Origin of the sequence: Sediminibacillus terrae, assembly GCF_009602435.1 — a bacterium.
Taxonomy (GTDB): Bacteria; Bacillota; Bacilli; order Bacillales; family Amphibacillaceae; genus Sediminibacillus; species Sediminibacillus terrae.
On sequence record NZ_VZDQ01000021.1, the window covers coordinates 461,374 to 519,044 of the forward strand.

Annotated in this window: 60 protein-coding genes (2 of these 60 only partly in view); 3 read left to right on the forward strand and 57 right to left on the reverse strand. The window is 43.7% G+C overall.

Annotated elements, in window-relative coordinates:
* On the forward strand, positions 1-2,684 hold the 3' portion of the coding sequence (locus tag F6X55_RS08315) for a penicillin-binding protein 1A (RefSeq protein ID WP_153462706.1). 34 nt of this gene lie to the left of the window's left edge; 2,684 of the gene's 2,718 nt are visible here — the last part of the coding sequence; its start codon lies beyond the left edge, outside the window; it ends in the stop codon at positions 2,682-2,684.
* 401 nt (positions 2,685-3,085) lie between these two features.
* Here F6X55_RS08315 and nth read toward each other — a convergent pair whose 3' ends face one another.
* From nth to F6X55_RS08400, 17 genes are all read right to left on the reverse strand, one after another.
* On the reverse strand, positions 3,086-3,754 hold the full coding sequence (gene nth / locus F6X55_RS08320) for an endonuclease III (protein ID WP_153462708.1): 669 nt from the start codon (positions 3,752-3,754) through the stop codon (positions 3,086-3,088).
* A gap of 10 nt (positions 3,755-3,764) precedes the next feature.
* Positions 3,765-4,457, reverse strand: coding sequence for a DnaD domain-containing protein (locus tag F6X55_RS08325; protein WP_026570153.1), 693 nt, complete (start codon positions 4,455-4,457; stop codon positions 3,765-3,767).
* Positions 4,458-4,583: 126 nt separating this feature from the next.
* Positions 4,584-5,876: an asparagine--tRNA ligase gene (gene asnS / locus F6X55_RS08330; protein ID WP_026570152.1), complete on the reverse strand. Its 1,293-nt coding sequence runs from the start codon at positions 5,874-5,876 to the stop codon at positions 4,584-4,586.
* A 21-nt stretch (positions 5,877-5,897) separates the two neighbouring features.
* Positions 5,898-7,079: a pyridoxal phosphate-dependent aminotransferase gene (locus F6X55_RS08335; protein WP_026570151.1), complete on the reverse strand. Its 1,182-nt coding sequence runs from the start codon at positions 7,077-7,079 to the stop codon at positions 5,898-5,900.
* Between the two features lie 27 nt (positions 7,080-7,106).
* Positions 7,107-7,634, reverse strand: coding sequence for a cell wall elongation regulator TseB-like domain-containing protein (locus F6X55_RS08340; RefSeq protein ID WP_161993064.1), 528 nt, complete (start codon positions 7,632-7,634; stop codon positions 7,107-7,109).
* Entirely contained in the window at positions 7,597-7,767 is a 171-nt protein-coding gene (locus tag F6X55_RS08345; RefSeq protein WP_081704507.1) for a YpmA family protein, read from the reverse strand. The genes F6X55_RS08340 and F6X55_RS08345 overlap by 38 nt, the downstream gene beginning before the upstream one ends.
* A gap of 416 nt (positions 7,768-8,183) precedes the next feature.
* The gene (locus F6X55_RS08350) at positions 8,184-8,972 is read right to left on the reverse strand and encodes a ComEC/Rec2 family competence protein (protein WP_153462712.1); all 789 of its coding nucleotides are present in this window, start codon (positions 8,970-8,972) and stop codon (positions 8,184-8,186) included.
* Positions 8,973-9,031: 59 nt separating this feature from the next.
* Complete coding sequence (gene dinG / locus F6X55_RS08355; protein WP_153462714.1) at positions 9,032-11,830, reverse strand: ATP-dependent DNA helicase DinG; 2,799 nt, start codon at positions 11,828-11,830, stop codon at positions 9,032-9,034.
* A 342-nt stretch (positions 11,831-12,172) separates the two neighbouring features.
* Positions 12,173-12,556 carry an aspartate 1-decarboxylase gene (gene panD, locus F6X55_RS08360; protein ID WP_026570148.1) on the reverse strand — a complete coding sequence of 128 codons (384 nt, stop codon included), beginning with the start codon at positions 12,554-12,556 and terminating at the stop codon, positions 12,173-12,175.
* Between the two features lie 11 nt (positions 12,557-12,567).
* Positions 12,568-13,437 (reverse strand): pantoate--beta-alanine ligase, encoded by an 870-nt coding sequence (panC, locus tag F6X55_RS08365; protein WP_153462716.1) that lies wholly within the window; start codon positions 13,435-13,437, stop codon positions 12,568-12,570.
* Positions 13,438-14,280 (reverse strand): 3-methyl-2-oxobutanoate hydroxymethyltransferase, encoded by an 843-nt coding sequence (panB, locus tag F6X55_RS08370; RefSeq protein ID WP_153462718.1) that lies wholly within the window; start codon positions 14,278-14,280, stop codon positions 13,438-13,440.
* Positions 14,281-14,295: 15 nt separating this feature from the next.
* Positions 14,296-15,270 (reverse strand): biotin--[acetyl-CoA-carboxylase] ligase, encoded by a 975-nt coding sequence (locus F6X55_RS08375; protein ID WP_026771259.1) that lies wholly within the window; start codon positions 15,268-15,270, stop codon positions 14,296-14,298.
* The gene (locus F6X55_RS08380) at positions 15,242-16,444 is read right to left on the reverse strand and encodes a CCA tRNA nucleotidyltransferase (protein ID WP_026570144.1); all 1,203 of its coding nucleotides are present in this window, start codon (positions 16,442-16,444) and stop codon (positions 15,242-15,244) included. The genes F6X55_RS08375 and F6X55_RS08380 overlap by 29 nt, the downstream gene beginning before the upstream one ends.
* Complete coding sequence (gene bshA / locus F6X55_RS08385) at positions 16,441-17,574, reverse strand: N-acetyl-alpha-D-glucosaminyl L-malate synthase BshA (RefSeq protein WP_153462720.1); 1,134 nt, start codon at positions 17,572-17,574, stop codon at positions 16,441-16,443. The genes F6X55_RS08380 and bshA overlap by 4 nt, the downstream gene beginning before the upstream one ends.
* A gap of 19 nt (positions 17,575-17,593) precedes the next feature.
* Complete coding sequence (gene mgsA, locus F6X55_RS08390) at positions 17,594-17,995, reverse strand: methylglyoxal synthase (protein WP_026570142.1); 402 nt, start codon at positions 17,993-17,995, stop codon at positions 17,594-17,596.
* A gap of 10 nt (positions 17,996-18,005) precedes the next feature.
* Positions 18,006-18,806: a 4-hydroxy-tetrahydrodipicolinate reductase gene (dapB, locus tag F6X55_RS08395; RefSeq protein WP_026570141.1), complete on the reverse strand. Its 801-nt coding sequence runs from the start codon at positions 18,804-18,806 to the stop codon at positions 18,006-18,008.
* The gene (locus F6X55_RS08400; protein WP_153462722.1) at positions 18,799-19,155 is read right to left on the reverse strand and encodes a nucleotide pyrophosphohydrolase; all 357 of its coding nucleotides are present in this window, start codon (positions 19,153-19,155) and stop codon (positions 18,799-18,801) included. The genes dapB and F6X55_RS08400 overlap by 8 nt, the downstream gene beginning before the upstream one ends.
* Before the next feature lie 186 nt (positions 19,156-19,341).
* Here F6X55_RS08400 and F6X55_RS08405 point away from each other — a divergent pair, with 186 nt between their 5' ends.
* Positions 19,342-20,217, forward strand: a complete 876-nt coding sequence (locus F6X55_RS08405; protein WP_035426708.1) for a YitT family protein — start codon at positions 19,342-19,344, stop codon at positions 20,215-20,217.
* Positions 20,218-20,426: 209 nt separating this feature from the next.
* Here F6X55_RS08405 and F6X55_RS08410 read toward each other — a convergent pair whose 3' ends face one another.
* From F6X55_RS08410 to prsW, 39 genes are all read right to left on the reverse strand, one after another.
* Positions 20,427-21,116, reverse strand: coding sequence for a zinc metallopeptidase (locus tag F6X55_RS08410; RefSeq protein ID WP_026570138.1), 690 nt, complete (start codon positions 21,114-21,116; stop codon positions 20,427-20,429).
* A 70-nt stretch (positions 21,117-21,186) separates the two neighbouring features.
* A complete protein-coding gene (locus F6X55_RS08415) occupies positions 21,187-21,954 on the reverse strand; it encodes a sporulation protein YpjB (protein ID WP_026771254.1) in 768 nt (255 codons plus the stop codon).
* Between the two features lie 205 nt (positions 21,955-22,159).
* Positions 22,160-22,747 carry a lipoprotein heptaprenylglyceryl N-acetyltransferase LhaT gene (gene lhaT / locus F6X55_RS08420; protein WP_026570136.1) on the reverse strand — a complete coding sequence of 196 codons (588 nt, stop codon included), beginning with the start codon at positions 22,745-22,747 and terminating at the stop codon, positions 22,160-22,162.
* 66 nt (positions 22,748-22,813) lie between these two features.
* The gene (locus tag F6X55_RS08425; RefSeq protein WP_026570135.1) at positions 22,814-23,593 is read right to left on the reverse strand and encodes a menaquinol-cytochrome c reductase cytochrome b/c subunit; all 780 of its coding nucleotides are present in this window, start codon (positions 23,591-23,593) and stop codon (positions 22,814-22,816) included.
* 33 nt (positions 23,594-23,626) lie between these two features.
* On the reverse strand, positions 23,627-24,301 hold the full coding sequence (qcrB, locus tag F6X55_RS08430) for a menaquinol-cytochrome c reductase cytochrome b subunit (protein WP_026570134.1): 675 nt from the start codon (positions 24,299-24,301) through the stop codon (positions 23,627-23,629).
* A 3-nt stretch (positions 24,302-24,304) separates the two neighbouring features.
* Entirely contained in the window at positions 24,305-24,814 is a 510-nt protein-coding gene (locus F6X55_RS08435) for a QcrA and Rieske domain-containing protein (RefSeq protein ID WP_026570133.1), read from the reverse strand.
* 245 nt (positions 24,815-25,059) lie between these two features.
* The gene (locus F6X55_RS08440) at positions 25,060-25,518 is read right to left on the reverse strand and encodes a DUF2487 family protein (RefSeq protein ID WP_026570132.1); all 459 of its coding nucleotides are present in this window, start codon (positions 25,516-25,518) and stop codon (positions 25,060-25,062) included.
* A 119-nt stretch (positions 25,519-25,637) separates the two neighbouring features.
* Positions 25,638-26,204, reverse strand: coding sequence for a ReoY family proteolytic degradation factor (locus tag F6X55_RS08445; RefSeq protein ID WP_026570131.1), 567 nt, complete (start codon positions 26,202-26,204; stop codon positions 25,638-25,640).
* Between the two features lie 23 nt (positions 26,205-26,227).
* The gene (locus F6X55_RS08450) at positions 26,228-27,490 is read right to left on the reverse strand and encodes a tetratricopeptide repeat protein (protein ID WP_153462724.1); all 1,263 of its coding nucleotides are present in this window, start codon (positions 27,488-27,490) and stop codon (positions 26,228-26,230) included.
* A 34-nt stretch (positions 27,491-27,524) separates the two neighbouring features.
* Positions 27,525-28,400 (reverse strand): hypothetical protein, encoded by an 876-nt coding sequence (locus tag F6X55_RS08455; protein WP_026771252.1) that lies wholly within the window; start codon positions 28,398-28,400, stop codon positions 27,525-27,527.
* A gap of 51 nt (positions 28,401-28,451) precedes the next feature.
* Positions 28,452-29,750: a 3-phosphoshikimate 1-carboxyvinyltransferase gene (aroA, locus tag F6X55_RS08460; RefSeq protein ID WP_153462726.1), complete on the reverse strand. Its 1,299-nt coding sequence runs from the start codon at positions 29,748-29,750 to the stop codon at positions 28,452-28,454.
* Positions 29,751-29,764: 14 nt separating this feature from the next.
* Complete coding sequence (locus F6X55_RS08465) at positions 29,765-30,865, reverse strand: prephenate dehydrogenase (protein WP_153462728.1); 1,101 nt, start codon at positions 30,863-30,865, stop codon at positions 29,765-29,767.
* The gene (hisC, locus tag F6X55_RS08470) at positions 30,862-31,968 is read right to left on the reverse strand and encodes a histidinol-phosphate transaminase (RefSeq protein ID WP_153462730.1); all 1,107 of its coding nucleotides are present in this window, start codon (positions 31,966-31,968) and stop codon (positions 30,862-30,864) included. Before hisC ends, F6X55_RS08465 begins: the two co-directional genes overlap by 4 nt.
* Positions 31,969-31,983: 15 nt before the next feature.
* Positions 31,984-32,346: a chorismate mutase gene (gene aroH / locus F6X55_RS08475; RefSeq protein ID WP_026570127.1), complete on the reverse strand. Its 363-nt coding sequence runs from the start codon at positions 32,344-32,346 to the stop codon at positions 31,984-31,986.
* Positions 32,343-33,422, reverse strand: a complete 1,080-nt coding sequence (aroB, locus tag F6X55_RS08480; protein WP_153462732.1) for a 3-dehydroquinate synthase — start codon at positions 33,420-33,422, stop codon at positions 32,343-32,345. The genes aroH and aroB overlap by 4 nt, the downstream gene beginning before the upstream one ends.
* Positions 33,423-34,589 (reverse strand): chorismate synthase, encoded by a 1,167-nt coding sequence (gene aroC / locus F6X55_RS08485; RefSeq protein WP_026570126.1) that lies wholly within the window; start codon positions 34,587-34,589, stop codon positions 33,423-33,425.
* Positions 34,590-35,017: 428 nt separating this feature from the next.
* Positions 35,018-35,788: a CheR family methyltransferase gene (locus F6X55_RS08490; protein WP_026570125.1), complete on the reverse strand. Its 771-nt coding sequence runs from the start codon at positions 35,786-35,788 to the stop codon at positions 35,018-35,020.
* Between the two features lie 453 nt (positions 35,789-36,241).
* Positions 36,242-36,688 carry a nucleoside-diphosphate kinase gene (gene ndk, locus F6X55_RS08495; RefSeq protein ID WP_026570124.1) on the reverse strand — a complete coding sequence of 149 codons (447 nt, stop codon included), beginning with the start codon at positions 36,686-36,688 and terminating at the stop codon, positions 36,242-36,244.
* An 88-nt stretch (positions 36,689-36,776) separates the two neighbouring features.
* The gene (hepT, locus tag F6X55_RS08500) at positions 36,777-37,748 is read right to left on the reverse strand and encodes a heptaprenyl diphosphate synthase component II (RefSeq protein WP_026570123.1); all 972 of its coding nucleotides are present in this window, start codon (positions 37,746-37,748) and stop codon (positions 36,777-36,779) included.
* A 16-nt stretch (positions 37,749-37,764) separates the two neighbouring features.
* The gene (menG, locus tag F6X55_RS08505; RefSeq protein ID WP_026771247.1) at positions 37,765-38,481 is read right to left on the reverse strand and encodes a demethylmenaquinone methyltransferase; all 717 of its coding nucleotides are present in this window, start codon (positions 38,479-38,481) and stop codon (positions 37,765-37,767) included.
* Between the two features lie 5 nt (positions 38,482-38,486).
* Complete coding sequence (locus F6X55_RS08510; protein WP_026570121.1) at positions 38,487-39,296, reverse strand: heptaprenyl diphosphate synthase component 1; 810 nt, start codon at positions 39,294-39,296, stop codon at positions 38,487-38,489.
* 174 nt (positions 39,297-39,470) lie between these two features.
* Positions 39,471-39,743 (reverse strand): HU family DNA-binding protein, encoded by a 273-nt coding sequence (locus tag F6X55_RS08515; RefSeq protein ID WP_035426707.1) that lies wholly within the window; start codon positions 39,741-39,743, stop codon positions 39,471-39,473.
* A 427-nt stretch (positions 39,744-40,170) separates the two neighbouring features.
* Positions 40,171-41,649, reverse strand: coding sequence for a stage IV sporulation protein A (gene spoIVA / locus F6X55_RS08520; protein ID WP_026570119.1), 1,479 nt, complete (start codon positions 41,647-41,649; stop codon positions 40,171-40,173).
* Between the two features lie 374 nt (positions 41,650-42,023).
* Positions 42,024-42,755 carry a hypothetical protein gene (locus F6X55_RS08525; protein WP_026771246.1) on the reverse strand — a complete coding sequence of 244 codons (732 nt, stop codon included), beginning with the start codon at positions 42,753-42,755 and terminating at the stop codon, positions 42,024-42,026.
* 62 nt (positions 42,756-42,817) lie between these two features.
* Positions 42,818-43,015 carry a DUF2768 domain-containing protein gene (locus F6X55_RS08530; RefSeq protein WP_026570117.1) on the reverse strand — a complete coding sequence of 66 codons (198 nt, stop codon included), beginning with the start codon at positions 43,013-43,015 and terminating at the stop codon, positions 42,818-42,820.
* A 651-nt stretch (positions 43,016-43,666) separates the two neighbouring features.
* Complete coding sequence (locus tag F6X55_RS08535; RefSeq protein WP_026570116.1) at positions 43,667-43,927, reverse strand: stage VI sporulation protein F; 261 nt, start codon at positions 43,925-43,927, stop codon at positions 43,667-43,669.
* A gap of 58 nt (positions 43,928-43,985) precedes the next feature.
* On the reverse strand, positions 43,986-45,026 hold the full coding sequence (locus tag F6X55_RS08540) for an NAD(P)H-dependent glycerol-3-phosphate dehydrogenase (protein ID WP_153462734.1): 1,041 nt from the start codon (positions 45,024-45,026) through the stop codon (positions 43,986-43,988).
* 12 nt (positions 45,027-45,038) lie between these two features.
* On the reverse strand, positions 45,039-46,349 hold the full coding sequence (gene der, locus F6X55_RS08545) for a ribosome biogenesis GTPase Der (protein ID WP_153462736.1): 1,311 nt from the start codon (positions 46,347-46,349) through the stop codon (positions 45,039-45,041).
* A 154-nt stretch (positions 46,350-46,503) separates the two neighbouring features.
* Complete coding sequence (locus F6X55_RS08550; protein WP_026570113.1) at positions 46,504-46,689, reverse strand: capping complex subunit for YIEGIA; 186 nt, start codon at positions 46,687-46,689, stop codon at positions 46,504-46,506.
* Positions 46,686-47,582 carry a YIEGIA family protein gene (locus F6X55_RS08555; RefSeq protein ID WP_153462738.1) on the reverse strand — a complete coding sequence of 299 codons (897 nt, stop codon included), beginning with the start codon at positions 47,580-47,582 and terminating at the stop codon, positions 46,686-46,688. The genes F6X55_RS08550 and F6X55_RS08555 overlap by 4 nt, the downstream gene beginning before the upstream one ends.
* Complete coding sequence (locus tag F6X55_RS08560; RefSeq protein ID WP_026771243.1) at positions 47,575-48,183, reverse strand: YphA family membrane protein; 609 nt, start codon at positions 48,181-48,183, stop codon at positions 47,575-47,577. Before F6X55_RS08560 ends, F6X55_RS08555 begins: the two co-directional genes overlap by 8 nt.
* Positions 48,184-48,772: 589 nt before the next feature.
* Entirely contained in the window at positions 48,773-49,798 is a 1,026-nt protein-coding gene (fni, locus tag F6X55_RS08565; RefSeq protein WP_153462740.1) for a type 2 isopentenyl-diphosphate Delta-isomerase, read from the reverse strand.
* A gap of 13 nt (positions 49,799-49,811) precedes the next feature.
* On the reverse strand, positions 49,812-50,951 hold the full coding sequence (gene rpsA / locus F6X55_RS08570) for a 30S ribosomal protein S1 (protein ID WP_026570110.1): 1,140 nt from the start codon (positions 50,949-50,951) through the stop codon (positions 49,812-49,814).
* Positions 50,952-51,053: 102 nt separating this feature from the next.
* Complete coding sequence (locus tag F6X55_RS08575) at positions 51,054-51,635, reverse strand: lysophospholipid acyltransferase family protein (protein ID WP_026570109.1); 582 nt, start codon at positions 51,633-51,635, stop codon at positions 51,054-51,056.
* A 15-nt stretch (positions 51,636-51,650) separates the two neighbouring features.
* A complete protein-coding gene (cmk, locus tag F6X55_RS08580; protein ID WP_153462742.1) occupies positions 51,651-52,331 on the reverse strand; it encodes a (d)CMP kinase in 681 nt (226 codons plus the stop codon).
* Positions 52,332-52,386: 55 nt separating this feature from the next.
* Positions 52,387-53,067 (reverse strand): flagellar brake protein, encoded by a 681-nt coding sequence (locus tag F6X55_RS08585; protein ID WP_026570107.1) that lies wholly within the window; start codon positions 53,065-53,067, stop codon positions 52,387-52,389.
* Positions 53,068-53,149: 82 nt separating this feature from the next.
* The gene (ypeB, locus tag F6X55_RS08590) at positions 53,150-54,493 is read right to left on the reverse strand and encodes a germination protein YpeB (RefSeq protein WP_026570106.1); all 1,344 of its coding nucleotides are present in this window, start codon (positions 54,491-54,493) and stop codon (positions 53,150-53,152) included.
* A 17-nt stretch (positions 54,494-54,510) separates the two neighbouring features.
* Complete coding sequence (sleB, locus tag F6X55_RS08595) at positions 54,511-55,299, reverse strand: spore cortex-lytic enzyme (RefSeq protein WP_237648627.1); 789 nt, start codon at positions 55,297-55,299, stop codon at positions 54,511-54,513.
* A 279-nt stretch (positions 55,300-55,578) separates the two neighbouring features.
* Positions 55,579-56,265 carry a glutamic-type intramembrane protease PrsW gene (gene prsW, locus F6X55_RS08600; RefSeq protein ID WP_035426705.1) on the reverse strand — a complete coding sequence of 229 codons (687 nt, stop codon included), beginning with the start codon at positions 56,263-56,265 and terminating at the stop codon, positions 55,579-55,581.
* Positions 56,266-56,352: 87 nt separating this feature from the next.
* Between prsW and F6X55_RS08605 the strand changes: the two genes are divergently transcribed.
* Positions 56,353-57,321, forward strand: coding sequence for an asparaginase (locus F6X55_RS08605; RefSeq protein WP_153462746.1), 969 nt, complete (start codon positions 56,353-56,355; stop codon positions 57,319-57,321).
* 64 nt (positions 57,322-57,385) lie between these two features.
* On the opposite strand, the gene F6X55_RS08610 is transcribed toward F6X55_RS08605, so the two are convergent.
* On the reverse strand, positions 57,386-57,671 hold the final stretch of the coding sequence (locus F6X55_RS08610; RefSeq protein WP_153462748.1) for a YpdA family putative bacillithiol disulfide reductase. 695 nt of this gene lie beyond the right edge of the window; 286 of the gene's 981 nt are visible here — the last part of the coding sequence; the start codon falls outside the window, past its right edge — the gene reads right to left on this strand; it ends in the stop codon at positions 57,386-57,388.

The following is a 57,671-nucleotide window of genomic DNA, read 5'->3' on the forward strand; positions in this document are numbered from 1 at the left end:
GCAAGCAATTAAAACAGCAGAAAAAACAAAAGAAGTCACTTTTCAAAAAGATTGTCAGAACGATTTTAATCGTCGTGTTACTAATCGGTATTGGTATTGGTGGTTTATTCACCTATTATATAGCAACAGCCCCAAAACTTGATGCAGATAGCCTGGCCGTACCGGCTTCAACGAAGCTGCTGGATGTCAATGGAGAAGAATTCGCCAATCTGGGTGAAGAGAAAAGGACGAAGATTGACTATGAAGATCTTCCGCCTCTGTTGGTCGATGCGGTTACCGCTACGGAAGACTCCCGTTTTTTTGATCATATAGGGATAGATTTCCGCAGAATCGCCGGTGCCATACTGGCAAATATCACCGGAGGATTCGGTGCTGAAGGTGCAAGTACGATTGATCAACAGGTGATTAAGGGAGCATTTCTGACTCCGGAAAAAACATTGAAGCGGAAAGTACAGGAACAATGGCTCGCCCTTCGCCTTGATGCAAAGTATTCCAAAGAAGAAATTCTGGAAATGTATTTAAACCGAATTTATTACGGAAATGTCTACGGTGTAGCCGAGGCAGCAGACTTTTATTTTGGCAAGGAAGATTTAAGTGAATTAACCCTGCCGGAAGCTGCTGTCTTGGCAGGTCTGCCGCAACGTCCGTCTGCATATGACCCGACGAGAAATCCGGAGTTGACCCAAGAACGAATGAACACAGTTTTAAGTTTAATGGTTCAACACGGTAAAATCTCACAGGAAGAAGCCGATGAAGCAAGTGAGGTTTCGGTGGAATCCTTACTTGTGGAAAGCCGTCAGGAGTCAACTCCATACCAGGCTTTCATTCAGCAGGTGCAGGACGAAGTGAGCGAAAAGTTGGATGCAGATATCTATAGTGATGGTCTGGAAATACAGACCACATTAGATCCCGAAGCCCAAAAACATGTTGAATTTTTGCTTAGCGAGGATGACAGCAATCCCATCAGTTATCCTAACGACGAATTCAGGGCAGGAATGACCGTTCTGGATACCACGTCAGGAGCAATCCGTGCAATCGGCGGAGGTAGAAACCTTGATGATACACAGGGAGGATGGAATTATGCCATCGACAATGAAAATCGTCAGGCTGGCTCTACCTTCAAACCGATCATCGATTACGGTCCGGCCATCGAATACGAACAATGGTCCACCTATCACCAAATCAATGATGATGGTCGTTATCCTATTGCAGGGACCGACTCCTATATCGACAACTGGAACGGACAGCATAAAGGGTGGATGTCGGCCCGTTCGGCTTTAGCCCAATCACTGAACGTACCTGCAGTCAAAACATTCGAGGAAGTCGGCGCAGAGCGCGCACAAGAATTTGCTGAAGGTCTCGGAATAAAATTCCATGAAGATTCTATCGCATTAACCGATGCCATTGGTGGTTCTTCCACCGGGGTCACAACCCTGCAGATGGCTGGTGCTTACAGTGCTTTTGGGAACAAAGGAATTTACAATGAGCCCTACTCGGTTACAAAAGTGACATATAGCGATGGACGTACCGTCGATCTAAAACCAGAACCAAAATCTGCCATGCATGAATATACCGCTTATATGATCACGGACATGTTAAAATCTGTTGTCAACGATCCTTCCGGAACCGGCACAGCTGCAAAAGTTTCTGGTCTGCCGATGGCCGGAAAAACCGGTACCACGAACCTGAAAGGAAAAGATGGAAGCCCGGATTCATGGTTTAGCGGTTATACTACCAATTATACAATCGCTGTATGGACGGGATACGATGATCAGAAGAAAACACTAAACGGACATTCAGAAACGGTGATCGCACAAAATCTTTTCCGGGAAACGATGTCCTATTTGTCAGATGGAATAGAGACAGCTGATTTTACCAAACCAGATTCCGTCGTAGAGGTACAAGTGGAAAAAGGATCCAATCCGGCCAAGCTGCCAAGTGAATATACACCGCAATCGAACATCGTGACCGAACTTTTTGTAAAAGGAAACGAACCAAGCAAGACTTCTCAGAAGTTTGATCGAATTGACGCGGTTAGCGGGTTGAAAGCAAGCTTTAACGAAGAAAGTCAATCCATTGATGTGACTTGGGATTACGATCAGGATGACGACCGCCCTGTCACCTTTAATGTAAAGGCCGGTACAGATGGCGGCTCCTTGAAAGATTTGGCAGATACGAAAGAAACCAGTCTGGAAATCAGCAGCGTAGACCTTGGCTCTTCTTATACGATTGAAGTCACCGCTGTCAGTGATCAAGACTCTGGAAATACGAGCGATCCAGCCACAGTGACAGTAGAAGTACCGGATGAAGAAGCTGAAGAAGAAGAGGAACAACAAGAAGAAGAACAGAACCAAGAAAATCCTGAAGACGAAGAGAACCCTGATGCCGGCAATGGGAATGAAAATGGCAATGACGACAATCAGGGTGATAACGGTAATGGCGGTAATGAAGGCGATAATGGCGGTGGTAACGGAAACGGTAACGGTAACGAGGACGATCAAGGAAATGACAACGGAGGAAATGGAAATGAGGGTAATGAGGGCAATAATCCTCCGGATGATGACAATCCTCCTTCAAATGGCGAGGATACTGGAAATACCGGTGATCCCGAAGCCAATACCTCTTCTTCCGAAAATGCATCTAGTTATTCGGTGCACGCATTTCGAGAAGAAGAGATTGCCTGACATGTAATAAGATTTTAGCCTGACACTTTCAAGCTATACAGAATAAAAATCATCAGCGTTAAGTTAAAACGCTGATGATTTTTTCTTTTACCCGCATATTTTATTCCAGTCCTAGTTATAGGCTCCTTAGAACACTGTTCCAATACTTTTTAACAACAGTTCTCTGCCAAATGTCCCGTACGGGAATTTTTCACGCCCTCTCCTCTTTGTCAACGCCCTAGACCCTATCCCATTAAAACTTTGTCTTATACATGGTATAAATCCATTTTTTATTTATAATCCCCAGTAATTTATTGAAAAGGGCGTCGTATTCCCTTTTTTCCCTTAAAGAAGCCTGTTTATGACAAAGGAGCTGTCCATGTGATCAATCATACATGAGACAGCTCCTCTTTTATTCCTCTTTAATCAACTTCAATACCCAGGTTCCTTGCTTTCATTCGTTTTTGTCCTTCCCTGCAAATATTCAGCAGCGGGCATTCCGGACAGTTTGGACTTTTCGCCTTGCAATGGTATCTTCCGAAAAAAATCATCCGATGGTGGGTTTGGCTCCATTCTTGTTTTGGCACCTTCCGCATCAACGTTTTTTCCACTTCCAATACAGAATCTTTCCATCGGCATATCCCCAGACGTTTCGATACCCTTTCTACATGGGTGTCCACAGCAATGGCCGGTTCGTCAAATGCGACAGAAGCGACCACATTTGCCGTTTTCCTACCCACTCCAGCTAACTTGACAAGCTCTTCCTGGGTCGAAGGGACTTCCCCGTCATACTCATCTATCAGCATTTGGCAAAGTTTGCGGATGTTTTTTGCTTTGTTGCGATATAAACCGATGGAACGAATATCTTCTTGCAATTCTTCCAGTGACACAGCCAAATAATCTTCAGGTGTTTTATATTTTTTAAATAAGTCCTTGGTCACTTTATTGACTAATGCATCTGTGCATTGAGCAGATAAAACAACCGCTATTACCAATTCAAAAGGATTGTCATGGACAAGCTCGCATTCAGCATCGGGAAACATTTTTTCCCAAGCCTCCAGACATTGTTTCACTTGCGCCTTATTCAACATTCCTATCCCCCTATTCCTCCAACCAATTATAGTACAACGATACATCCCGTTTTTGCTGCTGTTGTTCCTGTTGATTATTTTGATTGACGTGGAATTGCCTGCTCTGATTTCTCGCCTGTTCAACCGATTTGATGCCTTTCTTTTTCCACTCACGTAAAATCCGGTCAATATAACGGAAATTCAATTTTCCCATCAACACCGCTTCCCTTAAAGCTGCCTTGATCAAAGCCGGGGTTTGTTGTTCTTCATCAAGCCATATGTTGACCGTTTCGATTTCAAAAGGGGACAATGGGCGGCCAAACTCCTGTTCAAATAAAATGAAAATATTGGTTTGCTGCTGTTCTGATTCACGGTTTGATTTGGATGCAGAATAATCCGCTTTATATATTGTGACCCATAAAGGCTCCAAAGAATAGCATTCAGTTAAAACCTGCTTATCATCCTCTTCCTGCTCAATCAACAAAATATTCTTCCGGATCAACTGACGGAGTATCTTCGTACAGTCTTCAGACGAAACGCTCGTAAATTGAGCAATCTCTTCAGGAGTAGGAAAATTGTTTCCTTCCATTTGAAAACGATGGATATGTAAAATAACCATAACTTCCGTTTCAGACAACTTTAATTGATGGTACCTTTTTAATAGCAGCGAGGGTATCACCATTTGATCTTTCACAATTTGTTGATAGTTGAAATCACTTGTCACAGAAAACCACCTCTAACCTATTATAGCATGGATGATAAAATGAGAAATTTCCAATTATAAACATAACAATCCCTTGTCGCCGAAGGCGGCAAGGGATCTTTGACAAATTAACACAGCTTGGGAGAATCATGGATATAGACGGTTGAGCAAACGCGGGAACGGGATAGTCTCCCTTACATGCTCAACGCCGGCAAACCAAGCCACTGTCCGTTCCAAGCCAAGACCAAACCCGGAATGGGGTACGCTTCCGTACTTTCTTAATTCGAGATACCATTGGTAAGCGTCCCCTGTCAGATTATGTTCCTGATAACGCTGCTCCATCAGAGCCAAATCATCGATTCTTTGCGAACCGCCAATCACTTCCCCATATCCTTCAGGCGCAATCAAGTCTGCACAAAGAACCACGTCTGGACGTTCAGGATCAGGCTTCATATAAAATGCTTTGATTTCGGCCGGATAATGCGTGATAAAAACTGGCTTGTCGAAACTTTCAGCGATAGCCGTTTCATGAGGTGCACCGAAGTCTTCGCCCCATTCAATATCATCAAAGCCTTTTTCCTTCAACAGATCAATCGCTTCATCATAGGTAATTCGAGGAAAAGGAGCCTGGATTTTTGCCAATTTATCCGTATCTCTTTCCAGAATACCGAGTTCAAGCTTACAATTTTCCAATACGCTTTGTGCGATGAAGCTAACATACTGTTCTTGGATTTCCAAGCTTTCTTCATGTTCTACAAAAGCCATTTCCGGCTCGATCATCCAGAATTCAATCAAATGGCGGCGAGTTTTCGATTTTTCAGCTCGGAAAGTCGGGCCAAAGGAAAAAACCTTTCCAAAAGCCATTGCAGCGGCTTCCATGTACAATTGCCCACTTTGAGACAGATAGGCCTCTTCATCAAAATACTTCGTATGGAACAATTCAGTGGTTCCTTCAGCAGAAGATCCAGTCAGAATCGGCGGGTCGATCTTTACATAATCATGATCGTTGAAGAACTGATAGGTAGACCGAATAATTTCATTACGGATTTTCATCACGGCATGCTGCTTCTTGGAACGCAGCCATAGATGGCGGTGATCCATCAAAAACTCCGTGCCGTGTTCTTTGGGAGTGATTGGAAAATCTGTCGATTCATGAATGATTTCCAATCCATTTACTTGCAACTCATAGCCAAACGGAGAGCGGGTGTCCTCTGCCACTGTTCCCGTTACGTATAGGGAGGTTTCCTGGGTGATGTTTTTCGCTGCCTGAAAAATTTCTTCCTCCACTTCTGCTTTAACGACTACTCCTTGAATAAAACCAGTGCCGTCACGGAGCTGCAAAAAAGCGATTTTGCCGCTGGACCGTTTGTTGGCCAGCCAGGCACCGATGGTTACTACTTCTCCTACATGTTTTGCTACTTGTGAAATCGTCGTTTTCAAAATATAATACCTCCGAACACATTATTGATGGTTTTGTACAAATCGTTTTATTCTATTGGCTGCTTCTTCCAATTGTGGTAAGGAAATAGCGTAAGATAAACGAATATTTTCTGGAGCGCCAAAACCCGAACCCGGAACAAGCGCAACCTTTTCCTCTTCAAGCAATGCCGCTACCCAGTCGTCTACATCGGAAAAACCGTTCGCTTCAACAGCCTCGCGTACATTCGGGAACAAATAGAAGGCGCCTTTGGGTTTGACACAGGATATTCCTGGAATGTCAGTGATTAATTGATAAAGAGTCTCCAGCCGTTCTTGAAATGACCTTCTCATTTCCTCCACTTTTTCCTGAGAACCTTGGTAGGCTTCCAATGCAGCGTATTGAGCGATGGAATTCGGATTGGATGTCGAGTGGGATGCCAACCCGGTCATGGCTTTGATGATTCTGCTGTCGCCTGCTGCATAACCGATTCTCCAGCCTGTCATGGAATGGGATTTGGATACGCCGTTTATGATTATTGTTTGTTTTTTCAACGCGTCGGATAGTTGCGCGATCGATACATGGTGTTGTTCTGTATAAATCAATTTTTCATAAATTTCATCCGACACGATCAATAGGTCATGATCGAGGCATACGTCACCAATTGCATTAAGTTCCTCTGAGGTATACATCACACCTGTCGGATTGCTTGGCGAATTCAGTATAACCGCTTTTGTTTTATCCGTAATTGCCTTTTTCAATTGATCAGGAGTTATTTTAAACTGATTCGCTTCTTCGGATTCTACGACAACCGGTTTCCCTTGTGCCAGTTTGACCTGTTCTGGATAGCTGACCCAATAAGGAGCAGGAATGATTACTTCATCTCCTGGGTTAAGAAGAACTTGAAATAGAGTATAGAGTCCGTGCTTTGCCCCGTTGGTCACGATGATTTCTTCCGGCGTAAACTCCAACTGCTGATCCTGCTTGAGTTTATTTATAATTGCTTCTTTCAATGCCGGAAGCCCGCCAGATGGTGTGTATTTCGTATGACCCTCCCGCATGGCTTTTTCCGCTGCATCCAAAATGTTTTCAGGCGTGTTGAAGTCCGGCTCCCCAGCGCCGAGCCCGATTACATCATGACCCTGATTTTTCAGTTCTTTCGCTTTGGCAGTAATCGCCAAGGTCGAAGAAGGGGTCAGTGTTTTAACTCTGTTTGCTAAATCCATCATTTACATCACCTTTCCGAAAAATGGTCAGGATCGATTAAACCTGAAATGGTCTCCGGAACTGCCATCTGTCAGGGAATAATAATGCAATACATATCGATCCCTGTCATCTATGTATTTTAGTTCCAATAGTGGCTGGCCTTTTTCGATAGCTAAATTCGTTTCCAAAAGCTCACAACTTGAGCAGTCATTATTCCATGCTTGGAGAATGGATTGTTCAGAAACTAAATCCTCTGAATGGAACAATACTATCTTGCCATCCTGCTGTTCAGCTGGCACATAGGCAATTGCCTCCGATCCATCAGCGGTAGTTCCTGTTACAACATGATAAAGTACCTTACCATGATAACGGGAAACATCTTCTGCTTGCTCGAGATCCGTTTCGGCGACTGCGCGTTCCGCCGAAGCTTGAAAACCTGCTTCCTTATCCTGCTGGATACTGTTATATAAATAAATGCTATATCCCAAAGCAATGCAAAAGACTAAAATAAATAGAACAACTGCCCATTTTACCCAATTAGGTACGGTAAATGGTAAAGATAGCTTTTCCATCATCTTCATCATCCAGTGCTAATCCAAACATTAAATCATCTTCTTTCAATGTTCTGTTCAAATTATCGACTATTTTATATAAATCATCAGAATGCGCAATTTTCACAGTCGACAGCGTTTCAATTTTTTTATCCATTGGCCACACCTCCACAATTCCCTAAAACACCGGGAATAGTGCATAAGTTTTTGCAGTTATTGTGCACTTACTCATCATAACTTATTTTTGTCCATTCTTGAAGCGGTTTGGCATAAAATGACGAAGAAGTTGAGAAGTCAGCGTGCGCAACAATTGTTTGTTTCCTTCACCATAGGCAGAATTGTCATTGCTATCAATATTTGTAACACATAGCTGGGCCGATTTAACCCACAATATAGTTAGAGTTGAAAAACAAATTCCTTCTTCATTTAAATGAACAATTTATCGCTGTTTAATGATTTGTATTTTTTCAACCAAATTCCCTAACCCATACACCAATCGTGCGCTGCTTGCAGCGCACTTTTTTTGATTGATTGGTTAATCCATAAGCGGCAGATGGATGCCGCATGGCTTATTCATGATAATACTTCATAATCCCTCTCGTTTAAACGGATAATGGTGGTTCCGACTTGGTCAAGCTGGTACACATCTATCCACGATTCATTGAGACGCTCCATCAATCCCTCGTTCGGATGCTTCTCTTTGCTGTTGAAAATGATACCGATATGGGGATCGATTTTTTCCAACAGATAACCGCTCGGCGACTTACCACTTGCATAATCGCCAATTTTGATGATCTGGGGATCCAGTTCATGCTGCAACAGTTCATCTTCATCCTCTATCGAGCTGTTACTGAAATAAAGCATGGATATATTTCCATAAACAATATCGAGGGTCATTTCCCCAGATTCTTCTGCTTTCAGAACAGTCAATGAACCACCCATCGGTAAATCGACGAGTTTATCGGAATCCCATTTCACACTTTTGTTGTCTTCTACTTCCTTCCCGCATGTCTTACTCAATTTACCGGAATATGCAATTTTTTCAGGATGGAAGCGATCAATCAGCTCGGCGGTATTTCCACAGTAGTCGGACATCTGTTTTGTCAAAATGATTGTATTGATTTCCTCGACTTCCAATTCTTCGAGCTGTTCAAACAAAGCACTTGTGCTTGCAGGAGCACCTGTATTAATTAATATCGCCCCGTTGAAACCCTTTATCAAAGTAGCTTCTCCATCTGGAAGATGGAAAAACGCATAATATATTTCCCCATCCTTCAGGTCGACCAACGCCTCACCTTGTAACGAAGGTAACAAAAGAATAAAGATCAACCACAGACAAAATGCACAAGAAACCTTTTTCACTTTTCCATCACCTATCCTAGATTAAACTAGTTATAGGGTATGTAGAAAAACGATTCATATCATAACCACGCTTCAGCTTTTTCAATTATCTTCGAAGTGGAATCGTAGGTTATCGGTACTTCTGGAATAGAATCAGTAAAATATTTTCCATATCTCGCTTTGACTATCCGTTCATCACAAATCATGACAATACCTCGGTCTGTGCTGGATCTGATCAAGCGGCCAAATCCCTGTTTAAAGCGGATAACCGCATTGGGAAGCGCCAACTCCATGAACGGATTCTTTCCTGTTTCTTTTAACTGTGCCGATTTAGCTTGGTATACTGGATGATCCGGTGGCTGAAAAGGCAAACGGACAATCACGAGAGAAGACAGGTCGCTTCCCGGTATATCGACTCCCTCCCAGAAGGAACTGGTTCCTAACAGAATCGACCGCTCGAAAGCCTGGAAATTCTTTTTCAAACGCGCCCGGCTCCCACTCGATATTCCTTGTGCAATGAGGATGAAATCTTTTTCCTCTGTAAGCTCCTTCAATACCTGGTGGGCTTTACGGAGCATATCATAAGAAGTGAACAATACAAGCATTCTTCCCTCCGAAATTTCGGCCAAAGAATAAACAGCCTCACAAACGGCCAAAATATACGCTTCTGGGTTGCCATATTTCATATCAGGGAAATCGTTCGGTACCATTAACTGAACCTGTTGATCGTATTGGTAAGGAGATTGTATTTTTTTCTCTATGGTCGTTTCAGAAGGCAGGCCCAACCTTTCTCGTATATAATTGAATGACTTATTCATGCTCAAAGTTGCACTGGTGAGCACAATACTGTCTTTTTTGGAAAACAGATCTTCAAATAATGCACTTGCCACCTCTACTGGTTCGCTATACAAATAAACAGCATTTTTTGCTCCATGTGCTTCGATTTCTGCCCACTTCACTTGATTAGGATCAGCAGAAAAGAAAAAATGTTCCAGTTCGTCGATGAGATTTTGCAACAATTCGATAAAGCTCTGCACCTCGTCCATCAAGTCGGTTGCTTGGGAACCAGTTTCCGTTCCGCCTTCTGCTTTTTTGATTTGCGACAATATATGGATCAGATCTCTGATCAAGAAGCTTAACCTGCCAGCCATTTCCTTAATTGCATTCCAAGATTTGGTATCCTCGTTATCTTTATCAAATCGAAATTGCATTCTTCCAATATCATTCAGGGCAGTATTTCGCCTGTTTTGTTCCAAAACGTAGTGAAAAACATAACGAAATAACTCATCCGCTTCCACTTTAGACTGCTGCCACAAGTCATCCCAATTTCCGGATGCCTCTGGTATTTCCTCTGATGCGGCTAGAGCACGGTGAAACCAGTCGCCTGGATCCGTGGTTCCGATGCGATTGAATAAATGCTGAATACCCACATAGTCCAATTTCAATCCAAAATGTTTTGCGGCCGTGGCTTCCAGATGATGTGCTTCATCAATGATTGCCATTTTATAGGAAGGCAACAATTGGAAATCACTAGTCAAATCGGTACAGAACAAGGAATGGTTGGTAATGACCAGATTGGCATGTTGCACCTTGTTCCTCACCCGTTGGTAAAAGGATCGGCTGAACCAGGGCGAACGGGGATCAAGATACCCTTCTGACTCTGTAGAGATACTGCGGAAAAAATTTTTTCCGCTTGAAGGCAGTTGGACTTCATCGATATCTCCTGTATCCGTTTCGGTCAGCCATACTAGAAGGATTGCTTTCGTAAGGGTAATATCATAATTATCCTGCTGTTCCGAAAAGATTTCTTTTTCAAATTTACTAAGGCTTATGTAATGTTGCTTTCCTTTGATCAACGCTGCCTGGAAAGGTAACTCCACCATTGCTTGGAGCAGCGGTATTTCTTTTTCAAGCAGTTGGGACTGCAGTTGCGTCAAGTGCGTACTGATGACGACTCTCTGCCCTTTTGCTAACGATTGATAAATTGCCGGCAGCAAATAAGCCATCGACTTTCCCGTGCCGGTTTCCGCTTCTATCAATGCATGTTGCTTGCTTTCAAAAGCATCGAAGACCGTCTCTGACATTTCTCGCTGCCCTGGTCTTTTTTCATACCCTGCCATAAAATCTGACAGCTTTCCACCTTGTTCATAAATAAGGTCCAAAAAATCTGCGTAAGCTGGCAAGGGCTGCTCCTCGGAAGCTTCACGGTCGGGAATTTGCTTCAGTGCAATCCCACGGAAAATCTCAAGGTCCTCTCTCTCTTGCTCGGTAAAAGCGGCCGCATCCATATACGCTTGAAGGATTGCGAACAGATCACTCTTCAGCCTTGTTTCCAAGGACTGCAGCTGTGTCAATGTTTCAAGTGGCAGCAACTCCAACCTGGCAAATAAACATAACAGCAATTTTGCCGTTACATCTGCGTCGGACAACGCCCGGTGCGGATCGGCATGTCTTAAGGATAAATATTCAGAAAGCTGCCCTAACTTAAACCCGGGAGCCTGCGGCAATAAAATCCTTGCAAGCTCGACAGTATCCAGAACAGGCTGTTGTAAAGCCTTCCTGCCAGCAGTCTGTATTTCATAATTAAGGAAGCCAAGGTCGAAGGGTACATTATGGGCCACTACGTAAGCATCCGCGAAACAAGTAATCACCTCGTCGACTATATCAGGAAACACGGGAGCATCCTCTACGTCTTCATCCCGTATACCGGTCAAATTGGTGATGAACGGGGGAATGGTTATTCCTGGATTCACCAAGCTGGAAAACTCTTTAACAACCGTTCCGTTTTGTAATACCACTATTCCAATTTCAATTATTTTATCCCCTTTAGATGGTGTGTGACCGGTAGTTTCCAAATCGACTACTGCAAAAGTTTGCATTTTCTCACCTCCATGACTATCAAATTGCTATGTACGGTCAAAAGCGAAACGCAGGTTTGTAAGTGTACAGGCTAAATTCGCCACCTCCTGTGGCGACACCTGCATGACCCACATCGTATGGGCCTCCGACAAGCTTAAGAACAAATTCGGTGTGGTGCTTTTGCCACACTGAGTTTGTTCTTAAGACCTCAAGGGGGCAGGCGCTGAAGCTGGATGAACAAAAGGACCAGCTTCATCCGGCTACTTATATTGCTAAGATAAAAAAACCCTTATCACACACCACGTTGATAAGAGTTTCAAACTAGGGATGTCCCTTATGGTATTCATTTCATCGTTTAATGTTCAGATGACTGTCAACGGCGGTTCTTCTTCTATAAGCTCTACTATTTGGTTATATTCATTCATCAAGGCAATTTTTGGAGAGAAATCTGCTAACTCTTCTTCTGCAACCATTGCATAAGAAACAATGATTACCACATCATTTTTTTGCACCAACCGTGCTGCCGCGCCATTCAGACAGATGACGCCACTTCCCGGTTCTCCGGGAATGACATACGTTTCCAGGCGTTCCCCATTGTTGTTATTTACAATCTGCACTTTCTCGTTTGGCAAAATGCCCACCCGTTTGAGAATATCAGAATCAATGGTAACACTGCCAACATAATCCAGGTTGGCCTCTGTCACACGAGCACGATGAATTTTCGCTTTCATCATGGTACGTAACATATTTTTTCCTCCTATAACCCTTCGGATAGAAGACCGTTCTGGTCAAGCACCAAATTGTCGATCAACCTTGCCTTTTCAAAGTGGACAGCTGCTGCGAGAATCACCTGCCGCTGCACGACATTCATTGGAGTCAATTCCGGATAAGTTAATAATTCCACATAATCTATTTTACCATGGGTACGTTTTTTTATGAAATCTTCGACCTCTTTTACAATCGTATCAGGATTTTTCGTTCCGTCAACAATTAATTGCCTTCCGTGCATCAGAGCTTGATATATTTCTTTTGCTTCCTGTCGTTCTTGATCGGAAAGATAGACATTCCGGCTGCTTTTTGCCAAACCGTCTTCCTCTCTGACTGTCGAAACCGGAACGATATCGAGCGGAAAATTAAAGTCTTTCACCAAAGCATCGACTACTGCAACTTGCTGGGCATCCTTCATGCCGAAGTATACGCGGTGCGGTTGTGCAAGATGAAATAGTTTCGTAAGCACTGCAACAACACCATCAAAGTGACCTTCCCGTGATTTTCCGCACAATACATCCGCTCTGCGGACGACCCGCATAGTAATGGCCTGTTCTTTCGGATACATTTCTTCCGTACTTGGAAGAAATAAAATATCAACGTGTTGGGTTTTGGCAATTTGTGCATCCCGTTCCTGATCTCGCGGATATGTGTCAAAGTCCTCGCCAGGTCCAAACTGCAAGGGATTGACAAAAATACTGACGATCAAAATGTCGTTTTCGTTTCTCGCTTTTTCCATCAGCGCCTGATGGCCTTCATGCAAATACCCCATGGTAGGCACGAAACCAATCCGTTTGCCTGATTGCCGCAATTTCTCTGCTTGTTGCTGGAGCTGCTTAACTGACCTGATTATTTCCATCTACTTTTCTTCCTCCCGATTCACTTCAGGCAAAAACTCCTGGTTCATGGTGAAGGAATGATCATCGTCTGGAAATATGGATGATTTAACCTCTTCGATGTACCTTTTCAATGAATCCGTAATATCATCATTAGCATCCATATAAGCTTTTACGAATTTAGGCAAACGAGCGACACCATACTGAAGTACATCATGGTAGACAAGCACTTGCCCATCACAAGCTTTTCCTGCACCAATCCCGATAGTGGGAATGGATAAAGAACCGGTAATGGTTTCCGCAAGCTCTTTCGGAACACATTCCAGGACAAGGGCAACTGCTCCGCTCATTTCTACAGCTTTTGCCTCTTCCCAAATCTTTTGAGCTGTGTGCCGATCTTTTCCTTGTACCCGGTACCCTCCCAACACATTTACAGACTGTGGAGTCAATCCTAAATGGGCGACCACTGGTACTCCCGCTGCTGTCAGTCTTTCAATCAACCTTAAGTTTTCCGATGAAGCCCCTTCAATTTTCAATGCATGGGCATTTGTCTCCTGGAAAAGATGTTTAGCATTGTTCAACGAGTCCTCTAACGATACGTGATAAGACATGAATGGCATATCCACAACTAAAAAAGTATCACGGGCCCCTCTGGCAACCGCTTTACCGTGATGTATCATATCGTCGGTGGTAACCTGTACAGTAGAAGCATAACCGAGTACGACCATCCCCAAAGAATCTCCGACAAGAAGCATGTCAATACCTGCCTGCTCCGCAAGCCTAGCGGACGGGTAGTCATAAGCAGTGAGCATTGTTATTCTCTCGCCCTTTTCTTTCATGCTTTGCAAATGAGAAACAGTCAACATTATGTTTTCCCCTTTTCACCAATGGATTTCTGCGGAATACAGATTTTCTTCACAACCATCTGGTTTGCGAACCTTCAATGCGCCATCTTCTGCAAGCCCTATAATTTCTGCTTTATACTTTTGCTTATTTGCAGATACGCTTACCTGATCACCAATTTTATAGCCATAATGTTCCCATTTCTCTTTTACAGCTTTAAAACCATGATGAAGATAATTTTCATAGTGCATTTCAAAAGCAGCTAATATTTGTTGTATGATAGGAGCTAAATCCCAATCAGTGCCAGTCTCATGCTTTAGTGATGTCGCCGTCTTCTGAATGTCTTCAGGAAGGTCGGTTATTGACTGATTGACATTCATGCCTATCCCCAAAACTATGTATTGAATTTCATCTTGCTCGGCCTGCATTTCCGTTAAAATTCCGGCAGCCTTGCGATCTTGAAAGAATATGTCGTTCGGCCACTTTATTGCAGGTTTGGATTTCGTCAATGACTCGATGGTTTCAGCAAGGGCTACTGCTGTCAGCAACGTAATCTGCGGTGCCTTGTAAGGCAGGATTGGAGGACGAAGGATCATACTCATCCAAATTCCTTCCGTTTTTGCTGAGTGCCACTTCCGGCCCATTCTTCCTTTACCTGCTGTTTGTTCATCGGCAAGGATGACTGTACCTTCTTCAGATCCTTTCTGGGCAAGTTGATGTCCGATTGCTTGAGTGGATTCAACAACTGGATAATGAAACAGTTGTTTTCCTGCCCATGTGGTCCTCAACCCCCATTTCACGGAACTTGCACTTAGCTTATCAGGCTGGCCGCTTATGCGATATCCTTTTCTGGGGATGGCCTGCACTTGGTATCCTTCTTTCTCCAACTCTTTCATATGCTTCCATACTGCTGTGCGGGAAATCCCCAGATTTTCTGAAAGCTCCTGGCCAGAAATAAATGACTGATTATTTCTTTTCAGAAGTTCAATCAGTTGATTGCGGGTGGTATTCACGTATCAACCACTCCTTCAATGCTTTTTTTTGATTTGGCAGCTCACCGATTACCACCATTTTCTCCAAAGTGGTCAGCGCTTGATTGATCCAAGGGCCTTTTTCTCGTTTTGGGAACCATTCGATGAGATCTGCTCCTGTAATGGACAGGTCTTTTTTGTGCCTGATTGGTAGTGAATTGATCAGCTTGTTGATTTCTTCCCGGCTTATCGGTGATATATAGCTGGTATGCAATCGGATAAAACTGTCTAAGAGATGGCTGGGCAACCGATAAACAAGCCAGGCATCGATTTGTTTTTGACTGCTGCAGGAAATCGCTTCTAACAAGTGTTCAGCATCTTTTTTTGTTCGATTGGATAGCTTCCATGCTTTGATCCATTCTGATATTGTGATTCGCTTCTCCCAGTATACCAGCATGCAAATTAGCTCTGCCAACTGTCCAAACGGCACCTTTATATTCCACAAAAATGCTTGTAAACGCTGATTTCCTTCAAATACAGGCAGACAATCGATAAGGTTTGACTTGTTCAATAACTCGATACCGTTGCTGACAAACGGACCGGCAAACAATTTCTCCAATTCCATGGCAATACGCTCGATCGATATTTCCTTTATCATTTCCACTCCACCGGCTAATGCAAAAAATGTCGCTGAATCTAATTGATAATCCAGCTGACTGGCAAAACGAAGCGCGCGCAGCATCCGAAGCGGATCTTCTGCAAAACGTTCCGCAGGGACTCCGACCGTACGAATCACTTTGTTCTTGATGGAGTTTTCCCCATCGTATGGATCAATCACCTTCCCCCGTCTATCCATGGCAATGGCGTTCATCGTGAAATCACGGCGCGCGAGATCTTGTTCCAAGTCATCGACGAATTCTACTTCATCCGGGTGGCGAAAATCAGAATACCCTTCTTCTACGCGAAAAGTTGTCACTTCGAATGACTCCCCGACATGGCGCACGATAACAGTTCCATGTTCGATTCCAACCGGTATCACTTTCGGAAAAATCTCCATTACCTGTTCCGGCTTTGCCGATGTCGTAATATCGATGTCGCCGACCGGTCGACCAATCAAAAAGTCGCGAACTGCTCCACCGACAAAGAAGGCAGAATGACCATGCCGCTCTAGTTTTTCCAATATATCCATTCCATTAGAAAATGCCGGAAACATCATTTATGATCACCTGTCATCACACCTTCGTAAACTTGCTCATATGCTGCCAATATTTTTTCAGCGCGAAACCGTCCATGAGCCGACTGTACGGCCTTTTCTGAAAAAACCTGCCACAAATCCCCGTCCGTGAGCAGTTGGACAGCTCGTTCCGCTACACTCTTTACGTCACCCAGCTCGGTGATAAAACCAGTGCGCCCATGCTCGATGACTTCCGGGATACCGCCGACATTGGTTCCGATGCAAGGAACACCGCAGGCCATCGCTTCCAAGAGCACCAGCCCGAAGCTTTCCTTTTCCGATAAAAGCAACTTTAAATCGGCGATTGAAAACAAATCACTGACGTTTATCTGTCGTCCCAGGAACAGGACACGATTTTCTATACCAAGCCGCTTAACTAACTGGCACATTTCGGAATATTCTGGTCCATCGCCTACAAGCAGTAGTTTCGCCGGCACCTTTTCCTGGATTTCATGAAAGGCAGCGATCACATCTGCTACACGTTTAACTTTCCTGAAATTAGAGACATGGATGATGACTTTTTCCTCATCAGTGATGCCATAATCCTGTCTTAGGCGTTGATTTTCCCGTTGATGATATTCTCGTTCATCGATGAAGTTGTAGATTACTTCTATATTTCTCTCCACTCCAAGCATTTCTTTAGTCTGGGCGACAAGGCTCCGGGAAACTGCTGTAACGGCATCGGATTGATCGATGCCGTGTTTGATCATCTTGGTCAAACTATTATCGATCCCCAATACTGTAATATCCGTTCCATGCAAGGTGGTGACGATTTTCACATCATGCTCAGCGATATCCCTTGCCAATATGGCACAAACGGCATGCGGCATTGCATAGTGAACATGAAGAATGTCAAGCTTTTCCTGATCGATAACTTCTGCCATCTTATTGGCAAGCGCCAAGTCATATGGCGGGTATTGAAAAACGGGGTAGTGATTCAATTCGACTTCGTGGAAATAGATATTGGAATCCACTCCCTGTAGGCGGAACGGCAAACTGGAAGTGATAAAGTGGATTTCGTTCCCTTGTTTTGCCAGCAGTTTGCCCAATTCTGTCGCAATGACTCCTGATCCACCAACCGATGGATAACAGGTTATACCGATTTTTTTCATGATTGACTTCCTTAACTTATTATTTTCCTTTGACAATTTCTCTCCACTGAAAATCCCCGTGCTCCAAAGCCCGTACGACAATTTCCGCTGCTCCGAGGTTGGTAGCCAAAGGAATTTGGTAAACATCGCACAGTCTCATCAAGGCACTGACATCAGGCTCATGCGGCTGCGCAGTAAGCGGGTCTCGAAAAAAAATGACTACATCCATGTCATTTTGCGCAATCATCGCCCCGATTTGCTGATCACCGCCAAGTGGCCCTGATTGAAAACGGTGGATATCCATATTGGTTGCTTCAGCTATTTTGGATCCGGTTGTTCCGGTTGCGTATAGCTGATGTTTCTCCAAGATGTGTGTATAAGCAATGGTGAATTCTATCATGTCTGATTTCTTCTTATCATGTGCTATAAGAGCAATGTTCACCTTAATCCCCTCATTCCAGTAAATTTTCCAAGCCGTAAACCAATAAATCCAGTTTCATTACATGATCAATCGCCAGTTTCACTCCCGACATAAAGGATTCCCGGTGGAAAGAATCATGTTTAATGGTCAAATTCTGGCCGGAAGCTCCGAAAACGACTTCCTGATGTGCCACGAGTCCAGGCAGCCTGACACTGTGGATTTTCATGCCATCGACATCGGCCCCTCTTGCTCCATCGATGGTTTCCTTTTCATCCTGGTGGCCCTGCCGCTTGCTTTCCCTCACTTCCTGAATCAACCGGGCGGTTTTTACAGCTGTGCCTGATGGGGCATCAAGCTTGTTATCATGATGACGTTCGATGATTTCGACGTCGGGAAAATATTTCGCCGCCCATTTGGAAAACTGCATCATCAAAACAGCTCCCAATGCGAAGTTTGGAGCGATGACCGCTCCTAATTGTTTTTCGTCTGCCAATTTCGTTAATTCTTCGAGTTGGTCCTCCGTGAAACCGGTTGTCCCGACAACCGGACGGATGCCATGCTCCAAAGCCGTCTTTGTATGCAAGTATCCGTATTCAGGGGTAGTCAAGTCCACCAGTACATCTGCTTCCACATCGCGGAAACACTCTTCCACGTTCTCATAAATACGAGCATCAAAAGCAGGCAGTCCATCTATATCCTTCACGAGCATACCGTCGTTCTTACGATCAAGACAAGCGGCAAGTTCCAGGTCATCCTGTCTGGCAATCATGCGAAGCGCTTCACTACCCATTTTCCCGCGTGGTCCTGCTACAATCACCTTTGTTTTACTCATCATCGTTCACCTCTCCGTCTTTTCTTGTCCAACGATTTTTGTCTCTTGTCTCTATTTTGCTCATCGACCGTTCAAATGCCTCGGAAAGATCGATACCCAATGAATTGGCAAAGCATATGGCGACAAATAACACGTCACCTAATTCGTCTTCCATCGTTTTTTCCTGTTCAGAAGCTTTTTTCGGTTTTTCTCCATGATGATGGTTCACTTCCCGTGCCAGTTCCCCGACTTCTTCCGTGAGCCTCGCCATCAGGCTCAATGGAGAAAAATATCCTTCTTTGAATTGTCCTATGTAATCATCCACTCTTTTTTGCATGTCGACGGTGGTATATCCTATTTCGTTATCCATCTCCGATACTCCTTTTTACTGCAACCCCATGCGGAGGAGAGCTTGGCTTTTTTATGTTCAATCAATTAATATGTTAGCTAAAAGGAGGTCGTTTGACAAATTTTTAATACAGGAACGGTTAGGATTGTTACCTAGTCGGGGATTGTCTATAATGGTTAAGGTAATTCTATTAGAAGAGGTGATGGAATGAGTTTTTTCGGCATCAAATTAAAAAATACACTGTTCATCCTGTTCGGGTCTGCTGTATTTGCTTTCGGAATCGTTCATTTTAATATGCAAAATGAACTGGGTGAAGGTGGTTTTACCGGTATAACCTTGCTGTTTTATTTCTTGTGGGGATGGGACCCCGCCATTATGAATATTGTATTGAATGTACCGGCATTCATCGTCGGCTGGCGATTTTTAAGCCGCAATACTTTTATTTATACAGTTATAGGAACGTTGGCCGTGTCCTTGTTTTTAAGTATCTTTCAAGCCCACCAATTTTATCTTCATTTGGAATCCGACATGACGCTGGTTGCGCTTTTTGCCGGAGTGTCAATCGGAATCGGGCTTGGTATCATTTTTCGATATGGCGGAACGACAGGCGGGGTCGACATCATTGCCAGAATCGTTCACAAGTATGCCGGATGGAGTATGGGCAAAACCATGTTTCTATTCGACGCCATTGTCATCTCCACTTCAATCATCGCTTATTTAGAGCTTGTCGAAGGGATGTACACGCTTGTAGCTGTCTATGTAGCCGCTCGAGTCATCGATTTCATCCAGGAAGGGGCGTATGCGGCTAGAGGTGCGACCATCATATCCAATCACAGCCACGAAGTTTCTGAAGAAATCATGCGCAGGATGGATAGAGGAGTCACGGTCTTGCAAGGTAAAGGCAGATATACAGGAGAAAACCGTGAAGTATTGTATTGTGTGGTGGGGAGAAATGAAATCGTACGACTGCAAAATATCATCAACAGTGTTGACCCGCATGCATTTGTAGCCGTCACTTCTGTACATGATGTTCTCGGCGAGGGATTTACGCTCGACGAAAATAAACAACCGCTCCAAGACTGATCTCGAGAACAGCAATGAACCGCTTTTTCTTTCCGACCGGCTGCCATGAGCTCGGCAAACTCGTAAGAAACCCTACAGAAAGAAGGGAATGCTTCAGGGTATTTCCATAAAAAAACCGAACGAGTTCGAATCCTTAGTTCGAATCACCGTTCGGTTTTAGCTTGTTAACTATGCTATGCTCTTGGCCCTGACCATGTTTGTCTTATCTTTTAGTCTTCATTTGACACTACAAACATCAAAATAAAGCGGATTAACTCTGCCACAGCAACCATCGCAGCAGCCACATAAGTCAAAGCGGCAGCATTCAACACTTTCTTCGTTTTCCGCTCTTCATTATTGCGGATGATGCCGCTGGAAACCAGCTGCCCCATCGCCCGGCTCGAAGCATTGAACTCGACCGGAAGCGTCACCAGCTGGAACAATACAGCAAACGACATGAACACAATACCTACGAATACAAGGTTCATCATACCCATAATCGCACCGGCAATGATCAAGATAAAAGACAAATTGGAACCTAGATTGGCCAGCGGAAACAGTGAATGCCGGAAACGGAGAAACGCATAAGACTCTGCATCCTGGATTGCATGCCCCACTTCGTGCGCTGCAATCGCAGAAGCAGCCATCGAATGACCATGGTAATTGTCTGTGGACAACCGGACAACTTTTTTCCTCGGATCATAGTGATCGGAAAGTGTGCCGCGCGTCTCCTCGACCTGCACATCGAAAATGCCGTTGTCATCTAATATTTTCCGGGCTACCTGTGCCCCTGTCATATAGGAAGAAGTTGCAACTTGCGAGTATTTTTTGTAGGTGCTTTTCACTTTTGATTGAGCCCATAAAGGGATGATCATCAAAAGCGCAATATAAATTAAGTAGCCGCCTAAAGAAGCGAACATGCCCATTCCTCCATCGTTTTAATTTCATTGCTTTCATTAAGGTCAATTTTAGTCAAAAATGAGCAAATAGTCAACTATTTTCTCTTTTGTTCTCCTGGCTCTTTCTTTCCCCTTTATACTTTTTCCAGGCTACATAGGAAAGGGTGATGATAATGAAACCACCGACAGCAGCCACCATGAAAATCAAAGTTAAATTCCGTTTCAATGTGTCATCATTTCCTGTTTCTATTTTATGCAATTGATCAGCAGCTTTTATCAAGTTCTCCTGCCCCTTGGGACTGTCCATCGAAGCAAGCAAATACCGGATAGCTGCACTCGTCTGAATATACTCATCCTCTTCGACAGCCAGCTTTAATGCCGGCTCCATAATATTCCAATGTGTCGTAAAACGATTTTTATCTTGTAAGGAAACCTGTTCGTCCCTTGTTGACAGTTGTTCCATTTCATTTTGGAGTTCCTGCTTCCAAGACATCCAAAGTGGTTCCGGTTCATTTTTTAAAGCATCATATACAAGAAGCAATGACATTGCATTGGTATACAGCTGCGAACCTTTTTCCTCCGGGACCGCGACAGCTTGCAGGTTTCGTTGCAGAACATCGGCAGCAATTTTTTCCTTTTCAGCGTCGGTATGTTCGGAAGCATATTGGGTGAATTCGTCTGAATGGTGCTGCAGCAAGGCTTCGGCCTCTTCATATCTTTCCTCCTGTACAAAGCGGACATACTGGTAGATGGAGGAATGAACATCCTGGTGGTGTGCCAAGACGGCCTTCCCTGATAAAAATGTACCGACGCTCAGCAAAAAACAAAGAAATAATCGTGCAAAACTTGTCCTATTCATCGAGATCCCCTCTCTAACCTATTCCTCTTTCAATGTATGAGAAAGGGGACAAGATTAGACCAGAAAGATAATGTTTCTAATCGAACATAGCTTAGTACTGTGTGTGCAAGGTGCTCGAATAGTTATCTCCCTGAAAAAGGGGCCATGCTGGTACAGGTCGGTTCGTGAATCCTGTTGGATAACGGACAGAGATCATGTGAACTTATCATTGGTAAAGATTTCTTTTTCGTTTCTTGTGAACGGTTAAGTAATAAGCAATAGCGACCGAAACAATGCTCAGCCAGAAAGTAAAGTAGCCGATTTCATTCATGTAATCTGTTAACGAGGAGTAAACCGGCATCATGCCGAAGACGTAATCAATAATATCATTATGTAAAGTCCATATGGCTGCCACCATGAGGTGCCGCAGCTTTATTTTATAAAAAGGGGCATATAATAAACCTTGAACAGCCATCGCTCCATGTGAAACCATCAGCATATACCCCTGCCAGACCAAATCGCCAGTTGTGTACAAAGTAAGCAGGTTCATTATTACTGCCCATACACCATACTTGAATAAGGTGATGATGGCCAAAGCTTCTACATACGGCGCATTCCTTCCAATTATGAAGAACGCCAGAAAAATACAAAAAAACAGACTTGCCGTCGGACTATCCGGTACAAATGGCAGAAAAATTGCAGGTGTAACCGCCAATTGGCTTCCATACCAAAAGTAGCCGTAAATCGTACCTATTATATTGACGACGAACAGTGTCCAAAGAAACGGTTTATTGGTTAATAAATAGTTATACATTTCTTCTCCCTTTCATCCTCAAAAAACCCTCGCCTGTAAATGTCGGCGAGGGTTTTGTAAATTGACTTATTCTCCACTTTCATTGACTTCGACAATAAACTCAGCCAATTGCTGCAATTCTTCATCGGTACCTTCGAATTGCCCAGGAGGCATATCTCCAATACCGTTTTGAGCTATATCTTTGATTTCATCTACTGAATGGTCAATGTCTGTTAACGGAGGAGCTGCTGCCCCACCTTCCAGGCTTTCGCCGTGACATTGTATACAGCTGTTGTTTTGATAAACTTCATAACCTGGATGATCTTCGTCAATTTCCACTTCCGTTGGCAATTCAGGCGTGTTTTCCTCTGCTCTTTGTTCCCAGTTCACGTGCTCTGCAGCTTCATAAGTAAGCCAGAAAACACTTGCCATACCCAATAACATCAGCGATACGGCAATTGGACGCTGGGAAACTTTTCTTCCTGGCCTGTTGTCCAGGAACGGCGCCAGCAAAAGTCCGCCAAAAGCCAAACCTGGTGCTACGATGGCCCCTATGACAAAATATGGGCCACTGGCAAATTCATACTTCAAGAATTGGTATAAAAATAAGAAATACCAGTCTGGCAATGGTATATAACCTGCAGCAGTCGGATCGGCGATTCCTTCAAGTGGCGCCGGATGAGCGGCAGTCAGACATAAGAAACCAACAAGAAATACCGCCCCAACCAACCATTCTTTCAATAGGAAGTTCGGCCAAAATGCTTCTGTTCTCCCTGGATACTCTGAATAGTCCTTCGGTATATTAGGCTTTCGTTCAGCAGTGATCCGAGAATCACCGACAAACTTCATCCCTTTCCCTTTATGCACAGCTTTCCCTCCTTTTTACGATGTCATCGTTGCTTACAGTGGTCCAGAAATACCTTGCTTTCGGATCAAGATAAAGTGGACAGCCATCAGGGCGAATAACGCAGCCGGCAGGAAAAATACATGAATGGCAAAGAATCGGGTCAAGGTTTGTGCACCGACTATGTTTGGATCCCCTGCCAGTAATGTCTTGGTGGCTTCACCGATGAACGGTACTTTCTCGGCTATTTCCAGTGTTACCTGGGTTGCGAAATAAGCTTTGTTATCCCATGGAAGCAGATAACCAGTCAAGCCTAGGCCGAGCATGATGAAGAACAACAATACACCGACCATCCAATTTAATTCACGCGGCTTTTTATACGCTCCCTGGAAAAATACACGTAAAGTATGTAGGAACAACATGACGATTACGACACTGGCACCCCAGTGATGCATTCCTCTAACGATTTGTCCGTGGGCGACTTCCGTCTGCAAATAGTATACAGATCTCCACGCGTTTTCAATATCCGGTACATAATACATGGTCAAAAACATACCCGACAGGATTTGGATGACTGTCACAAAAAATGTCAGTCCGCCAAAACAATATACAAACGCCGAAAAGTGATGTGCAGGATTAACGTGTTCCGGCACCTCATGGTCGGCAATATCCCGCCACAAAGGCGTAATATCAACGCGCTCGTCTACCCAGTCATAAAGTTTTTGCAGCATAGATTACGCCTCCCCTCTCGGTTTTGTAGGTCCAAGCAATAAGGTCCCATCTTCAATTTTATATTCGTAGTAATCCAAACCTTCCGGCGGCGGTGTATTGGGTACATTTTCACCGCTCTTGTAATAACGGCCATCATGACACGGGCAATAAAACTGATCAGGATAATCGTCATTGCCAGCCCATGTAACCATACAGCCAAGGTGCTTACAAATCGGAGACAGTGCCACTATATCACCATTTTCATCTTTGTAGACCCAGGCAGTTTTTGTTACGGTTGACTCATACCAGGCATCGACCTGATCAATTTCCCAGTCAACCCTTGTAGGTTCTTCCGTGATGTTTTCCACGTCTTCAACAGCTTTAAATTCGCCAGTACTAGAAGCCTGCAACGCAGGGTCGATAGCGAAACGCACCATCGGCGCAAGCATTCCGGCAGCCATAAACCCACCCACGCCTGTAAGCGTATAATTCAAGAACTGGCGACGGGACACTTGTTGTCTCTTTTCACTCATGGTTTACCCCCCTCTATGCTAAAATCCAACACATGATAATATCAAGTTTACTAGGACATATCCATGATAGCGCAATCTGTTTGTCCGGTCAATAAATTATGAGCAGGCGGACAAAGTTTCTATTAAGATGAGCTGATTGGCTATGTGCCGCAAATCGGTGATAGCCATTTCCTTTTGATGCAGGCTACTGCAACTTCCTACCGCATTTTGCTTTCTAGTTCACAATAGTCCGGTCATGAATTGATTTACCAGTAGGTCTTAATCAGGTCGGTCAGCTGGGCGACCTGGTTTTTGATAATGGACTGCGTTTCTTTTGACTGTGTGTCTCCGGATTGGATGGCCGGCATCCATAACAAGTTCCCTTCCAAGTTCCGTTCCTGTTTCTTCCAATGAGGATCGAAACTGAAAAAGAACACATGCTTGAACGACCTCTCGCCTGCTTTAGCCGCCCATTCATTCAACCGCGTTACTTCTGCTGACAGGTCCTCTGAAGCAAGATAATGATAAGCTGGCATTAAAAAGATTCTTCCTTTAAATTGCTTTTCCATTTCTCTTACAAATATCATTCCTGTTTCCTGTTGGACCGCACTCTTTTCCATTTCCTTCTGATCTTTGAATGTAACTTGCATCAGCGGAATGAGTAATGTATCAATATACTCTTCTGCGGTAAAATACTGACCCAAGTCTTGTTTGTTCCATTGCATGGCCTGTCACCTTTCCTATTCTTTGTCACTTTACTAAAAATATCATAAAAAAGAGCGAATTTCATCCAATAAAAATGAAATTCGCTCTCTTGCTTCTGAAGACCATACTGAGTTTTCAGCTACTTCACCTGTACATATCTATCTTCCAGTTCCCTCAGTTCTTTGATCAACCGGTCAAAAGTTGCCTGGTCCCGGTTATCCAATGCCAAATCAATACCTTCTTGCAATCTTTGTTTTTGGGTTTGATAAATGGATTTTTCCAACATGTCTTTCGCAACCCTACGGTCTTTCTTCGTAATAAAATAGTCATCCGGGAGGTAAGGATTATCTTCCAAAACTGCCACATAAGAAGCTGATTGATTAGAATTTTTAAAATTGAGCTGAATATATACCGGGTCTTTTCGATTCAACCGGATATCATGAAATGATTTTTCTGCATCCGTCGTGACAATATGGTTTTTATAAAAGCGAAATGGAGCTTCCTCTGAGCAGAAGGTAGAGATGACAATTCCCCGCGGACAATATCTTGCTTCCCTGATAAAATGGACGCGTTCTAATAGGGTTTCATGGTTAATTAAATAGTTCAGAATCCAGACACTTTCTCTTCTTTTCAGTTGATAATTCCTTAAAAACCAACGTATAAATTCTTTTTTGTCCTTAATCGAAATTGGCGTGTTCAACGTCATTGCTCCCTCCTTCTTAAAGAGAGTTAAAAATCCTCCGTCTCGGTCAAACGGCTGAGATATTCCTCGATTTCTGTATCGCTTGGCTCCACCTTCAGATACTTGGCAAACACCTCTTTCGCTTCCTGCATCCTCCCTTCCTCTACAAGAAAATATCCATATTCTTTGAGGAAGTCTGAGTCTTCTGTAAAGTTATTATATGCAGTTTGATATTGAATTAATGCATCCTGATAGGATTCTGTTTCCTGGTATGCCCGAGCAAGTTCCCAACGGTAATTGGCATCCTCTTCCCCGTTTTCCAAAAGTCCCGACAACAGCTCTACGATCGCTTCGTAATCACTGTTCCCTTTGTAAGTTTCAATTAAAAACAGCACAGCTTCTTTGAATCCCGGATCCATTGCAACTGCCTTTTCGACAAGTTGATAGCTTTCTTCCTGATGCCCCAGTTTAAGTGCAAGAACACCGGCTAGATGATAAAGTTCCTTGTTGAACTCATCTGCTTTCAAGCCTTTCTTCGCAGTTTCATATGCTTCTTCTATCATCCCTTCGGACTCATATGTTTGTGCTAAATATAAATAAACAGATTGATAGTATGGATCATTTTTGACCACCTGTTCCCAGACATTGATGGCGATGTCCGGCCTTTGTGCCCGGTATGCAGTAAACCCGTATTTAAATAAGTTGTCAGGATTTTCATTTTCCATCTCCTGATAATGCTCGATCGCCTTTTCGAACTCTCCTGTAGCGGCATATGCCTCTGCCAGCCTTGCTGCAATTTCGATATCACCGATCACCGGTTGTACTTCCGCCACTTTTTCATAGTAAGGAATCGACTTCTGGTATTCACCAGTAGAAAAAGCCAATTCTCCCAACGCAAAGTCGATTACCGGCTCTGTAGGATCAAAGTTTTTCGCTTCCAGCAGTTTCTGTTCGGATACCTCGAACAGCCCTTGTGCCTGGTATAGATCTGCCAATTGAACGAGCGCTTCCATGTATTCTTCGTCTTCAGGAGAAAAACGGTTCAAGACATCGATTGCCTCTTCATCCTCATCAAGATCGATATGGATTTCCGCCAGCATGATTTTCAATTCTGCTTCCTTAGGGTATTGGTCGGAAAGGGCTTGAAAAATAAACTTTGCTTCCTCCAGCATCCCCCATTGCATATAAAGTTCGCCGATTGTGTATTTTTCTTCTTCATTTGCCACAGGGAGATAGGTTTCCAGTCTATCGATCGCTTCCTCTGTTTTATTTTGCTCCATCAATTTTATCGCTTCATGAATTTCCTGCATGCTAGGACATCCTTTCTCATTACCGCACAACGCTTTATACAAAGTGACCAGGTATGGACACTTTCTTATACATGCCGTTACCTTTCCGGCATTTAACGATATGGTTTACTTTGATTACTTTTCCTTTGGCGACTGTAACCTCGGGAATAGCTTTATGATATCTGAAATTGTGCGGTTCATCAATGGATTGGTTTTCTTGGAAGAGGAACAAATTGTAGTCAGCACTGGCATGCGGTATTAATTCGCCTTTATATGGAGAAATTCCTGTCTTTCTTAACAGTTTTTTTGACAAGGGCAGTTCTAACTCTGATGGTTCGACGAGGGTAAGATCAAGTTCAGAAGCAATGTTCGTCAGGTCCAAGGTTTGTTGCCTGTTGGCCCGTTTGGAGGAAGAAAGCATGATGAGCGGTATTTTTGTGAGACTTTGAGCCTGATGAATCCATTCCCATTTTATCTCTTGTCCATTCTTGACAGAAGTCTGTTCAACAAGGATGAACGGGACTTTCTGCCTTCCGAAAAAACGAACCATTTCCGGATGTACTTGCGACAAAGGGATCCTTGGGACAATCATATAATCAATCGGAGACTCTGCCAGCTTCTTCCGGAAAGAGATGAAATTTCTTTTATAATCGCTATGAGTGAGGATCGGCAGTTGACAGAGCAGCAAAGTACATCCTCGATAGATAAACTTTTTTAAATTCGTCCCCAAGGATGCCTGTTGATAAAAAGGCTCTTCTATATCTAAGTACACCTTTCCAGGACCTACCCAAAATTGTCTGGTATTCATTTCCCTTGCCGATGTATTGCCATTGATTCGGCGGATGAATCTATCATTTTCTATCATCATGCTTTTTGACTGCCACCCATCTTCGTCATAGACATGTTCATTATAAAAATAGTAAGCCCCCATGTTTGTACACCTCCAACAGGATTTATACACACTATGAGGGCAATTGGACAACTATGAATGATCTTTTGTAACTTTTTCTAGGTGATCAAAAAAAGCGGGATAGGAGATATTGATACAGTCGGGGTCGTTCAACGTTACTGCCCCTTTTGTCACAAGTGAAGCTATTCCGGCCATCATTCCGATACGGTGGTCTCCATATGAATCGACCGTTCCGCCGTGCAGGGGCGTACTCCCTTTAATGATCAATCCGTCTTCTGTAGCATCCACTTTCGCTCCCAATTCCTGCAGTGTTTTGGCAACAGCTGCAATTCTGTCCGTTTCTTTATAGCGCAATTCTTCTGCATCACGAATATGTGTTTCCCCTTCTGCCTGAGTAGCCAGCAAAGCCACGATCGGCAACTCATCAATCAAACGCGGTATTAATTCTCCGGAAATGACAGTACCACGGAGCGGGGCATACTCGATTCGTATATCACCCAATGCCTCCCCGCCGTTCACTTTTTCATCCAGAATAGTAAGTTTCGTCCCCATTTTCGAAAGGACATCCAGTATCCCGGTTCTCGTCGGATTAAGGCCGACCCGTTTGAGAAGGAGAGAACTTCCAGGCACCATGGCTGCCGCCACGGCAAAGAAAGCAGCAGATGAAATGTCACCGGGTACTTCCACGTTTGTACCTGTCAGCTTCTGTCCCCCGTCGATCGATATCCGTTCCCCATCGATGTCGAGTGTGGCACCGAACCCGCGCAGCATGGTTTCGGTATGGTTTCTGGTTTCGGTTTTTTCCGTAACAGTGGTTCTGCCATCCGCCAACAAACCGGCCAACAAGACACAGGATTTCACCTGGGCACTTTTTACAGGCGGTTCATAATCTATAGAATGAAGCTTTCCACCTCTTACTGCCAAGGGGAGCAATCTTCCGCCTGATCTCCCATCGATTTCTGTTCCCATTTGTTTTAAGGGGACCGTCACACGATCCATCGGGCGCCGAGACAATGAATCATCTCCATATAAAACAAAATGATGAGGCAACCCGGCCAGAACTCCCAACAATAGGCGGGCAGTTGTTCCCGAGTTCCCCAGGTTGATAGGCTGGGAAGGCTCTTTAAGAGCACTTTTCCCCTTTCCATATACAGTGATTTTCCCCTCTTCCACCTCAATGTGTACACCCATCGCACGAAAAGCATCAATAGTCCTGAAACAATCTTCTCCACGCAAGAAGTTTGTAATTTCTGTAACCCCTTCTGCTAGTGCACCGAAAATCACAGCACGATGAGAGATCGATTTATCTCCTGGAACTGCCAATTCTCCAGACAGTGGAGCATTGGCAGAATGGAAAGTTCGCTGAGCCATTTTCTCTTCTCCTTTTACTCTTGTATGGTGGTTTCGTATCCTTTTCCTGTTAAAATCCGATCACTGTCTTGCTGAGATATTTTATCAGGGAAACTTAAGCGGAGAACGCCTGTTATTCCTTCACGAATCTCCAGTATTTCGATATTGTTTATACTGATTTGACTGGAGGCCAAAAGTTGTACTACCTTAAGCAAGGCTCCCGGTTGGTCGCGAATATCGACATAAAGATCGTAAAAGGCCGGAATCGCCCCTTTTTTCTTTGGTGCCAGTCCATCCCGGTACTCCTTTGCCTGTTCTAAATAATCATACATCATTTTCCGATCCCCGTTCTCGAGCAGTTCCTTCAACGAGCTCATTTCAGAAATCCAATCCTCCAGCAAACCGGCCATACCCTGACGATTGTGAAAAAAGATGTCCTGCCACATTTCGGGATTGCTGGACGCAATCCGAGTGATATCCCGGAAACCGCCGGCAGCAAGTTTTGGTATATACGGATGCGTTTCCTGCCAGTTCTTGGCCTGATGGACAAGCGAAGATGCAATCAAGTGAGGAAAATGCGAGATAACACTGGTCATTTCATCGTGTTCTACCGGATCCAATGTCATGAACTTGCTTTTTGTTCCCATCAGCAAGCCTTTCAGTTCTTCCACCTCGTCATCTGTACAGTTATACATTGGCGACAAGACATAAATGGCATTTTCAAACAGATGGACTCTGGCAGCTTCAATCCCTTTCTTATGCGAACCGGCCATCGGGTGACCGCCAATGAATCGGATAAACGGTGAAGTCAGCGATTGGGCCGCTTCCATAATCGGTCGTTTGACAGAAGAAACATCGGATACAATCACTTCTTTATCCAGCGAAATAGTGTCTAGCCGCTGAATAAGCCGGATGGTCGTCGATACGGGAGCCGCCAGGATGATATAATCCGCCATGCGGGCTGCCTTTGCAAAATCCTCCTGTCCTTCCTCTATAATCCCATTCAGCAGGCAATACTCTAGTACGGAAGAATCGATGTCATAGCCAATTATACGGTGTTTGCCTGATTGTTTGATTGATAGTGCGATAGAACCGCCGATCAATCCAAGACCGGCGACCAAGACCGTTTTATTCACTGTTTCTTCCCTTCCTTTAAAGAGGTCAAATATTCACTTATATGCGTCTCAAGTTCTATCATATCTTCCCGATCGCCGATGGTGACACGGATTCCTTTTGGATGGCCCAGAGCATCTCCTGAACGGACGATGAATCCTTTACTGAGTAAATGTTCAAACATTTCATCGCCGCTTACAGGCAACTTGACAAAAAGAAAATTCGTCTGTGAATCATAGTAATCCAGCCCTTCTTGATCACAGAAAGCCATAAATTGTTGCTTGTTTTCAATGTTTTTTTCTACAGATTCCTGCAAGAACCGCTCGTCCTCCAACGCAATCAGAGCTGCTTTTTGAGCGGTGGATGTAGTATTGAAAGGACCACGGGTAATATTGAGCAGTGTGGCGATCTCCTTGCTTGCAATTCCATATCCGATACGTAATCCGGCCAGCCCGAATGCCTTGGAAAAAGTTCTCAGCACAATCAGATTTGCGTACGTTTCCAGCTCGGTGACCGTATCTGGAGCATCGTCTGTTTCGATATATTCATAGTAGGCTTCATCCACTACGACCAGTACATGGTCTGGACAATTCTCCATTATATAACGGAAACCTTCCTTATTAATCAAAGAACCAGTCGGGTTATTCGGAGAACAAAGCCACAATATTTTGGTCTCGTCATCGATTTGGTTCAGCATTTCCTTAAGGTCATGATATCCATCTACTAAAGGCACCTCCCGGACTACAGCACCTTCAATCAATGCATTGTGTTTATATTGCGGGAATGTCGGATGAGCCATCACTGTATTTGTTCCTTCATCCAGATAGGTCCGGCTGATGATTTCCACTATTTCATCAGAGCCGCATCCAAAAATCAGCTGTTCACCATCAATTCCGAGCCTCTCGGCCAGTCTTGCACGGAGAACGGTGGAGTAACCATCAGGATATATTTCCAGACTTTTGATCAGTTCAGGCAAGGCCTGTTCAACATTTGGTGAATAGCCAAATGGATTTTCATTGGAAGCAAGCTTGATTATTTTCTCGAGTCCGTATTCCGCCTTCACATCTTCTATTTGTTTACCTGGTTTGTAGGGCGCCATCCCTTTGAATACTTTTTTCGCTAACATTACTCCGTCTCCTCTCTAACGCAACAAATCCGGTCTAAGCTGGACCGCCTGGTTATGATAGATATGCTGAACTTCTTCCTGTCGCGCATGACTGTTAACAGTCATCATAACACGAATACATTTTGGAAGACTATTTGGAACCTCTATTTCTTTCATACACATGACAGGTACATACTTCCATCCACTTATCTCACGAAGGGCCTTGGCGGGAAAACCAGCATTGATGTCTGCTGTAGCAGATATCAGGACGGTTGCAATCTCGCCCGGTGATATCTTATTGGTCTCCGCCATCTCCATGACCAGTTCCTTTGTGGCAGCGACGATTTCCTGCGCATCATTTTCCGATACAGTCGTAGCTCCTCTGATTCCTCTAATCAATTCGTCACCAACTCTCTGAAAAAGTCACTTGCAATCTTGAGCAGTAATTCATCATCTACTTCCTGTACGTCAAGATGACCTATTTTTTTTAACAATACCATTTGTATCCGTTGGTTTCTTGATTTTTTGTCTATCTTCATTCGTTCAATCAATTTTACAATGTCTAATCCGGAAAACTCCATCGGATAGTTGTTTTTCTTCAGCCAATCATACAGCTTGTTTATCGGCAATGATACTCCGTAAACAAGCTCACTCACTTTCATGGCAAACAGCATTCCGACAGCAACAGCTTCTCCATGGGTGATGCGGCCATATCCCAATTCTGCTTCCAATGCATGGCCGAGTGTATGGCCAAAATTCAAGTATTGCCTGATCCCGTTTTCCTTTTCGTCTTTTTCGACAATTTTAGCTTTTACTTTTATTCCTTTAACCAGATGCTCCATCAAAATGGAACTGGAAAGCTTATGAATTCCTCCATGCGCCAGGACACTCTCAAAATAATCTATATCGCTAATCAGTCCATGCTTGACAACTTCTGCATAACCGGAACGGATTTCCTGTTCAGGAAGAGTATAGAGCGTTTCTACATCATAAATCACTGCCTGAGGTGGATAAAAGCTGCCGATCAAATTCTTCCCTTCCGGGTGGTTGATGGCTACCTTCCCACCCACACTGCTGTCATGCGCCAGAATGGTCGTCGGTACCTGTACATAATCAATCCCTCTCATATAAGTAGCAGCAACGAAACCAGCCAAGTCTCCAACAACACCACCGCCAAGCGCTACGATTAAAGAATGGCGGTCAAGCTGACGCTGAACGCAGTCGGTTATCAAATCGAAATAAACTTCTTTGCTTTTTGATGCTTCTCCAGCTGGGACAATCGAAGTAAAAACTCTTTGTTCCGCTGCAAAAGCCTCTCTTACATCCTCCAAGTAAAGATCGGCGACAGAGCTATCCGTCACAATCATGATGGTCCGGTATTCTTTCGGGAGAAAGGAAGGAAGCTCATGCCTGATTTTCTCTCCAATGTGCACATCATATTGATTGGTGTTTGTTTCAATGGTGAATGAATTCATTTAAAACTCCCTGATTTCTTTCCTGTAAGATTCGAGCGCTTCTTTCAGTTTAGGAAACTGATCGTGAGGAAACTGTTCCAACAGCCCTTTCGCCAGTTCGAATGCGACGACATGTTCCATTACGACAGAGGCGGCAGGCACTGCACAAGCATCCGACCGCTCGATGCTTGCAGAAAAAGGTTCTTTTGAATCGATATCCACGCTCTGCAACGGCTTATAAAGCGTAGGAATCGGCTTCATCACCCCTTTTACGACGATTGGCATCCCGGTCGTCATTCCTCCTTCAAAACCTCCCAATCGGTTAGTCTTGCGGAAATATCCCCTATCTTTCTCCCAGCCAATTTCATCGTGTACCTCACTTCCATTTCTTCGCGCAGCCTCGAATCCGATACCGAATTCGACTCCTTTGAATGCGTTAATGCTGGCTACACTACCGGCGATTCGCCCGTCGAGTTTGCGATCATAATGTACGTAGGAACCGACGCCAGCCGGCATTCCTTCCACGTATACTTCACATATACCTCCGATGGAATCGCCCTCTTTTTTTGCCTGATCGATTGCATCCATCATTTCCCGTCCTGCATCTTCATCCAGACAGTGCACAGGTGATTGTTCTGAGATTTGCTTCCGTTCTTCCATTGTTAGTTCAGGTTTGTCTTGAGCTTTGATACCCGCTATTTCCTTTACGTAGCCAACCACTTGGATATCCAACTGAGCGAGCAGCGTCTTTGCCACTGCACCCGCTGCCACTCTGGCCGCTGTTTCCCGGGCAGAGGACCGTTCCAGGACGTTCCTGATATCCCGGTGGCCATACTTCATGGCACCGTTTAAATCTGCATGCCCCGGTCTCGGTCTGGTTACTGTCCGGCGTATTTTCTGACCTGCCGGAAACGGATCTTCTCCCATAATATCTTCCCAATGCTTAAAATCGTCATTATGTATCACCATTGCTATTGGGGAACCCAGGGTATACCCGTGGCGCACGCCGCCTGCTATTTCAACCAGGTCTTTTTCAATCTGCATTCGTTTTCCTCTGCCATGCCCTTTTTGTCTGCGCAGCAACGACTCATTTATATTTTCTTTCGTTAAAGGAAGCTGGGCAGGAAGACCTTCAATAATGGTGGTTAATTGTTTGCCATGTGATTCTCCGGCGGTTAAATAGCGCATGAATATACCTCCATATACATTTTAATTTTGTACTACTATATCATACCTTGTAATTCTTGTGGACAGTAAAATATTCAGAAAACGCTTACAATTCTGAGTTTATCTTCCCTCTTGATGCCAGAAGAGATTGAGACAAACCATAAATCTTTTCATTAGAACTGAATGATACAGGATAGGATCCATAAAAAAACTTCCGCTGTCTGTGAAAGATGGCAAGCATACAACTCAGACAAGGCATTTCGCTTCCACTATATCGGTCATAAAATCCACCAAAGTACTCATCAAAAAACAGCCTGAAAGGAAGACTATTCAGCAACCTTATCTTATAGGAAAAAAACCGAACAAATTCGAATCATTAAGATTTCGAATTTTGTCCGGTTTTTCCTTTGGTCCGCTATGCTTTTGTCCCAACTGCTCCGCCAGAACCGTTACTGCTTTTGATAAAAGAAATTGTCGACGACCTGTAAACCGTATTGTTGGGGCTGAAAAATCTGCTCTGTACTGCCAACAAAAAACAAGCCATCCTTATTCAGTGAATTGCTGAAATTTTGATAAACAGTTTGTTTTGCTTCCTCGGTGAAATAAATTAACACATTTCTGCATACAATCAAATCCAGATTTTGTTCAAATCGATCAGACAGAAGATTATGCTTTTTAAATTGAACCAATCGCTTTATGGAATCGTCTACCCGGTACAAAGGTCCATCCTGATGGAAGTATTGTTTCTTCACTGCTTGTGGAACTTCCTTCAACGACCTTTCCGGATAAATGCCTTTTCTCGCTCTTTCCAATACAGCTTCATCCAAGTCGGTTGCAAGAATGGAAATATTGGCAGGGTCCATATATTGACTTAGAATCATGGCAATCGTGTAAGGCTCTTCCCCTGTCGAGCAAGCAGCACTCCAAACCTTGAGTTTTCTTTTCTTGTTCAAGAGAGACGGCAATAATTTTTTCTCTAAGACGTCCCATCTTGAATAGTTCCTGTAAAACTCTGAAACATTAATCGTGACCCTGTCCAGAAATTCCTTAAGCATCGTTTGATCTGCGGACATGGCATGATAATAGGAGACAAAATTATTAAAGCCTCGCTTCTCCCTTAGCGTGTTCAAACGTCTCTTCATCTGTACTTCTTTATAAAGATGTAAATCCAAACCGGTTTTCTTATGTATTAAAGCAGTGAACTCCTGATAGTCTGTCATTCAACTTTCTCCTCTTCTTCCACCCATGATAATTATTATCCTAATGAAATTTAGTAGATAAGTAAACAAAAAATAGAAAATTTTACAGAAAAACCGGAAATTTCAGCGATGAAAGGTAGAAATATGAGCAATGAAAACGGACATATAGTGAAAATGAATGTGTAAATTCAGTCCGCATTCATGGAGCGAGGGCAAGATGTGGAAACACCGCCAAGAACAGTACGAGTTGAATATCCCGCAAAAAAAGCGGTTGGTGCTTTCGGAGGAACAAGCTGAAGCAGTGCCCTTGGAGTGTGTAGTATCTTGCCATGGGGTTTTGAAGCAAGCATCATATAACAGGGTAAGGGAAGTATCGTTTAAAAAACCGAGCGGATCCGCTCGGTTTTGGATTTACAGGCCATGCTTTTGTCCCGGCTACTTTTCGTTATTACTCGATCAGTTCTGCGAGTCAAACTAATACAACCAGCTTTTATTAATTTTTTCATATTGTAATAGTTCCCGTTCCTCGAAAAACAAATTGATTTCACGTTCGGCGCTTTCAGGAGAATCCGAACCATGGATGATATTTTTACCGACCGTAACCCCGTAATCTCCTCTGATTGTCCCAGGTAATGCTTCTTGCGGGTTCGTCTTTCCCATCATTTGCCGGGCCGCAGAGATCACTTCATCGCCTTCCCACACCATCGCAAATACAGGAGATGATGTGATGAAGGAAACCAGTTCATCGTAAAACGGTTTTCCCTTGTGTTCTCCATAATGCTCTCCGGCTAACTCTTCACTGATTTGCATTAATTTCGCAGCCTTCAATTGATAACCTTTCTTTTCAAACCTTTCGACAATGGCGCCGATTAAATTTCGCTGTACTCCATCAGGTTTAACCATAACAAAAGTTTTTTCCATTACTTCCACCTCTTCGCGATAATTTGGTATGTATGAAAGCGCTAACCTAGTAAAGTCTATCAAATTATTGCAAAAATTACAATCGCAATTAAGATTTCCGCTTGCCGATATATTTTGCTATATCCTTCAGCGTCTGCTTGGCTTTGATATCCGGAAGTTCATCAAGTGATTGATAGGCTTTCCTTAAATATTTCTCACTCAACTCATACGACTTATCAATGGCTCCTGAAGCTTTGATCCTTTCGATAAACGGGCGTATGTCATGATTGGTCAATCTTGAAGGGTCATCAAACAAGGTTGTCAAATCTGACCGGAAAACCGGATTTTCCATCGCATAAAACACCGGCAAGGTGAGGTTTCCTTGCAGCAGATCGCTGCCAGCTGGCTTTCCAAGCTCTTTTTCTGTTGCAGTGAAATCAAGTATGTCATCGATAATCTGATAGGACATACCAATGTTGTATCCATAGCGATAAAGTGCTTTTTCATAGTGTTCCGGAACTTCTGCCGCGATGGCGCCGAGCCGGCAGCTTGAAGAAATCAATAACGCGGTCTTTCGCTTGATCCGGCGCAAATAATTCCGCACGTTCTGGTTCACGACATATTTATCTCGTATTTGTTCAACCTCTCCTATGCATAGTTCCACAATCGTTTCAGATAGCTGCTTATGAGCACGGGGTTTTTCCAAAGAGGTCAAATATTCGAGCGAACGGGCGAAAATATAGTCGCCTGTGTACATAGCCACGCGGTTATCCCACCTTGCTTTAACGGTCGGCTCCCCCCGGCGCAATTCAGATTCATCGATAACATCGTCATGGACAAGAGAGGCCATATGTATTAATTCCATCGAAACGGCGATCGTCTTCATTCGCTCGATATCATAGTTCCCGAATTTAGCGGCCAACAATACGAATACAGGGCGGAGACGTTTACCCCCGGCCTGTAATAACTGCTGGGATGCATCCCTCAGAACAGGATGTTTAGCGTGGATGGTCTTGTCGAGAGCTTTTTCGATTTGATCCAAATCTTGTTTTAAATAAGAATAGGTCATTGCTAATTTCATGTTGGTCACCTTTGCATTAAGTTTGAGATGGCTTTTCTCCCATATGCATAGCGGCTACTCCACCTGTATAGCCTTTCATTTGCACATTGGTCATACCAGAATCCAGAAACATGGTCCGCAGTTCCTGTTTTCCCGGAAAATCTTTTGCTGATTCATGAAGCCAGGAGTACTCATCATAGCTTTTGGCAAACATCCTGCCGAACAATGGCATGATAAAGCGGAAATAAAAATAATAGACTTGCCGGAATCCAGGTGCAGTGGGTTGTGATGTTTCCAGGCAAACCACCTTGCCGCCAGGCTTCACAACTCTCGTCATCTCTTTCAGCACTTGCATGTAGTCCGGGACATTGCGCAAACCAAAACCGATTGTTACAAAGTCAAAGCTGTTATCGTCAAAAGGAAGCTCCATGGCATTTCCGTGAACAAATTCCAATTGCTCGATACGTTGTTCCTGTTGTTTAGTCCGGCCGACTGACAACATGTTTTTGCTGAAATCCAAACCGACAACTTTGCCCGATGTTCCTACAGCGTCGGCCAAAGCCAAGGACCAATCTCCCGTACCGCAACAGACATCCAGTGCTGAGTCTCCTTTTCGGACATCCATCCGCTTCATAACATCCTTCCGCCATGCTTTGTGCCTTTGAAAAGAAATGATGGAATTCATGACATCATAACGGTTATATATTTTTTCAAAAACGTGGTGAACACGCTCTTCTTTTGTTTGTTGATTCATTGCGGTCAACCTTCCTCCACAATTTGTGAATTGTTTCCCAAATATTCGTAAATGATTTTATTCGTATATGTTTTCAATGACTGAAAGTGGACCGGAAGCTGGGACAGTGTTTCTTCCACTCTGGAAAAACTCAGCTGGATGAATTGCTCGACCGTATTGACGATTTGATTATAGTGAACATTGTGTGCAGGCCCTTTAGTCAACAAGTCGAAAACAGGTGAATGTTCCTGTTGAAGATAACTATGTTTTTCCTTTATCAGCTTTCTCGTCAGGAGCCAATTACTCGTAAATTCATTGACCGCAGAGCGTTCAAAATATTCAGCTACACGCCGGATCAGCAATGACTCAATTTGCTTCAAGGCATCCATGAATTCCTCAATCGATTCAAATTCTTTATAATAGACTGTCATCTTGAGTTCATTGATTTCTTTAATTGCAGATGCCAGAGTGTGAATCATCGCTATATCATCAAGCTGGGATAAAAAATAATAATATAAACCGCTGAAATAATCGCCGGCAAGGACTGTGAGCTGCCTTTGCTTCTTCGTGTGGTCGGTTTCGTTTCTTTCCTCATGCTTGGCCACCAAATCATGTGTGTCCAATGCTATTTGGACTAACATGACAGTTATTATGTAATTTTTCTTCTTTGTCTCCGAATATGTAGTGTTTTTGACGATAGAGGAAAGAATATATAATTTATCTTCATCGATGACGGGCTTTTGAATATACTTCTCCAAATAGGAATGTTGTATCTTCTTTTCAATCGCTTCTTTTATTTCCCCAAGCGGCATATTCGATATTTTCAAAGTGATCACCCAAGCCCTTTCATGCATATTCCCAATCTTGTCTAATCTATAGTATAACATAACTCCAGCAGGTTATCGCCTAAAGTACCTCGGCAATTTGTCTGAGATGGAAGGGCAAGTGCAGGAGAAAATTGACAAAAATAAAAAGGGTGCTTAAATCGCACCCATTTGCCCTTATGTAAATTATTTTACATTATCTTTCAGGGCTTTACCCGGTTTGAAAGCCGGAACCTTGCTTGCAGGGATTTCAATTTCATCACCTGTTTGAGGGTTGCGTCCTTTACGTGCAGCACGTTCGCGCACCTCGAAGTTTCCGAAACCAATCAGTTGTACTTTCTCACCGTCTTTAAGTGAATCCATGATAGATTCAAAAACTGCATCAACAGCTTTTGTAGCATCTTTTTTAGAAAGATCGCTTTTTTCTGCGACTGTGTTAATTAGTTCAGTTTTGTTCATGACATTCACCTCCTCCCAATGTTTACTTACCTGTTTCGAACAATGAAGTCATACTTCCATTTGTTCACAATAATTAAGTATTTTATACCTCCGTCATCTGTTAAAAAGATGACATGGCTTATAATAAACGAGTTTTAGAGGAAATTCAACAAAAAACAGCAACTTTATTCAATTTTTGTGCGCATTTCCTTTATTTATTAAGCCCGGGCATATTTGGATAGTATCACAGTTGAATACTGTCAGCAAGCAGTTTTATGGCTATTGAAGAAAAAAATCAAAAAATAGATGAAATTTGTTGCAATTTAAAGCAATAAATTCTCATCAGGTTTCCTTTTGGATGTATGAAGAAGTTTCTTATCTCAGCCGCTTTTTCCTGATTAGACATTTTTCGCCCTGAGCATACAAAAAAGCGGCCTTGAGCAAGCCGCTAAAGAATGATTGCTATTAGTCCGCCGGAACCTTCATTGATGATCCGTTCCAGCGTTTCTTTTAATTTATACCGGGCATTCTCCGGCATAAGGGACAACTTCGCTTGTATTCCCTCTCGGACAATAGAGCTCAGTGATCTTCCGAAGATGTCCGATTCCCAAATAGACAAAGGGTCTTCCTCGAAATCCTGCATGAGATAACGTACCAATTCCTCGCTTTGTTTTTCTGTTCCGATGATTGGGGCAAACTCTGATTCTACATCTACCTTGATCATGTGGATGGATGGCGCAACAGCTTTTAGTCTTACACCGAAACGGGAACCCTGTCGGATGATTTCCGGTTCATCAAGCACCATATCTTGCAGGGTCGGAGCCGCAACACCATACCCGGTTTGTTTGACCATTTGCAGGGCTTCTGCAACCTGATCGTATTCCCGCTTGGCATTGGCGAAATCCTGCATCAATTGCAAGAGATGGTCCTTTCCTCTGATTTCCTCGCCAACAATTTCTTTTAACACCTGGTCATACAAGTAATCCGGGGCCTGCAAATCGATTTCTGCTACCCCTTCGCCCATTTCCATTCCTGCCAACTTCGCTTCGTCGATATAGTCATATTCACTGAAATTCCCGACAACTCGGTCGACATCCCTCAATCTTTTGATATCCCTGACTGTTTCCTGTATAGCTGATTGGTAATTTTCCCGTAGCCAGTGTTCTTCATTCAATACCATCACCCAGCTCGGAAGGTTGACATTGACTTCAAGTACAGGAAATTCATACAGAGCTTCGCGCAGCACATTATACACATCGTGCTCTTCCATGCTCTCCACACTCATTGCCAAAACCGGTATATCATATTTTTCGGTTAATTCCTGTCGCAATAGTTCTGTATCCTGCTTATATGGCTGGACAGAGTTGATGACCATGATAAACGGTTTGCCTACTTCTTTTAATTCTTCCACTACTCTCGCTTCAGACTCTAAATAATCTTCACGGGGAATTTCACCAATCGTTCCGTCGGTAGTGACGACTACACCGATAGTTGAATGTTCTTGAATGACTTTTCTGGTACCGATTTCGGCCGCATCATGAAACGGAATCGGCTCCTCATACCAAGGTGTGTTGATCATTCGCGGGCCATTCTCGTCTTCAAAACCTTTGGCTCCCTTGACCGTATATCCGACGCAATCGACGACCCGGACATTCACATCAAGACCTTCATCCACTTGGATGGACACAGCCTGATTCGGTACAAACTTAGGTTCGGTTGTCATAATGGTTTTCCCTGCCGCGCTTTGCGGCAATTCATCCTGTGCCCTTGCCCTTTCCCCTTCATCCTGGATGTTCGGCAAAACGACGAGTTCCATAAACTTTTTGATGAAGGTCGACTTACCTGTACGTACAGCACCCACTACTCCCAGGTAAATATCTCCATTGGTCCGTTTCGAGATATCCTTAAAAATATCTACTCTTTCCAAAAAATCCCCTCCCGGTCTACTTCGCCATAGAACGTTACGAATCTTTGACATTTAAATTCTATGACGTTGTCCTATCAAAATATGACTTGTTTAATTGAAAAAGTTGAAAATAAAAAGAAAGGAAAGCGCAAGGGATGGTTGCAGACATTTCTCTCGACTGAAGGCCAAACAATTTATCAGATAAAAACACTCGGCCTCGTCCTCCAAGCTTCTGATCAATCCTCACAACAACGCTGGGCAGGCTGGTGACATGGATGCTTGCAAAATAAATGTCGCTGCCTTACACAGCCACGAAGTTGCTGCCTCCTTTATGTAACATACAAAATCCCTTGCCACATTATATGCAGCAAGGGATAAAGTATTCGAAGACAGTTTCACTCCGCAGTCGTTAATTCAGTTGCGAACACAGGCTCTTCTCCTTCAATCGTGTATGGTAGCGAATAAGCCGGAACGAAAGGCTTGTTCTCGGGCAGAATATAGCGTATATCCTCCCCATTTTCATAGTTATGTTCATACGATTTCATCGCTTCATACAGATCCGGGCGGTAATCGACATATACTTCTCCGTCTACGTCCATCACGAGAGACAGATTCTTCTGTGAATAAGGACTTTGAATCTGCGGGGTTTCCTCCAGGCCAATTTTATCATAATTGATTTGGTATATCCCATCGGCTATCTGTTCGCCAAACGGAGGATACAGATGTTCATCACGATACAAATCGACTTGCCTCCTGACAGTCCGTACCTGCTGGGCAATTCGCAAATCGATAAGTTTGACCTCTGGATTTTCTTCCGGATTAATCAACACATACTGATAAATGCCGCCATTTTCGAAAGCTGTTCCAGGAATACTGGAGATATATCCTCCTTGTTTTAGGGCGGTGAAATCGAGCAGGTATTTCTGAAAAATCGGGGTATCACTCGGTTTTGTTTTTATTGGGACAAGCCCATTGTTATCTTCTCTATACTGCGTGACAGCATGCTGGATCGTTTCAAGTTGCACCTCATTGGGCACTTGATTCTTCGTAAGTTGATCATTTGGATACAAGCAGCCGCTAAGTAAAAGCGTCATAACCATCAAGCCTACAGCCATGAACCATTTCATTTCTAAATCCTCCTAAACAGCAAAGCGCTAAAATAGCTGAGACGCTCTGTTTCCTTATTCAATCAGCCAGTCGGCCCGCTAAAGACAATATAAAAAATAATCAATCCGCCGACAATTAAAAATATATAAGCAAGAAGGGCCACAATGCCGGCCAAAACACCCTTCAGTTTATATCTACTAAGTAAAATCAGACCAATAGCCAAAAACAAAAAAATAATTCCACCGAAGGAAATATACATATTCAACATGGATTCTGACAAAATTCCCACTCCTCTTCATACATTCGGACAAGACAAATATGCATTAGATATTATAACATAATCCATTTTCAGCAGTTATGTAAAAAAGTAAAAATTTTTGGTTCTCTGTCAAATGTGGTGATGTGATTCTTCTTCCACCCTCTCTTTATCTAAAGGCTCATTCTAAAAAAGCCATTTTACTCAGACTGCAGAGGAAAAAATCGCTTTCCTTGAACGAACACCCGAGCCTCCTGGCAAAGCCCGCTGCGGGGTCTCGTCCGCCCGTTTTTCCGCGGGAGTCTCGCTTATTTCCTCTGCTACGCTATTTCGCTCTATAGATCCATTTCAACCGCTTGCTGCCATGAAATTTTAAGCTTTAATCGTTGGTGTCAGCAACTTTAGGGGAACAAAGAGAGAGAAAATGGGTGCATTTCTTTGCGCCATACAGGAACACCCATCACGACAGCGGACACCAACACATTCAGTATAGAGCCAAATTTTTGCTGGCAAAAATGTACTTAACCCTGAAAAAACACAAAAAACCGAGGTAGAAGGGGCAGATCTACCTCGGTGCGACTAAATAATACCCATTGCGGCTCTAAAATGAATGCTTGTGCGATTTATATTATGCGAGCCTTATCCACTTTGTATCATCACTTTGCCCAGTGTCTGCTACTTTTTAAACAGCTTCCCAAGCGAGTTCATATCAGCTGGCATTTTGTTGCCTGTAATAGACTTGACGATTTTATCCTCTTTTTCTTTCGAAATAGGCTTATCTGCCATTTTGGCTAATTGCTTGACCAGCCTTCGAACCGTTTTTTCATCTGAAAAGTCCGCGTTTTTCACAGATTCTGCCACTTTGAAAATTTGATCAGGCTTGATATTGGAATTTTTCTGGATCTGGTCAAACATATTTTTTTGAAAGTCGCTCACGTTCATTCCTCCTTGCCTTCGTCTTCCCAACATTATATGCAAGGGGAGGAACAGCGTGTTAACCAGAAATACGATTATTCAAGATTGCCGAAAGATCTTCCATTTCCTGACGCCTTACACGCGTCATCAGTTGGTCCACTACATCTCTTGGAGCGGCGTCTTCAAACAGGATACGGAACAACCCATCGGTGATCGGCATGTCGATGCCATGTGACTCTGCAAGCTGGTGTGCAGCCTGTGTGGTCCGTACTCCTTCGACCACCATGCCCATATGCTCCAAAACATCATCAAGTTTTTTTCCTTTACCCAGCAGATTTCCAGCCTTCCAATTTCTGCTGTGTACACTGGTACACGTGACGATCAAATCCCCTACACCTGTCAAACCTAGAAAAGTGAGTGGATTTGCTCCCATGGATGTACCGAGTCTGGCAATTTCAGCAAGACCCCTGGTTATCAAGGCTGCTTTGGCATTGTCTCCATATCCCAGACCATCGGAAATCCCTGCACCTAGTGCAATAATATTTTTCAACGCTCCGCCTAACTCCACTCCAATCATATCGGGGCTTGTGTACACTCGTAAATTGCCATTAATGAACAAATCCTGAACCTTTTTCGCTTCTTCGAGATTCTCTGATGACGCTGTCAGCGTCGTCGGCTGTCGTTGACTTACTTCTTCCGCATGGCTGGGGCCTGACAGAACGACGACTTTATCGTATAGATGATCCGATAACTCCTCGTCGATCATTTCTGATACCCGTTTAAAACTGCCCGGTTCTATGCCCTTGGTTCCATGGGCGATCGTGACCTGCCGATCCAGAACCTTGTTCAGTTGAAGGCATACGTCTCTTATTGCTTTGGTCGGAACCACAAGGAGCACGGTAGAAACCCCCTGCACAGTTTCACCTAAGTCATGAAAAGCTGTAATCCCTGACGGCAGCCGCACGCCTGGCAGGTAACGTTCGTTTTGTCCTGTTTCATTGATTGTAGCTGCCTGGCTTTTTTTATGAGACCACAAGCGTACTTCATGTTCATTGTCGGCAAGCACCATGGCGAGCGCCGTCCCCCAGCTTCCCGCTCCTAATACTGCGATTTTTTCCACGGAATCTCCTCCTTATTTTCTACGTCTTGCGAAAATTTTTATTGGGGTGCCTTCAAATCCAAAGGCTTCTCTGATTCTGTTTTCCAAAAAGCGCTCATAAGAGAAGTGCATTAATACCGGATCATTTACAAATACAACAAAACTGGGTGGTTTGACAGCGACCTGAGTCGCATACAAAATCTTCAGTCGCTGTCCTTTGACAGTCGGAGTCGGATTCATTGCCAAAGCATCCATGATGACATCGTTCAAGACATTGGTCTCGACACGCTTAGCATGGTTTTCACTTGCCTCCAGAACGCGCGGAAGCAAGGTGTGAATCCGTTTTTTTGTTTTCGCCGACAAGAATACAATCGGTGCATAGTCGAGAAATTGGAAATGCGCTCTGATTTGATCTTCAAATTCTTTCATCGCCTTTTCGCTTTTCTCCACAGTATCCCACTTGTTGACGACGATCACAACGGCTTTCCCCGCTTCATGTGCGTAACCGGCTATCTTTTTGTCTTGCTCGATGATACCGGTTTCGGCATCGATCAAGGTTAAAACAACATCTGAACGTTCAATTGCCTTCAATGCTCGCAAAATACTGTATTTTTCAGTAGTTTCGTAAATTTTTCCGCGTTTTCGCATTCCTGCTGTATCGATGATGACGTAATCCCTGCCATCCTTTGTAAACGGTGTGTCGACAGCGTCCCGTGTCGTCCCGGCTATATCACTGACAATGACACGCTCTTGATTGAGCAGTGCATTCACCAAGGAAGACTTGCCGACGTTCGGACGGCCGATAAGACTGAAGTGGATGGTTAAATCGTCTTCTTCCGCTTGTTCAAGTTCTGGGAAGTGTTTCACCACTTCATCAAGCAAATCACCCAAACCCAAACCGTGTGTTCCAGAAATCGGGAAAGGTTCGCCAAATCCAAGCGAATAAAATTCATAAATTTGATCACGCATTTCCGGATTATCTACTTTGTTGACTGCCAGTACGACAGGTTTATTCGATTTAAACAGCAACTTGGCCACTTCCTCATCAGCTGCTGTAATTCCTTCCCGGCCATTCACCATGAAGATGATCACGTCAGCTTCATTGATGGCCACTTCCGCCTGCTCGCGCATTTGTACAAGCAGTGGTTCATCCCCGATTTCGATTCCTCCGGTATCAATCAGGTTAAAGTTGGTGGTCAACCACTCCGCCTGTGAATAGATACGATCTCTGGTTACGCCGGGTATATCTTCGACTATGGAAATTCTCTCTCCGACCAGCCGGTTGAAAATGGTCGATTTACCAACATTCGGACGGCCGACTATTGCTACAATTGATTTTCTCATGAAAGGTTCATCCTTTCTTTCTACTATAACTTCTATCATTTTGTATAAAACCGAAGGCTCTAACTTTTCTATTTTAGCAAAAGAGGAATTTTTAAACAACGCTTTTCGGTACAGCAAGGTCAAGCTGGTTTCTATTATGCAAAAAAGTTGTATATCAATGTTTGACAATGATATACAACTGATCACTTAGTGCATGGCTGATCCCGTCCAGAATCGCTTCTAAATTAGCTGCCACTTTTTCCATCTCTTCCTGTGTGTCGCACAGAAAGATGGGTGCTCCCCCGTCGATTTTTTCTTTGTTAAGGGTGATGACTGCCAATATCGCTTTTTCCATTTTCATTCGTTGTCATCCCCCTTTTTGTTCGCTTTTGATTCGGAGGGCATCCGGATTGCATTTTCCAAAACCGGAACTGCGCCGATTATTCGTTTAGCCTTGTCGATATCCTTATCCTGCGGCAAAATAAAAACTCCGATACGGCCATCATCCAAATCCCGCTTTATCAAGGGAACCAGCGCCGGCGTACCGGAATCCCGAAATACTCCCAGAGACACAGAGGCATCGTGAAGAATGGCCTGACGCTGTCCTAAATTGGCGATCGTCGAACGTACATTGAAATTTTTCGGAGTGAGGATAAATCCCATTCCGTACTTCAAAATTTCTTCCTGCCGTTTGGGCAGACCGATATTCATAATGTAGATATTATCGACATATAATCCCGCACCTTCGAAATGAAGCTCATGATGCTCGATGTCGACCAATTTTTTCAAAGTAGCTCCGCTCATGAATTTCCTGATGATGAGATAGCAGACAAGAGAAGCAAGAATGGCGATCCAAACATTCCATACTAAATAGGTTAACGTAGCAATAAAGGATGTGAAAATGACCAGATAATTTCTCCCTTCAAATGCAACTGCTATTCCTTCTATGTATGTATTTCCCCTGGGCACCAATTCGTAAGCGTCCAATTCCGTCAACGTATTTCGCTCCATATTCCGAACTTCACGAAATTGCGATGCAGCAATGGTCAGAAACGTGACAGCCGTAAACTCTTTTTCCATAATGGCGGGAACAGCTACGGTGCCGAGCGATGCAGCGATAAATCCTAACGATATATGGATGACCTTGCCATGCAAATATGTCGGGTATTGCCGATAGTCTGTCCGTAACATGACTAGTCTGGCCATGGTCCCGACCACTACACCAAATAAAATCGGATAGGTATATTCATTCATGATTCCACCTCATTTTGAGCTTTCTTTCTATAGTTTGAGCAACTTGATCCAACTTTTGCTTTGCAACTAGGGTTAGTCTGAGTAGAATGATGAAAGCTATACCTACAAACAACAAATCAAAAAATGAGTGTTCGCCGATCGATGGATGAAAACCATAACTGTTCATGATCAACCCATGGAGTATTTCACCACTGGTAATACCAAGGCACCAAACCATACACTTCTCGATCAATGTTTCAGTCAAGAAAAAAAGCAAGACAAGTCCTATAACCGGAATCATTAACAACCGGGGCACAAACAGCCAAATCGGACTGATCATTTCCCAAAGCAGAATACCGACATAACAAAATGTCATGCACAAGCTGCCAAACAATAGCAAAATCCAATCCTTTTTCTTTGCGAGATATAGAATCCCGGCAAAAAAAGAAACCACTGTAGCGAGGTTCAACTTACTATCCCATACAGTTATGTTGGTGTTTGAACAGGTTAAAAGCAAAAGAATCACAAAAGAAACATAAAATCTTGTACGATTCTTTTTCAGTAAAAAAGTTGTGGTTATCCATAACAACCAGCAAATCCAATAAAACAACAATCCTTCCACGGGCTTCACCTTCCATTAGCATTATGGCTTTCCGAAAGTATTTTTAAACCCGCAATCTATCACGCACAAAAGAAAAGCGAGGCGTCATGCTCAGCCCCCGGACAAACTCAAGTAAACTTTCAGAAGCTTTATGCCACGCAGTGGATGGATTAGTCCCTCGAGGGAGTATGCTGGAGCTGGAAGTTTCTGCATTTGTACTTTCTTAAGAAGTGGCCGGGACAAAAGCATGGCCATCAAAGCAAAAAACCGAGCGAATTCGAAATGTCATTCCAATTCACTCGGTTTTTGACCTTAATATTCCTAGACAGACTTCTTATTATCCTGTTATTTGATGGTGTTTCTTATCGCTACGGTAGATATTATGTGTTCCACGCGCACGGCTACCACTTCCTCAGAAAGCACCAACCGCTTTCTTGCGGGATTTTCAGCTCGTACTATTCCCGTTGGAATCTCCGTTGCGAAGTACCTCGCCGTAGTGGAGATTCGCCCTTTAGAATGGTTTTTACTAACAAAAACCCGAACGAATGGTGAAATCGTTCGGGTTGCTTTTTGGTCACGATACTTTTGGTTACTAAGCTTTTCTACCGCTTTATGTTGCTCTTTGTTCTAGCCATTCCTTTAAATATCCTGTGACGACATAGGGTTTGCCAGCCAGTTGTTTCGGCTGCCTGCAATTCAAAAGCATCATGATGATCCGCAATTCCTCATGAACGGCACCGATGCGATTCAACAGCGCATCCATCCCGTCCTCCATCAGCACTTTGAGCAAGCTGCCGGCCATACCAAACCCTTCGGCTCCAAGTATCAATGATTTAGCACCGTCCATCCCGTTCCGTATGCCCCCCGAAGCAAATAGATGAGTATCAGGCAGCACTTCCCGGATTTCTTTGACGGATGCTGGTGTAGGAATCCCCCAACCATCAAAAACGGATAGAGGGTCTTTCCTACGACGGTTTTCCACCTTGGAAAAACTGGTTCCTCCCTTTCCGGCAGAATCCAAATATCGAACCCCTAGTTCCCGCAATTTCCTGGCAGTCTCTTTTGATAATCCGTGCCCTACCTCTTTCACAATAACAGGAACAGAAATGCCTTGCACAATAGATTCGATCCTACTTTCCATGTTGCGGAAATTCCGATCCCCTTCTGGCATGATCAATTCTTGCAAAACATTTAGATGGATTTGCAATGCATCCGCTTCCAGCATATCCACAGCACGTTGAGCTTGCTCTACTGTCGACTCAGTTCCGACATTTGCGAAGATGATTCCATGGGGATTCTCTTTTCGGACAATACGGTAAGAAGGCTCTTCTGAAGGATCTTTTAACGCCGACATCTGGGAACCGACAGACATGCCTATACCAGTCACGGCAGCTGCGGCGGCTAATTGGCCATTGATTTTTTCCGTTTTGCTGCCGCCACCCCCAGTCATGGCATTAACAAAAAGGGGCGAACTTAAAGCAAGTCCGCCCACATTCGTCTGAAGATCGATATCTTCCCAATGGAGAGAAGTGACACTTTGATGGACAATCTCCATGTCATCAAAAGGACTCCAGCCCTCTTGATTTGATTCTAACGCATATTTAATATGCTCTAATTTTCTTTGTTGTCTGCTCATCCATTTTTCACCATCACTTATACTTGTCGAGCTTATCTCCGATCATATCCCCTAATTGAAAGCCAGAGTGATCTTCTTCTTTTTCATATTGTTTCAGTTCAGCTTGATCCTGATCGCGCTCCAGTTCTTTGATACTTAAAGACATGCGTTGATCCTGTTCATTCACATCAAGCACCTTTACTTGAACCTCTTGTCCCACATCCAGTACTTCCTGTGGAGTACCGATATGCTGGTTCGAAATTTGGGAAATATGGACAAGTCCTTCTACTCCCGGGAACACTTCGACAAATGCGCCAAAGTTCACGAGCCTCTTCACTGTCCCTGAAACTACAGAACCAGGTTGTACCTTTTCTTCGATACCATCCCACGGTCCGGGCAATGTTTCTTTCAAGGATAGAGAGATGCGCTCATTGTCCCTGTCGACAGAAAGCACTTTGACATTGATTTTTTGTCCTTCTTCAACGACATCCGAAGCTTTTTCCACGTGCTGATAAGATAACTGAGAAATGTGGACAAGTCCATCGATACCTCCGATATCCACGAACACACCAAAATCAGTCAGCCGTTGAACAGTGCCTTCCAGTACTTGCCCTTCTTCAAGAGACTGAAGTATCTCCTGTTTGCGGTTCGCTTGTTCAGCTTCAGAAACTGCGCGGTGGGAAAGTATCACCCTGTTTTGCTCGCGATCAAGCTCCACCACTTTCAGGCTTAATGCTTTATTTTTGTAGTCAGAGAAATCTTCCACATAATATGTTTCTACAAGAGAGGCCGGGATAAACCCACGCAGTCCCACATCGACTACTAAACCACCCTTAACCACATCTTTCACTTCTGCTTCGAAAATTTCGCCGCTGTTGAATTTTTCTTCTAAGTCTTCCCATGCTTTGTCAGCATCGACTGCACGTTTGGAAAGTACAACTTCATCATCTTCTACTTTTTTCACTTGTAGTGTCAACTCATCGCCTTCAGCCACTGCATCTGAAGCTTTTTCCACATGCAGGCTGGAAAGCTCACTGATAGGTACAATCCCTTCCACTTTATAACCGATGTCAACGAGCACTTGTTTTTCCTCTACTTTAACTACCTTTCCTGTCACCTGATCACCGGTAGATAGCTGTTGTAAATCTGAAAATTCATTGTTCATTTCATCCATAAAGAGACCTCCTTCAATTTCCGACACAACCAATCTTATGAAATGCCTTTTTTCTAACTTCTAATATTTACCCATTTTTGTCAAGCGATAGACAGTGAACGCTTACCGATTTTCATCAATCAGTTTTTGGATTTCCTGCATAATCACTTGGGTAACATCCTTTGCTGATATTTTATTTTCCCGATATTGTTCCATTTCAATCGGTTTTCCGTAAACAACTTTTAATTGTTTGAATGGTTTATAAGGGCCGATGATGGCACAAGGAACAATGTATGCCTTCGATCGGAGGGCAAAAAATCCCGCCCCCGCCAAACCTTTTCCGACTTCGCCGGTCTTGTTCCGCGTCCCTTCAGGAAAAAGTCCTAGAGTGTTTCCTTCTTCCAGAATGTTCAAAGCCTGACGCAAAGCGTTCCGGTCTTTCATACCCCGCTTGATTGGAAAAGCATGCAGCCTGGTCAACAATCCTCCTAAAAATGAATTATTGAATAATTCCTCTTTAGCCATGAAATAAATATCCCGCGGGGACGTAATGCCAACCACCGGCGGATCAAAATTAGAAATATGGTTGGAGCAGATGATCACCGGGCCTTCATCGGGAACATTTTCTGCACCGACTACTTTAATCCGATATATCGGGTAAAGTATAGCAGCTACAACGTTCTTAGCAAAAGTATATAGACTCATAGTTCAAAATCCCCTCTAGCTTTTTCTCGCATTCCCTACCACTTCCAAAATTCGATCCGCAACCCCCTGAATGGAAAGAGAAGTAGTGTCGATTTCCACCGCGTCCTCCGCTTTGATCAATGGAGATGCTTCACGCTCTGAATCCAGTTGATCTCTTTTTTCAATTTCTCTTTTTAATTGCTCCAGGTCGGAAGCAAACCCTTTTTCCTTATTTTCTTTATGTCGTCTTTCCGCTCTCTCTTGTACCGAAGCCACTAAAAATATTTTGACCTCGGCGTCCGGAAGTACATGGGTGCCAATATCTCTTCCGTCCATCACTACGCCGCGTTTGGCTGCAAGTGCTTTCTGTCTTGAAACCATTTCGGTACGTACTGCAGGGTGTTTCGCCACCACCGAAACCTGTCCGGTAACCTGCTGCCCCCTGATTTCGCGGGAAACGTCCTTACCATCCAAAAGAACGCTTTGACCATTGTTTGATTGCTGTAAATCAATCGTTGTTTTTTGCAACAATTTCAACAGGGCTTGTTCATCTTCCAGATCAGTGCCTTTTTGGATTGCCTTATAGGTAAGGGCCCGATACATCGCTCCTGTATCAATATATACGTAAGATAATTCTTCAGCGATTAATTTTGCAACTGTACTTTTCCCTGCTGCTGCGGGGCCGTCGATTGCTATGGCTAGTTGATTTTGTTCCATTTGTTACTACATTCCTCTCTTGCTATGATATATGTATGATTTCTTTAGCTGTCAATTAATTACGAATTCCCTTTCTCGTATCCAGTCCGCGTCTTCTTGCTTCAAGCTGCTTCTCGAAACAATATCGGATAATGGACTGTCGATTCTGTTCATCTATTTCTTCGAATCGGACAGATAAGAGTGGGCGTTGTCCATCCGGCCGGTCGTGGGTGCGGATAGCCTCCGCTTTTACCTTAACATACGAAATTTCCGTCGATTCCATTGGTAAGACAATCAATAATTCCAATCGTTTCTCCGGAAGAATCTCTCTTCCGGGCGGCAGTACAAGTGACAATCCGCCTCCACTTATATTTTGTGTGATGGTGGTAAAAGGAAGCAGTTCCTTTTCTGGATCATGTACAGAAACATCCACAGCTGATTCAATCCGCACATACTCTCGCCGCTGAACCTTTTTCAATTGACCTGCTCCTGGATAGTTTAACACAAGTGTCGGGATTTTTAACTTCTTCTTGTCTTTTAACTCGGTTTCAAAACTATACACCGTATTTTCCTCACCGACGAAACTTGCCGTGAAAATGGTCCCTCGTTCAAAAAGATTCGTTCTTCCGGAAACTTGATGAACCGGATAATCCACATATAAAAAACTTCCTTGTTGTTCAACTACCTTGCATCGATAACGCTCTACTTCATTAGCCTTCTCTATCTCTAACGTGAGCGGTGTGCCGATTTTTATCAAAGGATCCGCCTCTCTTTATCTTTTATTTAGTCTATTTATTATCTCAAAAAACAAGGAAAAGGGAAAGGAGTAAATCCCTTCCCTAAACTGCATCATCAAATTTCGCTTCTGCCCCTTGTAATTTTTCCACTTTTTCTTCGGCACCGTTCGAAGCATTGATGAAAATTCTGTACGTATCGTCCCCCAGTACACCTAAAAATTCATGGGTGAGCACTTCTTCACCAGAATCGTTTTCTATGACCGCCAGACGATTTTCCTGTATTTTCACGTTGTGGTTTACTTTATCCTTCGCTTCTTCCGCTGTAAGCTCAGGATCCGGCAAGTCGCGCTCCTTGTGGTTCAAGTAGTAATCCCGGGACGTAAAGCCCAGAACATCTCCATTGTCAAGCGCCACTTTCACTTGAACAGAGTCGGGATACATACGTACATCTTCTTGGGTGTACAAGAAATTGTACACGCCGACATTGTTGTATTGACTGCTTTGGAAGAGTTCCATGTCTTCCATCTTAAGATCCTTCAGATAATCTTCCGCTTTGTTCATTCCTTCGTTGAGACTGATGCCCGGATCCTTGACCTCTCGATTGATAATCAACGACAAGGGATGACCGCCTTTAACCGACATGTCCATATAGCCGTCCCTTCCCGCTTTATGGAAAGATGCACTATAGGTTGCTACTTCGGCACCATCCCCTGACTTCGTTATCTTGATGTCCGAAGCATCTCTCACTTCAAACAATGCTTGTGCTTTTTTCAAAGCCTGTTTCTTGTTGATGTTTTCACCATTCAGGAATTGATACTCGTGTTTCTTGTTCGAAGTTCCTGTCATACTGACACCAAGGTTTCCCTCTGTATATCCTTCTACTGTTTTTTCCACTGTTTTAAATCCATCGACGATGGTATTGTCCGCTTGTTTATCATTGGTAGCCAGGGCGAGCTGCACATCCATCCAACGTAAGTTGTTCTCCAACACAAGGTGTTGGACTTTCCGCAGTTCGTCTCGTATTTCCCCGGATTTATCGTAGAGGGATTCCAGGTTATTCACCTCTCCGTCAGTCAATGGATCTTTTTCCAAATCCCTGATGGCTGTATTATAACTAAAGTCTCCGATATCGGATAAAAACTCTTCTGTTTTGTTGAATGGCAGCAAAGCCAACGGAAGCTGACCGACATCATTATGCGCTTCTGATGTAAGCCGCCATATATCTGCCAGTTGGGGGGATAAACGTTCCTTTGTATTCATCGCCAGTGTCGTTCCGATTTGGTCATGCAGTAAGTCCATATGATAGGATAAATCATGGAACGATCGCTGATACGTATTTTCCGCCTGGACAAGAATAGCGTTTTTCTCTTGATGTTCTTGATAGCCCCATATTCCTGTCGCTCCCACCGCCAAAGCCAGTACTGCGATTAATATCCATCTTATCATTTTGCGCGCCACCTTTCTTACATACAGAATATGTGCTTGCCGATTTGTTTAATTTGCGGTCTTGACCAAATCCAGTCAGATGTAGCTGTATTTGGATTAAAATAGTAAGTAGCCTCACCAGTTGGATCCCAGCCATTTATCGCATCCAGTACTGCCTGTTCGGCAGATTCATTCGGTGTCAGCCAAATCTGCCCATCTGCAACAGCGGTAAAAGCCCTCGGCTCAAATATTACTCCTGATACAGTATTGGGAAATGTAGGACTTTCAACACGGTTGAGAATGACTGCCGCTACAGCAACCTTCCCTTCATACGGTTCTCCTCGGGCTTCGCCGTGGACGGCATTTGCCATTAAACGTATATCGTTTTGTGAAAAACCTCCAGGTACATTGACAGCCGTCGGTTCAGCTGGTGTACCTTCATCCTTTTGCTCATTTTCTTTCTTGCCAGTCTGCTCCTTACCGCCGTTTTTCACTTGCTGTTCTTTTGGTGTTCCCCCATAATGAGTGAACTTTTTGCCTTTTCTTATTTGCTCCTGAACAAACCCTTTATCATACTCACTTGCTTTTTCAAGCTTCTGTTTTGTTTTCGTGCCGGCCATTCCGTCGATTTCCAAACCAAATTCATACTGGAAATTCCGGAGCGCCCAATACGTACCCCAACCGAATACACCGTCAATCTTTCCATTATAAAAACCCAAATATTGTAACCTTGCTTGTAATTCGATGACATCTTCACCTGAAGCTCCATGCTGGATGACTTGCGGGCTGAACGCCTCTACAGGACGAAGCCCATCCGCAGATGGCATTCCAGCCACCAAGAGAACCGTAAAAAACAAGAGAATAACTGTTCGTTTGAACCGCATACCATTTCCTCCTAAGAGTATCAAAGTCTTCGTTGTTGGCTTATTTTTTGAAAGCATGCTATTTTTATACATGGGAAGCAGGAGAATAAGATACGGTTCTGGATTGGCGAAATCTCGAGCGAGGTCCGAAAGAAAAACTGGTACTGTCACATCCACTCGTCCTATATCGTTTCAGATGATAAAAAAGCTACCCATGCCTTGGCATGGATAGCTTTGATTGGCTTATTGAATTTGTGACTTTTTTTCCGTCAGTACGACAACGTTTTTATATTCGTGCTGGTTCGCCAATTTGACTTTACGGAGTGCAAACATCCACAAAAGAATCATAAAGGGTGTCATGACATAGATCCAGGAGGGAACTGCTTCTAAGATGAAGTCATAAAAACCGTGAAGACTTACAGGAATCAACAGTGCTAATACTTGGGAACGTCTGACGTTTTTCGTCAAAAATTTCGCTCTTCCAAGATAATAACCCATAATCACACCGAACAATGCGTGAGACGATACAGGAAAAATCGCTCTGCTAAATGCGTATTCCACACCATGTGCAAGGAGGTAAAGCAAGTTTTCCACTGTCGCAAAACCAAGGCTGATGGCGACACCATATATAATGCCGTCGTAAAGAGAATCAAAGTCGGTATATTTATAAACCGTATAAAGAAAGATGAACCATTTAAAGAACTCTTCCATTAACCCGGTCAGTAAAAAAGATCGAATCAGCGGCGTCTGGCCGATTCCTTCTTCCATAAAAGCATACTGGATAAACATCAAAGGAAACACCAAAAGAGCCCCGTACAAAAAAGTCCGGAACACAGTGGTCAACGGTTCTGAATCCAATCGGTCTTTTAAATAAAAAAATGACATAAGCGCCAGTGTCGGTGCAATCCCGGCAGAGAGGACAGCAAACATGTCGACACCCTCTTTCAATCTAATATCATTCATCGTATCATGAAGTTGGAGCAAATAAAATAGTCCTAATAAAAGTAGGTGAAAAACTTGAAAAAAATACTAATCATCCATACAGGCGGCACTATTTCCATGCAAGAAGATAAAAGAAGCGGCACCGTTTCGACATCCAGCGAGCACCCGCTTTCTAATTCAGCATCATTGTTCCATCATGATGCGCATATTGAAGAAGATTTTTTATTTAATTTACCGTCCCCGCATATAACGCCTGCCCACATGCTCGAATTAGGCAGACGAATCCACGACAAGCTTGCAGCCGGGAATTTTGACGGGGTTGTCGTAACGCACGGGACCGACACATTGGAAGAAACAGCTTACTTTCTCGACTTGTTTTTACAAACCAGAAAACCAGTTGTCGTCACTGGGGCTATGCGCTCCAGCAACGAGGTCGGCTCAGATGGATTGTATAACCTAATCAGCTCCATCCGCGTCGCCAACACAGATGAAGCCCAGGATAAAGGTGTACTCGTGGTAATGAACGATGAAATCCACACAGCAAAAAATGTCACCAAAACATCTACAAGTAATGTAGCGACATTTCAAAGTCCTCAGTACGGACCGATCGGGATTATTACAAAGCAGGAGATCTTGTTCCATCAAAAACTCATCTCTTATGAATCTTATCCTATCCAGCAATTGACCAAGAATGTGGCGTTAGTAAAAGCGTATGCCGGGATGGACGGCAGTCTTATCAGCGCCATTCACAGCACAGGCATTTCCGGCCTGATCATCGAAGCGCTCGGCCAAGGAAATGTTCCAAAGGGGATCATTCCCGCCCTTCAGCAAATACTTGATGACGACATTCCGATCATACTCGTTTCCAGGTGCTATCAGGGAATAGTCCAAGCCACCTATATGTATGAGGGAGGCGGAAGACAATTAAGGGATATGGGAATCATCTTCGCCAATGGGCTGACCGGACCGAAAGCCAGAATAAAATTGATGGTTGCGTTGGAATTGACAAACAATTTGACAGAGCTGGCTCCGATGTTCGAATGATTTGCCGAATCGCAAGATAGAAGAAAAGCTGCAGGAGCCATTTTCACTCCTGCAGCTTTTTGAATCATCGGGATTTAGCCATAATAGCTTCGGCAATCAGTCCGCCATGATATCGCCCGTTCTCTATAAAAATCTTGTTATTGTTATACCCCGCGGCGATCACGCCTGCAATGTAAATACCGGGAATGTTCGTTTCCATTGTTTCTTCATCATATACAGGCTCTCCGGTTTCTTTATCAAGTTCGATCCCCATTTCCTGCAGGAATTGGTTGTCTGGCTGATAGCCTGTCATGGCAAATACATAATCATTTTCTATCACGCATTGCTTACCGCCCACTTGATAGTGCACT

Excerpts from the sequence above, each read along its gene's own strand:
- cmk (WP_153462742.1), bottom strand. The coding sequence starts at position 52,331 with ATGGAACAAAATCAACTAGCCATAGCAATCGACGGCCCCGCAGCAGCA.
- ypeB (WP_026570106.1), bottom strand. The coding sequence starts at position 54,493 with ATGATAAGATGGATATTAATCGCAGTACTGGCTTTGGCGGTGGGAGCG.
- dinG (WP_153462714.1), bottom strand. The coding sequence starts at position 11,830 with ATGCAAACTTTTGCAGTAGTCGATTTGGAAACTACCGGTCACACACCA.
- F6X55_RS08380 (WP_026570144.1), bottom strand. The coding sequence starts at position 16,444 with ATGATGTTTCCGGCATTTTCTAATGGAATGGATATATTGGAAAAACTA.
- F6X55_RS08445 (WP_026570131.1), bottom strand. The coding sequence starts at position 26,204 with ATGACGTTGAACACGCCAATTTCGATTAAGGACAAAAAAGAATTTATA.
- F6X55_RS08490 (WP_026570125.1), bottom strand. The coding sequence starts at position 35,788 with ATGACAGACTATCAGGAGTTCACTGCTTTAATACATAAGAAAACCGGT.
- rpsA (WP_026570110.1), bottom strand. The coding sequence starts at position 50,951 with ATGGATGAAATGAACAATGAATTTTCAGATTTACAACAGCTATCTACC.
- sleB (WP_237648627.1), bottom strand. The coding sequence starts at position 55,299 with ATGCCATCTGCGGATGGGCTTCGTCCTGTAGAGGCGTTCAGCCCGCAA.
- F6X55_RS08455 (WP_026771252.1), bottom strand. The coding sequence starts at position 28,400 with ATGGGGGCTTACTATTTTTATAATGAACATGTCTATGACGAAGATGGG.
- F6X55_RS08550 (WP_026570113.1), bottom strand. The coding sequence starts at position 46,689 with ATGAAAATGGAAAAAGCGATATTGGCAGTCATCACCCTTAACAAAGAA.
- F6X55_RS08340 (WP_161993064.1), bottom strand. The coding sequence starts at position 7,634 with ATGATGGAAAAGCTATCTTTACCATTTACCGTACCTAATTGGGTAAAA.
- hepT (WP_026570123.1), bottom strand. The coding sequence starts at position 37,748 with ATGAAATTAGCAATGACCTATTCTTATTTAAAACAAGATTTGGATCAA.
- nth (WP_153462708.1), bottom strand. The coding sequence starts at position 3,754 with ATGTTGAATAAGGCGCAAGTGAAACAATGTCTGGAGGCTTGGGAAAAA.
- F6X55_RS08410 (WP_026570138.1), bottom strand. The coding sequence starts at position 21,116 with ATGTTCGCTTCTTTAGGCGGCTACTTAATTTATATTGCGCTTTTGATG.
- F6X55_RS08515 (WP_035426707.1), bottom strand. The coding sequence starts at position 39,743 with ATGAACAAAACTGAACTAATTAACACAGTCGCAGAAAAAAGCGATCTT.
- F6X55_RS08450 (WP_153462724.1), bottom strand. The coding sequence starts at position 27,490 with ATGCAGGAAATTCATGAAGCGATAAAATTGATGGAGCAAAATAAAACA.
- qcrB (WP_026570134.1), bottom strand. The coding sequence starts at position 24,301 with ATGCTGCAAAAACTTTATGACTGGGTAGACGAGCGCGTTGATATTACG.
- bshA (WP_153462720.1), bottom strand. The coding sequence starts at position 17,574 with ATGAAAAAAATCGGTATAACCTGTTATCCATCGGTTGGTGGATCAGGA.
- F6X55_RS08435 (WP_026570133.1), bottom strand. The coding sequence starts at position 24,814 with ATGAGTGAAAAGAGACAACAAGTGTCCCGTCGCCAGTTCTTGAATTAT.
- F6X55_RS08575 (WP_026570109.1), bottom strand. The coding sequence starts at position 51,635 with ATGAGTCTATATACTTTTGCTAAGAACGTTGTAGCTGCTATACTTTAC.
- F6X55_RS08335 (WP_026570151.1), bottom strand. The coding sequence starts at position 7,079 with ATGGATTTAGCAAACAGAGTTAAAACACTGACCCCTTCTTCGACCTTG.
- panB (WP_153462718.1), bottom strand. The coding sequence starts at position 14,280 with ATGTTGACTGTTTCTCATTTGCAAAGCATGAAAGAAAAGGGCGAGAGA.
- ndk (WP_026570124.1), bottom strand. The coding sequence starts at position 36,688 with ATGGAAAAAACTTTTGTTATGGTTAAACCTGATGGAGTACAGCGAAAT.
- hisC (WP_153462730.1), bottom strand. The coding sequence starts at position 31,968 with ATGTTAGCGAAAAAAGTATTCAAAGGGATGGCGCCCTACAAACCAGGT.
- fni (WP_153462740.1), bottom strand. The coding sequence starts at position 49,798 with ATGAGCAGACAACAAAGAAAATTAGAGCATATTAAATATGCGTTAGAA.
- aroC (WP_026570126.1), bottom strand. The coding sequence starts at position 34,589 with ATGCGCTATTTAACCGCCGGAGAATCACATGGCAAACAATTAACCACC.
- lhaT (WP_026570136.1), bottom strand. The coding sequence starts at position 22,747 with ATGTATAACTATTTATTAACCAATAAACCGTTTCTTTGGACACTGTTC.
- panC (WP_153462716.1), bottom strand. The coding sequence starts at position 13,437 with ATGGAAATAATCAGGTCAGTTAAGCAGCTCCAGCAACAAGCAGAGAAA.
- F6X55_RS08525 (WP_026771246.1), bottom strand. The coding sequence starts at position 42,755 with ATGAAATGGTTCATGGCTGTAGGCTTGATGGTTATGACGCTTTTACTT.
- F6X55_RS08345 (WP_081704507.1), bottom strand. The coding sequence starts at position 7,767 with ATGGATAAAAAAATTGAAACGCTGTCGACTGTGAAAATTGCGCATTCT.
- F6X55_RS08415 (WP_026771254.1), bottom strand. The coding sequence starts at position 21,954 with ATGAATAGGACAAGTTTTGCACGATTATTTCTTTGTTTTTTGCTGAGC.
- der (WP_153462736.1), bottom strand. The coding sequence starts at position 46,349 with ATGAGAAAATCAATTGTAGCAATAGTCGGCCGTCCGAATGTTGGTAAA.
- F6X55_RS08555 (WP_153462738.1), bottom strand. The coding sequence starts at position 47,582 with ATGAATGAATATACCTATCCGATTTTATTTGGTGTAGTGGTCGGGACC.
- aroB (WP_153462732.1), bottom strand. The coding sequence starts at position 33,422 with ATGAATTCATTCACCATTGAAACAAACACCAATCAATATGATGTGCAC.
- F6X55_RS08400 (WP_153462722.1), bottom strand. The coding sequence starts at position 19,155 with ATGGATAACGAAATAGGATATACCACCGTCGACATGCAAAAAAGAGTG.
- F6X55_RS08405 (WP_035426708.1), top strand. The coding sequence starts at position 19,342 with ATGAGTTTTTTCGGCATCAAATTAAAAAATACACTGTTCATCCTGTTC.
- dapB (WP_026570141.1), bottom strand. The coding sequence starts at position 18,806 with ATGAGTAAAACAAAGGTGATTGTAGCAGGACCACGCGGGAAAATGGGT.
- prsW (WP_035426705.1), bottom strand. The coding sequence starts at position 56,265 with ATGTTTGCTGTCCTCTCTGCCGGGATTGCACCGACACTGGCGCTTATG.
- aroA (WP_153462726.1), bottom strand. The coding sequence starts at position 29,750 with ATGGCTCAGCGAACTTTCCATTCTGCCAATGCTCCACTGTCTGGAGAA.
- F6X55_RS08440 (WP_026570132.1), bottom strand. The coding sequence starts at position 25,518 with ATGCAATGGAACAAACAAGACTTGGGTCAGTATTTTACCGCAGAAGAG.
- panD (WP_026570148.1), bottom strand. The coding sequence starts at position 12,556 with ATGTTACGTACCATGATGAAAGCGAAAATTCATCGTGCTCGTGTGACA.
- menG (WP_026771247.1), bottom strand. The coding sequence starts at position 38,481 with ATGAATCAACAAACAAAAGAAGAGCGTGTTCACCACGTTTTTGAAAAA.